General features: G+C 73.8%; 43 protein-coding genes and 1 pseudogene. 21 read left to right on the top strand and 23 right to left on the bottom strand.

What is annotated here, in order from left to right; translation table 11 throughout:
- Positions 1–205 precede the first annotated feature (205 nt).
- Positions 206–1,399: an acyl-CoA dehydrogenase family protein gene (locus ACFV0Q_RS05510; RefSeq protein WP_385000796.1), complete on the top strand. Its 1,194-nt coding sequence runs from the start codon at positions 206–208 to the stop codon at positions 1,397–1,399.
- Between the two features lie 63 nt (positions 1,400–1,462).
- On the opposite strand, the gene ACFV0Q_RS05505 is transcribed toward ACFV0Q_RS05510, so the two are convergent.
- Positions 1,463–1,921, bottom strand: a complete 459-nt coding sequence (locus ACFV0Q_RS05505; protein WP_385000793.1) for a cell division protein SepF — start codon at positions 1,919–1,921, stop codon at positions 1,463–1,465.
- Between the two features lie 286 nt (positions 1,922–2,207).
- Between ACFV0Q_RS05505 and ACFV0Q_RS05500 the strand changes: the two genes are divergently transcribed.
- From ACFV0Q_RS05500 to ACFV0Q_RS05485, 4 genes are all read left to right on the top strand, one after another.
- Positions 2,208–3,509 carry a DUF5685 family protein gene (locus ACFV0Q_RS05500; RefSeq protein ID WP_385000790.1) on the top strand — a complete coding sequence of 434 codons (1,302 nt, stop codon included), beginning with the start codon at positions 2,208–2,210 and terminating at the stop codon, positions 3,507–3,509.
- Between the two features lie 77 nt (positions 3,510–3,586).
- Positions 3,587–4,399 carry a DUF1684 domain-containing protein gene (locus ACFV0Q_RS05495; RefSeq protein WP_385000787.1) on the top strand — a complete coding sequence of 271 codons (813 nt, stop codon included), beginning with the start codon at positions 3,587–3,589 and terminating at the stop codon, positions 4,397–4,399.
- A gap of 161 nt (positions 4,400–4,560) precedes the next feature.
- Entirely contained in the window at positions 4,561–5,445 is an 885-nt protein-coding gene (locus ACFV0Q_RS05490) for a S1 family peptidase (protein ID WP_385000784.1), read from the top strand.
- Between the two features lie 141 nt (positions 5,446–5,586).
- Entirely contained in the window at positions 5,587–6,066 is a 480-nt protein-coding gene (locus ACFV0Q_RS05485) for a hypothetical protein (RefSeq protein ID WP_385000781.1), read from the top strand.
- Between the two features lie 33 nt (positions 6,067–6,099).
- On the opposite strand, the gene ACFV0Q_RS05480 is transcribed toward ACFV0Q_RS05485, so the two are convergent.
- The 6 genes from ACFV0Q_RS05480 to fxsA form a co-directional block, all read right to left on the bottom strand.
- Positions 6,100–6,996, bottom strand: coding sequence for a DUF4231 domain-containing protein (locus tag ACFV0Q_RS05480; RefSeq protein ID WP_385000778.1), 897 nt, complete (start codon positions 6,994–6,996; stop codon positions 6,100–6,102).
- A gap of 85 nt (positions 6,997–7,081) precedes the next feature.
- Complete coding sequence (gene fxsT, locus ACFV0Q_RS05475) at positions 7,082–11,056, bottom strand: FxSxx-COOH system tetratricopeptide repeat protein (protein WP_385000775.1); 3,975 nt, start codon at positions 11,054–11,056, stop codon at positions 7,082–7,084.
- The gene (locus ACFV0Q_RS05470; protein ID WP_385000813.1) at positions 11,040–12,488 is read right to left on the bottom strand and encodes a TIR-like protein FxsC; all 1,449 of its coding nucleotides are present in this window, start codon (positions 12,486–12,488) and stop codon (positions 11,040–11,042) included. Before ACFV0Q_RS05470 ends, fxsT begins: the two co-directional genes overlap by 17 nt.
- 43 nt (positions 12,489–12,531) lie before the next feature.
- A complete protein-coding gene (locus ACFV0Q_RS05465) occupies positions 12,532–13,506 on the bottom strand; it encodes an AAC(3) family N-acetyltransferase (protein ID WP_385000772.1) in 975 nt (324 codons plus the stop codon).
- The gene (fxsBH, locus tag ACFV0Q_RS05460) at positions 13,503–15,767 is read right to left on the bottom strand and encodes a radical SAM/SPASM protein FxsBH, inactivated beta-hydroxylase extension form (RefSeq protein ID WP_385000769.1); all 2,265 of its coding nucleotides are present in this window, start codon (positions 15,765–15,767) and stop codon (positions 13,503–13,505) included. Before fxsBH ends, ACFV0Q_RS05465 begins: the two co-directional genes overlap by 4 nt.
- Before the next feature lie 29 nt (positions 15,768–15,796).
- Complete coding sequence (gene fxsA / locus ACFV0Q_RS05455) at positions 15,797–15,961, bottom strand: FxSxx-COOH cyclophane-containing RiPP peptide (RefSeq protein WP_385000766.1); 165 nt, start codon at positions 15,959–15,961, stop codon at positions 15,797–15,799.
- A 286-nt stretch (positions 15,962–16,247) separates the two neighbouring features.
- Between fxsA and ACFV0Q_RS05450 the strand changes: the two genes are divergently transcribed.
- Complete coding sequence (locus tag ACFV0Q_RS05450; protein ID WP_385000763.1) at positions 16,248–17,150, top strand: aminoglycoside phosphotransferase family protein; 903 nt, start codon at positions 16,248–16,250, stop codon at positions 17,148–17,150.
- Here ACFV0Q_RS05450 and ACFV0Q_RS05445 read toward each other — a convergent pair.
- On the bottom strand, positions 17,147–18,010 hold the full coding sequence (locus ACFV0Q_RS05445) for an alpha/beta fold hydrolase (protein ID WP_385000810.1): 864 nt from the start codon (positions 18,008–18,010) through the stop codon (positions 17,147–17,149). The genes ACFV0Q_RS05450 and ACFV0Q_RS05445 overlap by 4 nt on opposite strands.
- A gap of 324 nt (positions 18,011–18,334) precedes the next feature.
- Here ACFV0Q_RS05445 and adhE point away from each other — a divergent pair, with 324 nt between their 5' ends.
- Positions 18,335–20,968, top strand: a complete 2,634-nt coding sequence (gene adhE / locus ACFV0Q_RS05440; RefSeq protein WP_385000760.1) for a bifunctional acetaldehyde-CoA/alcohol dehydrogenase — start codon at positions 18,335–18,337, stop codon at positions 20,966–20,968.
- A gap of 66 nt (positions 20,969–21,034) precedes the next feature.
- On the opposite strand, the gene ACFV0Q_RS05435 is transcribed toward adhE, so the two are convergent.
- Positions 21,035–21,655, bottom strand: coding sequence for a TetR/AcrR family transcriptional regulator (locus ACFV0Q_RS05435; RefSeq protein ID WP_385000808.1), 621 nt, complete (start codon positions 21,653–21,655; stop codon positions 21,035–21,037).
- Positions 21,656–21,782: 127 nt separating this feature from the next.
- On the opposite strand from ACFV0Q_RS05435, the gene ACFV0Q_RS05430 reads away from it, so the two are divergent.
- On the top strand, positions 21,783–23,174 hold the full coding sequence (locus tag ACFV0Q_RS05430; protein WP_385000758.1) for a purine-cytosine permease family protein: 1,392 nt from the start codon (positions 21,783–21,785) through the stop codon (positions 23,172–23,174).
- A gap of 94 nt (positions 23,175–23,268) precedes the next feature.
- Complete coding sequence (locus tag ACFV0Q_RS05425) at positions 23,269–24,918, top strand: amidohydrolase (RefSeq protein ID WP_385000755.1); 1,650 nt, start codon at positions 23,269–23,271, stop codon at positions 24,916–24,918.
- A 7-nt stretch (positions 24,919–24,925) separates the two neighbouring features.
- Here ACFV0Q_RS05425 and ACFV0Q_RS05420 read toward each other — a convergent pair whose 3' ends face one another.
- Positions 24,926–26,050, bottom strand: a complete 1,125-nt coding sequence (locus tag ACFV0Q_RS05420) for a DUF3533 domain-containing protein (protein WP_385000752.1) — start codon at positions 26,048–26,050, stop codon at positions 24,926–24,928.
- A gap of 143 nt (positions 26,051–26,193) precedes the next feature.
- Between ACFV0Q_RS05420 and ACFV0Q_RS05415 the strand changes: the two genes are divergently transcribed.
- Positions 26,194–29,745 carry a DNA polymerase III subunit alpha gene (locus ACFV0Q_RS05415; protein ID WP_385000749.1) on the top strand — a complete coding sequence of 1,184 codons (3,552 nt, stop codon included), beginning with the start codon at positions 26,194–26,196 and terminating at the stop codon, positions 29,743–29,745.
- Complete coding sequence (locus ACFV0Q_RS05410) at positions 29,742–30,791, top strand: hypothetical protein (RefSeq protein WP_385000747.1); 1,050 nt, start codon at positions 29,742–29,744, stop codon at positions 30,789–30,791. The genes ACFV0Q_RS05415 and ACFV0Q_RS05410 overlap by 4 nt, the downstream gene beginning before the upstream one ends.
- Before the next feature lie 37 nt (positions 30,792–30,828).
- On the opposite strand, the gene ACFV0Q_RS05405 is transcribed toward ACFV0Q_RS05410, so the two are convergent.
- A complete protein-coding gene (locus tag ACFV0Q_RS05405; protein ID WP_385000744.1) occupies positions 30,829–31,929 on the bottom strand; it encodes an acyl-CoA dehydrogenase in 1,101 nt (366 codons plus the stop codon).
- 206 nt (positions 31,930–32,135) lie between these two features.
- On the opposite strand from ACFV0Q_RS05405, the gene ACFV0Q_RS05400 reads away from it, so the two are divergent.
- On the top strand, positions 32,136–32,996 hold the full coding sequence (locus ACFV0Q_RS05400; protein ID WP_385000741.1) for an esterase/lipase family protein: 861 nt from the start codon (positions 32,136–32,138) through the stop codon (positions 32,994–32,996).
- A 26-nt stretch (positions 32,997–33,022) separates the two neighbouring features.
- Here the strand turns inward: ACFV0Q_RS05400 and ACFV0Q_RS05395 are convergent, their stop codons facing one another.
- The 3 genes from ACFV0Q_RS05395 to ACFV0Q_RS05385 all read right to left on the bottom strand — a co-directional run bounded on the left by ACFV0Q_RS05395 (position 33,023) and on the right by ACFV0Q_RS05385 (position 35,732).
- Positions 33,023–34,078 (bottom strand): lytic polysaccharide monooxygenase, encoded by a 1,056-nt coding sequence (locus tag ACFV0Q_RS05395; protein ID WP_385000738.1) that lies wholly within the window; start codon positions 34,076–34,078, stop codon positions 33,023–33,025.
- Positions 34,079–34,308: 230 nt separating this feature from the next.
- Positions 34,309–34,791 (bottom strand): DUF402 domain-containing protein, encoded by a 483-nt coding sequence (locus ACFV0Q_RS05390; protein ID WP_385000735.1) that lies wholly within the window; start codon positions 34,789–34,791, stop codon positions 34,309–34,311.
- Entirely contained in the window at positions 34,788–35,732 is a 945-nt protein-coding gene (locus ACFV0Q_RS05385) for a GNAT family N-acetyltransferase (RefSeq protein ID WP_385000732.1), read from the bottom strand. Before ACFV0Q_RS05385 ends, ACFV0Q_RS05390 begins: the two co-directional genes overlap by 4 nt.
- Before the next feature lie 72 nt (positions 35,733–35,804).
- Here ACFV0Q_RS05385 and ACFV0Q_RS05380 point away from each other — a divergent pair, with 72 nt between their 5' ends.
- Entirely contained in the window at positions 35,805–36,191 is a 387-nt protein-coding gene (locus ACFV0Q_RS05380) for a GntR family transcriptional regulator (RefSeq protein ID WP_385000729.1), read from the top strand.
- Positions 36,192–36,224: 33 nt separating this feature from the next.
- Here ACFV0Q_RS05380 and ACFV0Q_RS05375 read toward each other — a convergent pair whose 3' ends face one another.
- A complete protein-coding gene (locus ACFV0Q_RS05375) occupies positions 36,225–37,154 on the bottom strand; it encodes a zinc-binding dehydrogenase (RefSeq protein ID WP_385000726.1) in 930 nt (309 codons plus the stop codon).
- A 97-nt stretch (positions 37,155–37,251) separates the two neighbouring features.
- Here ACFV0Q_RS05375 and ACFV0Q_RS05370 point away from each other — a divergent pair, with 97 nt between their 5' ends.
- Complete coding sequence (locus ACFV0Q_RS05370) at positions 37,252–37,926, top strand: TetR family transcriptional regulator (RefSeq protein ID WP_385000723.1); 675 nt, start codon at positions 37,252–37,254, stop codon at positions 37,924–37,926.
- Here the strand turns inward: ACFV0Q_RS05370 and ACFV0Q_RS05365 are convergent.
- Complete coding sequence (locus ACFV0Q_RS05365; protein WP_385000720.1) at positions 37,923–39,020, bottom strand: DUF5925 domain-containing protein; 1,098 nt, start codon at positions 39,018–39,020, stop codon at positions 37,923–37,925. The genes ACFV0Q_RS05370 and ACFV0Q_RS05365 overlap by 4 nt on opposite strands.
- Before the next feature lie 209 nt (positions 39,021–39,229).
- Here ACFV0Q_RS05365 and ACFV0Q_RS05360 point away from each other — a divergent pair, with 209 nt between their 5' ends.
- Positions 39,230–40,039, top strand: coding sequence for an SGNH/GDSL hydrolase family protein (locus tag ACFV0Q_RS05360; protein ID WP_385000717.1), 810 nt, complete (start codon positions 39,230–39,232; stop codon positions 40,037–40,039).
- Between the two features lie 11 nt (positions 40,040–40,050).
- Here the strand turns inward: ACFV0Q_RS05360 and ACFV0Q_RS05355 are convergent, their stop codons facing one another.
- Entirely contained in the window at positions 40,051–41,613 is a 1,563-nt protein-coding gene (locus ACFV0Q_RS05355) for a serine/threonine-protein kinase (RefSeq protein ID WP_385000805.1), read from the bottom strand.
- Positions 41,614–41,964: 351 nt separating this feature from the next.
- Here ACFV0Q_RS05355 and ACFV0Q_RS05350 point away from each other — a divergent pair, with 351 nt between their 5' ends.
- Positions 41,965–42,234: a hypothetical protein gene (locus ACFV0Q_RS05350; RefSeq protein WP_385000714.1), complete on the top strand. Its 270-nt coding sequence runs from the start codon at positions 41,965–41,967 to the stop codon at positions 42,232–42,234.
- Between the two features lie 96 nt (positions 42,235–42,330).
- On the opposite strand, the gene ACFV0Q_RS05345 is transcribed toward ACFV0Q_RS05350, so the two are convergent.
- The 3 genes from ACFV0Q_RS05345 to ACFV0Q_RS05335 form a co-directional block, all read right to left on the bottom strand.
- On the bottom strand, positions 42,331–43,590 hold the full coding sequence (locus ACFV0Q_RS05345) for a CaiB/BaiF CoA transferase family protein (protein WP_385000711.1): 1,260 nt from the start codon (positions 43,588–43,590) through the stop codon (positions 42,331–42,333).
- A gap of 72 nt (positions 43,591–43,662) precedes the next feature.
- Entirely contained in the window at positions 43,663–44,451 is a 789-nt protein-coding gene (locus ACFV0Q_RS05340) for an ABC transporter permease (RefSeq protein WP_385000708.1), read from the bottom strand.
- Entirely contained in the window at positions 44,448–45,443 is a 996-nt protein-coding gene (locus tag ACFV0Q_RS05335) for an ATP-binding cassette domain-containing protein (protein WP_385000705.1), read from the bottom strand. The genes ACFV0Q_RS05340 and ACFV0Q_RS05335 overlap by 4 nt, the downstream gene beginning before the upstream one ends.
- Positions 45,444–45,516: 73 nt before the next feature.
- On the opposite strand from ACFV0Q_RS05335, the gene ACFV0Q_RS05330 reads away from it, so the two are divergent.
- Positions 45,517–46,245 carry a TetR/AcrR family transcriptional regulator gene (locus ACFV0Q_RS05330; protein ID WP_385000702.1) on the top strand — a complete coding sequence of 243 codons (729 nt, stop codon included), beginning with the start codon at positions 45,517–45,519 and terminating at the stop codon, positions 46,243–46,245.
- Positions 46,246–46,395: 150 nt separating this feature from the next.
- On the opposite strand, the gene ACFV0Q_RS05325 is transcribed toward ACFV0Q_RS05330, so the two are convergent.
- The gene (locus ACFV0Q_RS05325; protein ID WP_385000802.1) at positions 46,396–47,517 is read right to left on the bottom strand and encodes a type ISP restriction/modification enzyme; all 1,122 of its coding nucleotides are present in this window, start codon (positions 47,515–47,517) and stop codon (positions 46,396–46,398) included.
- A gap of 131 nt (positions 47,518–47,648) precedes the next feature.
- Here ACFV0Q_RS05325 and ACFV0Q_RS05320 point away from each other — a divergent pair, with 131 nt between their 5' ends.
- Entirely contained in the window at positions 47,649–47,816 is a 168-nt protein-coding gene (locus ACFV0Q_RS05320) for a hypothetical protein (protein ID WP_385000699.1), read from the top strand.
- A 42-nt stretch (positions 47,817–47,858) separates the two neighbouring features.
- On the opposite strand, the gene ACFV0Q_RS05315 is transcribed toward ACFV0Q_RS05320, so the two are convergent.
- Positions 47,859–48,608 carry a GntR family transcriptional regulator gene (locus ACFV0Q_RS05315; protein ID WP_266578055.1) on the bottom strand — a complete coding sequence of 250 codons (750 nt, stop codon included), beginning with the start codon at positions 48,606–48,608 and terminating at the stop codon, positions 47,859–47,861.
- 82 nt (positions 48,609–48,690) lie between these two features.
- Complete coding sequence (gene hmgA / locus ACFV0Q_RS05310; protein WP_385000696.1) at positions 48,691–50,004, bottom strand: homogentisate 1,2-dioxygenase; 1,314 nt, start codon at positions 50,002–50,004, stop codon at positions 48,691–48,693.
- Between the two features lie 206 nt (positions 50,005–50,210).
- Here hmgA and ACFV0Q_RS05305 point away from each other — a divergent pair, with 206 nt between their 5' ends.
- The 3 genes and pseudogenes from ACFV0Q_RS05305 to ACFV0Q_RS05295 all read left to right on the top strand — a co-directional run.
- Positions 50,211–52,295: a right-handed parallel beta-helix repeat-containing protein gene (locus ACFV0Q_RS05305; RefSeq protein ID WP_385000693.1), complete on the top strand. Its 2,085-nt coding sequence runs from the start codon at positions 50,211–50,213 to the stop codon at positions 52,293–52,295.
- 279 nt (positions 52,296–52,574) lie between these two features.
- Positions 52,575–53,396: a hypothetical protein gene (locus tag ACFV0Q_RS05300; protein WP_385000799.1), complete on the top strand. Its 822-nt coding sequence runs from the start codon at positions 52,575–52,577 to the stop codon at positions 53,394–53,396.
- A 134-nt stretch (positions 53,397–53,530) separates the two neighbouring features.
- Positions 53,531–54,059 (top strand): annotated as a pseudogene (locus tag ACFV0Q_RS05295) (hypothetical protein); the annotation flags it as partial.

The following is a 54,059-nucleotide window of genomic DNA, read 5'->3' as shown; positions in this document are numbered from 1 at the left end:
GGCGAGCCGGCCGCCGGCGCGCGGATCCCCGCGCCGGGTGCTCCGGAGTGCGACCAGGCCGTCGGCGGGCGGCCCGGCCGCACGGCCTGACGGGTCACCGCCCCCGGCGGAGCCCCGTAGGGAGACCCGGGGTGGACCCCGGGCGGGCGCGGGGACAAACTTGCACCGCTAGGTTTCGTCCCACGTGCCTGCCGGGAGGCCCCTCTTGTCCGCGTCGAAGACGTCGAAGACCCCCTTCGTGCCCACCGATCCGCTCGGGCTCGACGAGCTGCTGAGCCCCGAGGACCTCGCCGTCCGCGACACCGTCCGCTCCTGGGCCGCCGACCGGGTCCTGCCGCACATCGCGCAGTGGTACGAGGACGGCGAACTCCCCGGCATCCGCGACCTGGCCCGCGAACTCGGCTCCATCGGCGCGCTCGGCATGTCCCTGACCGGCTACGGCTGCGCGGGCGCGAGCGCCGTCCAGTACGGCCTGGCCTGCCTGGAGCTGGAGGCCGCCGACTCCGGGATCCGCTCGCTGGTCTCCGTACAGGGCTCGCTGGCCATGTACGCGATCTGGAAGTACGGCTCCGAGGAGCAGAAGGAGCGCTGGCTGCCCGGCATGGCGGCCGGCGAGCTGATCGGCTGCTTCGGCCTGACCGAGCCCGACGTGGGCTCCGACCCGGCCGCGATGCGCACGTACGCGAAGCGCGACGGCACCGACTGGGTGCTGAACGGCCGCAAGATGTGGATCACCAACGGCTCGGTGGCCGCCGTCGCGGTCGTCTGGGCGCAGACGGACGAGGGGATCCGCGGCTTCGCCGTCCCCACCGACACGCCGGGCTTCTCGGCGCCGGAGATCAAGCACAAGTGGTCGCTGCGCGCCTCGGTGACGAGCGAGCTGCTCATGGACGACGTACGGCTGCCCGCGGACGCGGTGCTTCCGGAGGTCACCGGGCTCAAGGGGCCGCTGGGCTGCCTCAGCCACGCGCGGTACGGGATCATCTGGGGGTCCATGGGCGCGGCGCGCGCCAGCTTCGAGTCGGCGCTCGACTACGCGAAGACGCGGGAGCAGTTCGGCAAGCCGATCGGCGGTTTCCAGCTCACCCAGGCCAAGCTCGCCGACATGGCGCTGGAGCTGCACAAGGGCATCCTGCTCGCCCACCATCTGGGGCGGCGGATGGACGCGGGCACCCTGCGGCCGGAGCAGATCAGCTTCGGCAAGCTCAACAACGTCCGCGAGGCCATCGACATCTGCCGCACCGCGCGGACGGTACTCGGAGCCAACGGGATCTCCCTGGAGTACCCCGTCATGCGACACGCCACCAACCTCGAATCGGTCCTCACCTACGAGGGCACCGTCGAGATGCACCAGCTGGTGCTGGGCAAGGCGCTCACCGGGCTCGACGCCTTCCGGTGAGAGTCCCCCGGCCACCTCCCCCAGACTCCGTCCGGGAGGGACCCCCCAGAGGTGCCCCCGGGCTCAGCTCTGGTTGAAGAAGTCGCGGGAGCGGCCGCCCGCCTCACCGCTGACGATCTGGGTGTCGGCCGGGGTCAGGAGGAAGACCCTGGTCGCCACCCGCTCGATCGAACCGCGCAGGCCGAAGGTCAGGCCGGCCGCGAAGTCGACCACGCGCTTGGCGTCGCCCGGGTCCATCGAGGAGAGGTTCACGATGACCGGGACGCCCTCGCGGAACAGCTCGCCGATGCCGCGCGCGTCACGGAAGCCGTCGGGGGTCACGGTGGCGATCCGCCGGCCCTGCTCGACCGCGGACTCCGAGGCCACCTTCACGCGCGGGTCGGTGACCCACTGGTCGCCGGGACCCGAGACGGACCCCTGCTGGCGCTCCACCGCCTCCGCGTAGTCGTCGTCGTAGTACCGCTCGTCGTCGCTGTCCTCTACGAGACCCAACCAGGCACTCGCCTTGCGTACCGAACCCATGGACGCCTCCTTTCACCGTGGCCAGTCTGTCTTCTTCTCCGCTGCCCCTATGGTCGTCCATGATGCTGACAACGCGCCAAGTGGATAGCCGCCGCGCAGGGGTTTCGTGACGGGACTGGTGCAGAACATCCGTTGCACCGTCAAGCTTCCCGGCGGTTACCACTGCTGACTGAGTGAAAATACGACCACTGCCGCCGAGCGGGTGAGTCGCTGGGACGTACGGGTGAACGACCGGGCTCGGTACGATGCCCCCGAAACAGGCGTAGGACACACGGGGGAACCGAATTTGTTCGGCATTGTCAGACCTTGCACGCACCGGCTCGGCGAACGGTTCAAGACGGAGTGGATGGCTCATCTGTGCGGTCTGTGCCTGGCACTTCGCGGTGACCACGGCCAGTTCGCGAGGGTCGTCACCAACTACGACGGGCTCCTGGTCTCCGTTCTGACGGAGGCTCAGTCCGGTCCGCTGCCCGGCGCCCGGCGCACCGCCGGACCCTGCCCGCTGCGCGGCATGCGCACCGCCCCGGTGGCCAACGGCGAGGGCGCGCGGCTCGCCGCCGCCGTGTCGCTGGTGCTCGCCTCGGCGAAGGTACGGGACCACGTGGCCGACCGGGACGGGCTGTTGGCCCGCGCCCCGATCGCCGCCGCCGCGCGCACGGTGGCCCGCGGCTGGGACCGGGCCGGCGCCCGCACCGGCGCCTCGCTCGGCTTCGACACGGCCGTGCTCGTCGACGCCGTGGACCGGCAGGGCGGCATCGAGTCCCTGGCGGGCCCCGGCACGCCGGTGCTGGTGGTCACCGAGCCGACGGAGACGGCCACCGCGGCCGCCTTCGCCCATACCGCGGTCCTCGCGGGACGGCCAGGCAACGCCGCGCCCCTCGCCGAGGCGGGCCGCTACTTCGGGCGGCTCGCGCACCTGCTGGACGCCGTCGAGGACCAGGCCGCCGACGCCGCCTCGGGCGCCTGGAACCCGCTCACCGCCACCGGCACCTCCCTCACCGAGGCCCGCCGGCTGTGCGAGGACGCGCTGCAGGGGATACGGCTGGCGCTGCGCGAGGCGGAGTTCGCCGACGCCGGACTCGCCCACCGGCTGCTGGTGCACGAGCTGCGCACCTCGGTGGACCGCGCCTTCGGCACCTCCGCCTGCGGCCACACCGCCACGAACGCCGCCGGACAGGGCTACGGCGCGCCGCCCCAGGGCTACGGCGGCCCGGACGCGGGCCACGCGCACGGGGCCCCGTACGGCCACGCCGGCGCCGATCCGTACGCGAACGGGAACCCCTACGCCCCCCACGCCCCGAGCGGGCCGGGGATGCCGCCCCCGATGGGTCCGGGCGGCCCCGGCGGCGGTGGCGGTGGCGGCGGGTTCGGCGGGCTGCCCCCGCAGAAGCCGCGCCGCGGGCTGCTGGCGGGGTGCGCGGTGGCCCTCGGGCTGTTCTGCACCTGCCAGCTGTGCTGCTCCGACCACGAAGGTCCGTGGTCCCGCAAGAAGCGGGACGCCTGGTGCGACGACTGCGACTGCTGCGATTGCGGCGACTGCTGTGACGGATGCGATTGCTGCGACTGCGGATGCGACTGCGGCTGCTGAGTCGGCGTCAGATTCCACAGGTCCGGACGGGGTACCCCGCGGTTCCCGTCCGGTCCCGTGTGGAAGGGTTCAGCGGCATGAGTGACGAACGGGACCCCACCACCGCCTGGCGGGAGTGGCACGAGCATCGCGTGGCCACCGTCTCCGCCCCCTACGGACCTCTCGCGCTGACCGGTACCCACTGGCTCGCGGACTACCCGGAAGGTCGAATTCCGGCCGTTCCGGGGCAGTGGCGCGCCACGGCGTCCGGGGTCGCGCTGAGCGCCGCACCCGGCGACGGCCTCGAACTCGACGGCGGCCCCCTCGCCGGGGAAGCCGTCCTCGCCGCCGACGAGGGCCCGCCCGCGGCCTCCCGGACGGCCTCCGGGCGGCGGCGGTTCGTGGTCATCCGGCGCGAGGGCGAGTGGGCGGTCCGCGTCTTCGACCCCGACTCCCCGGCCCGCGCCGCGTTCCGGGGCGTCGAGGCCACCCCGTACGACCCGTCGTACGTACTGCCGGGCCGCTTCCGCCCGTACGGTGAACAGCGCACCGTCCAGGTGGAGAACGCCGACGGGCGGGCCCGCGGGCTCGGCCTCGGCGGCGAGCTGTCCTTCTCCCGGGCGGGGGAGGAGCACACCCTCCAGGTGGCCGTGGACGCGGACGACGGCAGCCTCTGGGCCGTCTTCGCCGATGCCACGGCGGGCCGTTCGAGCTACCGCTTCCGTTTCCTGCGGCCGGGGGCCCCGGCCCCGGACGGCGGCATCACGGTGGACCTCAACCGGGCGCTGCTGCCGCCCTGCGCGTTCGCCGACCACTTCGTGTGCCCCTTCCCGCCACCGGGGAACACGCTGCCCTTCGACGTCGCCGCGGGGGAGCGACGGCTGAAAGGCGCCCTTGCCGCCGGTGACTGACCGACAGGACACTCCCGTCAGCGTCATCCGGCGGACTTGTCAGGGGCACGGCGAAAACCTGCGGGGAGATCCTCCCCGCGTGCCCGCCCCCACCGCCGCTCACGGGCTCCGGCGCCCCCCACCTCTGCCGGGCCCCCGACCCCCTTACGGGAGGACGTGAAGTGAGGATCAAGAAGATGAGCCGTGTCCGGCTGCTCGCCGTGGCCGCCGGCCTGGCCGCCGTCGCCGGACTCGCCGCGCCCACCGCCGCCAGTGCGGACGCGGGCGACGAAGGCTTCAGCCCCGCCCGACTCGCCGCCGCCGGGGCCTCCGTCCTGCGCGCCGACGTCGCGGGCACGGCCTGGCACACCGACCCCGCCACCGGGACCCTCGTGGTCACCGCCGACTCCACGGTCACGGGCGCCGACCTGGCCCGGATCCGCCACGAGGCCGGAGCCGACGCCGGCGCCCTGCGCATCGAACGCACCCCGGGCAAACTCCGCAAGCTGCTCTCCGGCGGCGACGCCATCTACGCCAACAGCTGGCGCTGTTCGCTCGGCTTCAACGTGCGCAGCGGCAGCACCTACTACATCCTCACCGCCGGGCACTGCACCGACGGCGCGGGCACCTGGTGGACCAACTCCGCCCACACCAGCACCATCGGAACCACCGCCGGCTCCAGCTTCCCCACCAATGACTACGGCCTGATCAAGTACGCCAGCAGTTCGCCCGTCCCGCCCGGCACCGTCGGCAGCCAGGACATCACCAGCGCCGTCAACGCCACCAACGGCATGTCCGTCACCCGCCGCGGCTCCACCACCGGCATCCACGGCGGCTCCGTGACCGGCCTCAACGCCACCGTCAACTACGGCGGCGGCGACATCGTCTACGGCATGATCAAGACCAACGTCTGCGCCGAGCCCGGCGACAGCGGCGGCCCGCTCTACTCCGGCAGCCGCGCCGTCGGCCTCACCTCCGGCGGCAGCGGCAACTGCTCCTCGGGCGGCACCACCTACTTCCAGCCCGTCGTCGAAGCGCTGAACGCCTACGGCGTCAGCGTCTACTGACCCGCGCGGGTCCCCCGACCCCACGCGGTCCGGGCCGGTCCACGCGCCCCCGCCGGCCCCCTGGACGTCCTCCCGCCTTCTGGGAGGATGTCCAGGCAACCGTGTCCACGGGGGAGGCAGGTTCCGCATGCAGGTGTCCACATGAAGCGCATCGGCGTGACCGGGCACCGGTCGATCCCGGCCGGGGTGCTGGGCCACGTCAGGGACGGTCTGCGGGCCGTCCTGGGCGGCCACCAGGGCCCGTTGGAGGCCCTCTCCAGCCTCGCGGACGGAGCCGACCAGCTCTTCGCCGACATCGCCCTGGAATGCGGCGCCGACCTCACCGTCGTGATCCCCAGCGGGGACTACGAGGACACCTTCGAGGACCCGGACGCCCTCGCCGGCTTCCGGCGGCTGCGGCACCGCGCCACCCAGGAGGTCACGATGGCCTTCGCCCGCTCCACCGACGAGGCCTACTACGCGGCCGGCACCTACATCGCCGACTCCTGCGACCGGCTCGTCGCCGTCTGGGACGGCCTCCCCGCACGCGGGCACGGCGGCACCGCCGAGATCGTCGCCTACGCCCGGGCCCTCGGCAAACCCGTCACCGTCATCTGGCGCGCGGGCGTGACCCGGGACTGAGCCACGCCCGCCGCCCCAACTGCCGTGCCGGTCTCAACTGCTGTGCCGTGCCAGCCAGTCCGTGTGCTGCGGGGACACGTACCGTTCCGTCTCGTAGACCGCCGACGGCCACTGCGACTCGGTGATGGTCGTCTGCATCACGACCATCATCGCCGACAGGTCCTGCTCGATCAGCGTGTGCGCCTCGATCAGCGGATGGTGGCGCCGCACCTCGTTCCAGGCGATCGCCGCCGCCGCGGCCGCGCTCAGCAGCCCCGCCGGCACCGGCCCCGTACCCGAGCCGAACGCCCCGACCAGCGCGAACAGCAGGGCCAGACAGGTCAGCAGCACGATCGTCCACGCCCACAGCGCCGTCGCCCGCCGCGAGCCCTCCGTCTTGCGCTGGTACCAGTTGCGCTGCTCGATCAGCCGGTCCCGGACGTACGTCTCCCGCCGCACCTCGTACGGCATCCCGCGCAGCCGGTGCATCGCCCCGGTGATCTCCCCGCCCTCCGGCACCAGACCCTCCGTGCGCGGGTCCAGCCAGCCCATCTTGCGCAGCTCGTCCAGCCCCTTCTCCAGCCGCGCCCGGTACACCTCCCGCGCCCCGTCGACCTCACTGCCGAACGGCGCCCCGTGCACGGCGTACCGCCACGCCAGGGACTTGATGAACTCCGCCGCGCTGCGGTTGAGCTGCCACTGCGGCCGGGCCCGGCGCCGGGACGCCCGTACGCCGACGGCCAGCACCCCCGCGTACGCCAGCGCGCTGATCGCCCCGAACACGTGCAGCGAGCCCACGGCGGGCCCGGACGGCAGGGCGGCGGCCCCCGCGGCGGCGACCAGCAACAGCAGCTGGGCGCGCGTCGCCTGGGTGGACTCCCGCTGCCGGGAGATCGCCGCCTGGTCGGTGTGGTGGAAGAGGGCCGGCAGGTCCTCGTTGCGAAAGGTCATGCTGTCGCTCACAGCGCCCCCCAGATGTCGGGTGGCGGGCGGCGGGAACCCCGCGGCCGCGAGGCCCCCGCCGCCCTCCGTCGGATCACACCGCGAGCGGCTCCAGGTCCCGGTGGACCCGCCGCTCGTCCCGGGCGTACCGGGTCAGACCGTGGTCCTCCCCGAGGAGGCGCGTCAGCTCCGACACCGCCTCCGCCCGTACCCGGGCCGCCTCCTCCTTGCGGCCCAGCATGTCCAGGCTGATGGCCATGTTCGCCGCGCTCGCCAGGGTCTCCGGGTGGTGCGTCCCCAGGGCCTCGCGCAGCCGCATCACCGCGATCCGCTCCAGCTCCAGCGCGCCCTCCGGATCACCCAGGTCCGCCAGGGCGTTGGCCAGGTTCAGGTGCGCGAACACGGTGTGCGGGTGGTTGTCGCCCAGCACCTCGCGCATGCTGCGGATCGTCTGGCGCAGCATCGGCTCCGCCGTCTCCGCCGCCCCCGTGCCCCAGTGGAAGACCGCCAGGTTGTTGACCGCGGCCAGCGTGTACGGGTGCTTCTCGCCCGGCACCTTCATGTACTCGTCCACCACCTCCTGCGCCAGGTCCCGGGCCGCGCCCGGATCGCCCGTCGCGAACAGGTCCGAGGCCAGGTTCAGCTCGCAGGCCAGCAGGTCCGGATTGACCGAGGTGTACTTGGCCCGGTACCGGTTGCGGGTCGCCGTCGTCAGCCGCAGCGCGTCCTCCAGCTCGCCCGCCCGCCGCAGCGACACCGCCAGGTTCTTCGCCGCCGACAGCGTGCCCGGGAAGGCCCGGCCCAGCTGCTGCTTGTAGATGTCGTACGTCCGGCCCAGCAGCTGCACCGAATCGTCGTAGCGGCCCACCTCGCGCAGGTCCCGGGCCAGGTTCTGCGCCGAGGACAGGGTGTACGGGTGGTCCGGGCCCAGCACCTCCGTGCGCCGGTCGAAGACCTCCTGGTCGATCTCCCGGGCCCGCGCGTACTGCCCGACCATCCGCAGGTTCAGCGCCAGGTTGTTCGCGGCGGCCAGGGTCCGCGGGTGCGCCTCGTGGAAGATCTGCCCGAAGCCCTCGTGCGCCGCCGTCGCCAGCTCCATCGCCTCCCCGTACCGGCCCAGGGCGCCCAGGTCCATCGCCAGGCCGCTCGTGGTCATGTACGTGTGCGGGTGCGAGGCGCCCAGCGCCGTGCGCTGCCGCTCCAGCGTGACCTCGTCGAGCTCCTTCGCCTCCACGAACCGGCCCTGCGAACGCAGGATGTTGGACAGGTGGAAGCGCAGGTACAGGTACTGGAGGTCGTCGTTGCCGAGGGTCTCCTTCCATGTCTCGCGCAGCTCCTCGCCCAGCGCGTACGCCGCCTTGAAGTCACCGCGCTTCCACAGGTAGCGCACCCGGTCGATGAGCAGCCGGCGCGTCTCCGGCTCCTTGCAGAACCGCGCCTCCGACGGGCTCAGGTGCGGCCAGATCGTGTTGAACCGGGGCCAGGTCGCCGGGTTGTCTATCGGCTCGTCGTCATCGGGCCGGGCACCCGCCAGGATCCGGTGCACCGCGTGCCGCGCCTCGCGCTGCTCCTCCTCCGTCAGCTGCGCCCGGATCACGGCCTGCACCAGCCGGTGCACCTGGATGCTGTTGCTGACCTGGTCGACCTTGGCCATCGCGAACCGGCCGATCTCCCGGATCACCCGGCCCAGCACCAGCTTCTCCTGGAGCGAGGAGTCGTACGGCTTGAGCGCGTCGATCATCTCCTTGCTGTACAGGAGGTTCGCCGAGATCGGCTCCGGCGCGAAGAAGGCGCACAGCTGGAGCAGCCGCACGGCGGCCGGGGAGCGGGACTGCAGCCGCTCGATCGACACGTTCCAGGTGGCCGCCACCGGCTCCGGGTACCCGGGCGGCTGGTTCAGGCCCAGCACCCGCGCGGCCTGCTGGGCCAGCTGCTCCAGGTACGCGGACACGGGCGTGGCCGTCTCCGCGATCCACGCGCCCGCCTGCTCGACGGCGAGGGGCAGGTCGCCCACCGCGACGGCCACCTGCTCGGCGTCGTCCTTGGTGAGCCCGGGGGCCCGGCGCTGGAGGTGCTCGATGGACTCCTCGCGCAGGAACACGTCCACCGGCAGCGCGTCCCCGTACTGCGACCAGGACTGGTTGCGCGAGGTGACCAGCACGTGCCCCGGCCCGCCCGGCGGGAAGAACCGCTTCAGCGTCTCGGGATCGTCGGCGTTGTCGAAGACGAGCAGCCACCGCGAGGAGGGAACCCCGCGCCGCAGCAGGTCGATCGCCTCCTGGGAGGCCGCCGACATGTCCTCGCCGGTCTGCGCGCCGAGGCGTACGGCCAGCTCCGCGAGGGCCGCCACCACGTCGTCGGTCTGCTCCGAGGAGATCCACCACACCAGGTCGTAGTCGGCCATGAACCGGTGCACGTACTCCAGCGCCACCTGCGTCTTGCCGACGCCGCCCAGCCCGTACAGGGTCTGCGGCTGCGGCAGCACCACCGCCATGCCGCCGCCGAGCTGGTCGCGCATCCGCTCCAGGACGATGCTGCGCCCGGTGAAGCCGGGGTTGCGGGGCGGCGCGTTCCAGATCTTCGGGACCGTCCCCGGGAAGCGGGGGCCGGGCTGGGAGGCGCTGGCGACGCTGTCCGGCAGGGCCATCGGGCGTTCCACCGCGCGCAGCAGGGCGGTGGTGGCGTGCACCTCGTCGAGGCGGAACAGGTCCACCGGATTGCGGTCGATGTAGGGCGTGGCCAGGCGTACGTCGCCCACCCGCAGCGGCACCAGCTGGCGGCGGCCCCCGGTCGGGTCCTCGGCGGCGGCCCGGTTCCAGACGTCCACGGCCCGGGCCGACTTGAGGTAGGCGCTGGAGAGCAGCACCACGGTCCGGGCGGCGGTGTCGATGCTGACGCCCGCGCCCAGGGTGTCGCCGGGGGCTGTGTTCGGCGCGCGCTCGGCGGAGACGTCGCGCGGGACGACCCGGAAGCCGGCCCGGGTGAGGACCGATTCGATCCAGTCGGCCCACATCCGGTTCTCGGCGACGTAGGAGAGGAACAGGTCGGCGGGCAGGGCCGGCCGGCGCCGGGTGAAGGCGTCCCTGATCCGCAGCCGGACCTCCTCGCCGATGGCCGGCATCGAGGTGACCTCGCCCCCGGTGACCACCGTGGTGAGCCGTTCGAAGGCGGAGAGCAGGGAGTTGGTGAGCCCGGCCTCGTCGCCGAAGGTGGCCAGCGTCTCCTCGTAGGCGTAGTAGGGGCGATAGGGGATCTCCACCGCGCCCCAGTAGGAGGTGAGTTCGTCCCCGACGAGGCCGCCCGGGAAGCGGTCGAACTTGATCCGCGCCAGGGCGCGGCCCGCGTCGGCCTTCTCCTTCTCGCCCTCGTCGATGCGCATCGGGACCGGGTAGATCTTGATGCCGCGGTCGTTGAACCGCTCGTCGATCTGCCGGGCGACGGAGGCGGCGCCGTCGATGGACTGGTCGGAGAGGGTGAAGCAGTCGACCAGGACGTCCGGGAGGTGGACGGTGCAGATGTCGGCGATGTCCGAGAGGCCGGTGCGGCTGTCGATCAGGACGTAGTCGTAGTTCTTCTTCATGTCGGCCCGCAGGGCGTCGAAGAAGAGGCCGCCGCCGAGCCGGTCGTAGAAGTTGTCCCAGTCGAAGGTGGACACCGTCGCCGAGTACTCGCGGTTCTGCCGGCCCGCCGAGACGAAGTCGAGGGTGCCGCCGTCCGGGAACTCCCAGCCGAGGTTCTCGGGGGTCAGGGAGACGGCGTGCGGCTGGATCCGGGCGTAGTCCTTGTGCCAGTCGTCGGCGCGCTGCACCGGGCTGGTGGCCGCCCACGCGTACTCGCTGATCAGGTCGATGACCCCGGTGGTGGCCCCGAGCGTGGAGGGGTCCAGGAAGGGGTGGAAGAAGCGGTGCAGGCCCGGGGCCTCCAGGTCCCAGTCCACGGCGAGGACCCGCTTGCCGTTGGCGGCGAGGATCCAGGCGGTGTTGGCGAGCGCCATCGTGCGGCCGGTCCCGCCCTTGTACGAATAGAAGGTGACGATGCGTCCGTCTCGGCTGTCACGACTCGCTGTCATCCGCGTCCCCCCGGTCGGTGTCGGTGCTGTCGTCGCTGTCGGTGGCTCCGCCGAACCCGTCGAAGCCGTCGTTTCCGTCGTGGCCGCGCTGCACGGTGGGCGGGAAGGGGGCGGGAGGCGGTACGGGTGGTCCGCTCATTCCCATCGGCCCCAGCAGCCGCGGGCGTTCGGTGTGGGTGTTCCCGGCCGGCAGGTACACCTGCGCGTGTCTGAGGAACTGCTGGGCGGCGGCCTCGACCACCTGCGGCAGGATCTGCCCGAGGGTCTCCATGTTGGCCACGCCGTTGGCGGCGGCCCGGCAGGCGGCCCGGCCCTGGCTCATCTTGACCGGCAGGGTCTCCTCCAGCCGCCGCGCCAGTTCGGCCTCCTTCGCCCGGCTCTGGTGGTCGTAGCGGTTCCAGGGCACGACCACGTTGATCCACGGGCGGTGTTCCTGGTCGAAGGCGGCCAGGCGCTGGCGGCGCTGTTCGTCCTCCACCGCCCAGCGGTCGACGATCAGGATCTCCGGCCGGGTGGGCGGCTGTTTGCTGTCGAAGTGCCCGGCCTCGTCGTCGAAGGAGGACATCGTGGTCTGGTAGTTGAGGTTCTTGACGAGGTCCTCGGCCACGTAGGCGATCGGCATCCGGGAGACCGGGTGGTACGGGTTCCACTCCAGGGCGCTCTCCCCGTAGTACTCGGGGCTGCGGCCCTCCGGCAGGTCGTGCCGGGAGGCGGCGGCGACGGTCACGTGCAGCGTGCGGGCGGGGCCGCCGCCGGGGGCGCCCGCGTGCCGGCCGCCCGCGGGGCCGAAGGCGCTGGGCACCAGCCGGTAGTCGAGCGGGCGGACGGGGTCGAGGCGCACGGTCTCGGCGACCCGGACGATCCGCCGGGCCAGTTCGTAGACGGCCTGCTCGTACTGCTCGGCGTACCCGCGGAGTTTGATCAGCCCGTACAGCCCGTCGGTGACGTAGCGCTCGCCGAAGGTGTTGTGGTTGAACTGCAACCGCTCGGCGGGGCCGGGCAGTTGTGACGGCGGCACGGGGACCCACAGGGCGGGGACGATGGCCTCGGCGCGCTGGTTGCTGGCCGCGCCGTGCTGGATGGCGCGCTGCGCGAAGGCGAACCACTCCTTCCCGCACATCTCGCTGGCGAAGTAGCGCGGCGAGAACAGGGGGACGAAGACCCGGCAGGTGGCGAGCGCGGCGCCGAGCCGCTCCGACCAGCCCTCGCCGCTGCGTATCTCCCGGTCCATGAAGCCGGCCTCGGAGCCCGCGGGCAGATCGGTCAGCGCCATGATGTGGTTGCAGAGGTCACGGAACAGGCGCTCCACCCACATGTCGGGGTCGGGTCCTCCGGGTCCGAACCTCGGTGTATGCGCATAACTGAGAAAAAAGTACGGCTGCACTGATGCGGGCACACGACCCCCGTCCCGAAGATGCGAGCGAAGAAACATCATTCCGGAGCTGCTTCGCCACATCCCCTCATCGTTCAGTCAATCAGCGTCTGTTTTCGGTCATCCAGCCAAGGGCGTGATCGACGGCGTCCGGAATCGAGAAGAGCACCGCGGGTGCCCCTCCCACCCGCCCGCGGCGCAGCCGGGATTCGGGGAACGTCCTGCCGATCTCGGCGAAATCCCCGTCGTTGAGCCTGACGTCCTCGTACGAGGTCCACGCCCCCTCCGGTCCTCCCCCTCGTGGACCCGCCGGACCTCCCGGAAGGTTCACCTTCACCACACAGTCGTACATGCGCAAGGGGGGCTTCGGAATTCGATACTCCGCGAGATGGAAAGCGGTACAGGCCGAAAATCCCACATTGATCATGAGTACCTGTCCCCCCTCCCAGCACAGCTTTCCCAGCGGGGAGTCCTCGCCGAGATGGCATTCCATCCGGTGCTCCGCGCACAGCCGGTGCGCGTCCGCCCCGAGCGCCGCGAAGGAGGTCTGCGGGTGGGCGCTGCGGGCGGCGCCCGGGGTGGTGCGGACCGTCTCGGCGAGTACGCCCATGTCCTGGGCCGGGGTGCGCTCCGGGTCGAAGGCGGGCATGCGGGAGCGGAACTCCTTGACCTCCTGTTCGGTCAGGCCCGCGGTCCGGGCCAGGTGGGAGGTGGAGGTGAGGGAGTTCGCCGTGGTGAAGGCGGGGACCACCAGGGTGCCTTCGGGGCCGAGGACCCCCCTGAGGGCGTCGCGCAGGGTCTCGGCGCGCAGGCCGGTCCCGCCGAGGGCGCAGTGCACCAGCAGCCGCTGACGGGGGCGCACGCCGAGGAGGCGGAGCTGGACGGCCAGAGCGAGGGCGCCGACGGGCCGGGCCGCGGGCGCCGGGAGCGGCGACCGGCCGGGGTCCGGCGACCGGCCGGGGTCCGGCGACGTGGCCGACCGGCCGGGGTCCGGCGACGTGGCCGGGCGGGCGGCTAACGACCGCGTGGGCGGGGCCGGTGGCGGGTCCGGCGGGGTGGCCGGGGCGGGGGTGGTCATGCGTCCGCCGCCTTCAGTTCCCAGCGCAGCTCCTCCACCAGCCGCTTGCCCGTCACCGTCAGCTCGGCCGCCCCCGACAGCCGGTCCAGGGCACGGTGGATGCGGTCCGCCCCGTCCGGCTCGTGCGTGGTCGTGGCCCGCCGGTACGCCTCCACCGCGACCCGCTCGTGCACGTCGGCCAGCAGCCGCGACACCGGGACCGGGCGCGTCCGCCAGGGCGAGGGGTGCTGCCAGGCCCCGTCCAGGGCGTACAGGTCGGCCACCTCCGTCAGGGCCCGCAGCCGGGCCCGACGCCGCCCGGTCAGCAGGGCCAGCGCGGTCTCCCGTACCCCGGCGGCGTACGGCACGCCGAGCGCGCCCGGCCCGTGCCGCCCGGCCTCGCCCCAGCCCTGCGCCCGCGGGCCCCCGGCCAGCGGGGTCAGGGTGCTCAGCCCGGCGGCCGCCGCCCGGGCGAACGCGGGGACGGTGCGGTGCAGCAGCGCCCACGCCGCGTCCAGGCGGCTCCGCCACGCGTCCGCCTCCCCGGCACCGAGCCGCAGCCGGGGCGGGCGGGCGAAGCAGTTGCGGTACGGGTCCAGGTCCTCCAGGGCCACCGGGCCCGCGCCCGGCCCGGGCGACCAGCTCCGTACGGGCAGCCAGCGCGCGTCCCCCGCCGCCGGACCGAAGCGGTGCTCGGTGCGCCCGTCCCGTACGGCGTACCCCTCGCCGGTGTGGTGCAGCGCGGCCCGCCCGTCGGTGCCGGGCTCCCCGAGCCGCAGCAGCCCCAGCGTCGGCAGGTACACCTCGCCGTCGCGGTAGGCCACCTCGGCCGGCAGGTCCAGTCCGCCCCGCAGCACCGCGGCGGCCGACAGGGCGGCCAGCCTGCGCGCCGCGCCGGGCCCGTCCGCCCTCCCCTCCCGCACGGCCTCCAGGGCCTCCAGCACCCAGGTCCGGGTGAACGGGTGGTCCAGTACGGCGTCCAGCGCGTCCGCGCCCGCCTCCCCGGCCCCCTCCACCGCGGCCAGCAGCTCCCAGGCCCGCGCCCAGTCGGCGTCCCGCCCGAGGTCGGCGTGCAGCCGGGCCAGCAGGACCCGGGTCAGCTCCTCCTGCGACCGGGCCAGTGCGCCCGCGTCGGCCAGCTCCGGGGCGGTCTCCCGGGCGGCCGTGCGCCCCTCCACCCCGTCCACCAGTTCCCGCAGGTCGGAGCAGTAGACCGAAGGGTGGTCGAAGCTCCCGCCGGTGTCCGCGTCCTCGGCGTACCGGTGGGTGTACAGCCCGCCCCCGCACGAACGTACGACCGGGCACCGCCGGCACGTACCGCTGACGCCCGCCAGACCCAGTTGCCGGGCCCGTACCCCGGGGTGGGCGGCGACCAGGTCGAAGGCGTGGTCGAAGACGTTGAACCCGGTGGCCGCGGCTCCCTCGAAGGCGCTCTTGAGGGAGTCGACCTGCTCCAGCGTCCCGTCGGTCTCGACGACCACGAGGTCGGTCGGCGCGAGCCCCAGGGACTCCGTCAGGCTGGGCCCGCCGCGCAGGGTGGACAGCAGGGACTCGAAGAGCCGTACGGGAACGGGCCGCTCCAGCTGCTCCCAGCGGTCGAAGACGCGCAGCAGCCAGCGCGCGTACGCGTCGGGCGCGCCGTCGGGCCGGACCGGAGGGGTCTGCCAGGTGGCGTGGGGGAGCAGGAAGTCGACCCGGGGCGGCTCCAGTTCGACCAGGGCGTCCAGGACGGCGACGGGGTCGTTGGCCACGTCCACGGTGCACAGGAGGCCCTGGTAGAGGTGGCGGTAGGGCTCCGAGCGGAGCAGGGCCACGGCGGCCAGCACCAGCGGGTGGCTCGTCCGGCCGTCCGCGAAGCGGCGGTGGCGGTCGTTGGCCGCGCGGTCCCCGTCGAGGGAGATGCCCACCCGGACGCCGTACTCGGCGAAGAGGTCCAGGTAACGGGGGCTGAGCTGGAGGCCGTTGGTGTGGATCCGCAGGTCCAGGGCCGCGGTTCCGGCGAGCGCGCGGGTGAACTCCTCGCACACGAGCCGTAGTCGGGCGGGGCCCGCCAACAGGGGTTCCCCTCCGTGGAGAATCACCGTGACGGAGGGGATTGCATGGTCACGGGCATGTTCGGCGAGCCGCGACGCGGTCTGGGAAACGACCCCGGGGGAGATCACTTTCGGCCGGGCTCGCCAGCTCTGATCTGCGTGTTCGTAGACGTAGCAATGATCACAAGCAAGATCGCATCTGCTGTGAACCTTCAGGACGATCTCGCGGAAAGCGATCAGGCCGGTCATTCCACCAGTCTAGAGCGCGTACTTCTGTGTCAGAGCGCAGAGTTGAAGATCGGTGCCTGAACGTGACGGCCGGATTCCGAGGGAAGGACCCGGCCGAGTGCCGCGGCGGCCGAAGCGCCGCGTACGTCGATCTTCGCGAGCGGGACCCGGCGGTCCTTGACCGTGCTGGTCGGGGGGGTTGCGGAAGTGTTCACGACACCGTCCTCGGGGAGGCCATCTGAAATGGGCGGGAATGACATCAGCGCGTTGCTGCTGTCAAGCGTGGACTTTACTCGTCCACACCCCATTGGCAACCGAGACATGACGCTTGGTCAAGCGTTCTATAGAAAGCGTGGCGCAATTCTCAAGGTGCCGTATTCGGCCGTTCGCCGGACGGCAAGATCCAATTTCTGAGGGGGGTGCCCGGCCGCGCGTCACCGCAGGTCGGGGCGGCGGGAAAAGGGTTTGACGCCGGGCGGCGGCGCCGGTCGGATGACGGTCATGGACACAGCGCGGACGCGGCCCGGCCCGGAGGCCGTCGACGAGGACCTCGTACGGCGGCTGGTCGCCGGGCAGTTCCCCCGGTGGGCGGGGCTGGAGGTGGCGCGGTTCCCCTCCGGAGGCACGGTCAACCACGTGTACCGGCTGGGCGGGGACATGGCCGTACGGCTCCCGCGGGGGCGCGGCGGGGCCGAGGACGTGCCGAGGGAGCGGGACTGGCTGCCCCGGCTCGCCCCCCGGCTGCCCGCGGCCGTCCCCGAGGTGCTCGGGGCGGGGGAGCCCGCCGAGGGGTACCCGTGGCCCTGGTCGGTGTACCGGTGGATGCCGGGGGAGAACCCGGAGGCGGGGGCGCTGAGCGCGCCCGGGGCGCTGGCCGGGGACCTGGCCGCCTTCGTGACGGCGATGCGGGGCGTCACCCTGCCCGGGGCGCCGCCGGCCCACCGGGGCGGGCCGGTCGCCGCGCAGGACGCCGGTACGCGGGCGGCGATCGAGGCCCTGCGCGGGATCCCGGAGGAGGGCGTCGACTGCGACGCCGCGACGGCCGTCTGGGAGGAGACCCTGCGGGCCCCGGCCTGGGACGGGCCGCCGGTGTGGCTGCACGCCGACCTGATGCCGGGCAACCTGCTGGTCGACGGGGGCCGGCTCGGCGCGGTGATCGACTTCGGGTGCGCGGGCGTCGGCGACCCGGCCTGCGACCTCTTCCCGGCGTGGAACCTGCTGCCCGCCGGAGCCCGGGAGGTCTTCCGCGCGGCGGTCGGCGTGGACGACGCGACCTGGACCCGCGGCCGGGGCCGGACCCTCTCGCAGGCGCTGATCGCGCTGCCGTACTACCGCGGGACCAACGAGGCGATGGCCCGCAACGCCCGGCACGTGATCCGGGCGGTGCTGACGGACGGGACCTAGGCCGGCTGCTGTTCGCCCAGCGGCGGGGCCGGGAGTTCGCGCAGCAGCCAGGTGAGTACGTCGGGCAGCGCGCGCAGCGCCGCGAAGTGCGCGGCGGCCGGGTCGATGGTGGTGGTCGCGCCGGGGATGCGGCGGCCGAGCCAGCGGGCGTGGCCCACCGGGGAGAACACGTCGAGTTCCCCGTGCCAGATCAGTACGGGGCAGCGGATGTCGGCGGGGTCGAAGCCCCAGGGGCTGCTGAAGGCGAGGGCGTCGTCGATCCAGCCCCAGGCGGAAGTGCGCACCCCCTCGCGGTAGTTGCGCAGCAGCATCGACCGCAGGCCCGCGTCGGAGACGATCATGCGGTCGTTGTCGGTGAGCTCCCGGCGCAGCTCGTCGAGCAGCCGGCCCGGGTCCTGGCGGATCCCGGCGGCGCGCGGGATGAGCCGGGCCGCCAGCTCCTCGGGGTCGTCGTGGGCGGTGGTGTACTCCTGCACGTTCGAGGCGGCCATGCCGGCGAACCAGTCCAGGTCCTCCGCGTCCCGGGGCGCGAGGGGGACCAGGGCGGCCGTCCGGGTGACCCGGTGCGGCAGCAGCGCCGCGCAGGCCAGGGCGCCGGGGCCGCCGCCGGAGCGGCCGGCCACCGCGAAGGTGTCCAGGCCGAGGGCGTCGGCGACGGCGGCCACGTCCTGGGCCACGTCGGCGACGCTGCGGCCGGGGTGGCGGTCGGAGCCGCCGTAGCCGGGCCGGTCGTAGGCGATGAGCTGCATGCGGCGCTGGTAGAGGACCATGCCTCTGGGGGCCGGGCCGAGGCGGCTGCCGGGGGTGCCGTGGAGCAGGAAGACGGGCTTGCCGTCGGGGTCGCCCCAGCGCTCCGCCATCAGGGTGCGGCCGTCCGCGGTGCGCACTTCTTTGCGCACGCGCTCCCTCCCTCACGCTCGACGCGAGCAGTCAGGGTGATTGTGCTCCCCGGCCGGTGAATGCGGTAGGCCGCATCCCCGGGAAATTCTTGTGAAAGTTTTCACAAGTGCACAGGGGTCTGAGGTCCTCTGTCATATGCCCAGGTCAGATCGATGATCGAAAGGGTGTGAACGGCGGTGAACGGTCCTTCGGCCTGCCGGAAAAGGGCTTTTTCGGCAGGGCGGCTTCCGCTTTTGGGTGTCGAATTGAGTCATCCGGAAGTTCGAAATGAAGGAGTTCCTGCCATGGAGGCCAAGGAGATGGTGGACGGGCTGGTCGAGGGCGCGCTGGAGGCGCTCGGCCGGTTCGAGTCGTTCGACCAGGAGCAGGTCGACCACATCGTCAAGAAGGCCTCCCTGGCCGCGCTGGCCCGGCACGGCGAACTGGCGCGGCTGGCCGTCGAGGAGACCGGCCGCGGCCTCTTCGAGGACAAGGCGGTGAAGAACCTCTTCGCCTGCGAGCACGTCGTGAACTCGATGCGCGGGCTGAAGACGGCGGGCGTCATCCGCCGCGACGAGCTGAACGGCATCACCGAGATCGCCGAGCCCGTCGGTGTCGTCTGCGCCATGACCCCGGTCACCAACCCGACCTCGACCACCCTCTTCAAGGCGCTGATCGCCCTGAAGACGCGCAACCCGATCGTCTTCGCCTTCCACCCCTCCGCGCAGCACTGCTCCGCCGAGGCCGCCCGCACCGTGCGCGACGCCGCCGTGGCCGCCGGCGCCCCCGAGAACTGCGTCCAGTGGGTCGAGCACCCCTCGATGGAGGCCACCGGCGCCCTCATGAACCACCCGGGCGTCTCCACCATCCTCGCCACCGGCGGCAACGCCATGGTCAAGGCCGCCTACTCCTGCGGGAAGCCGGCCCTCGGCGTCGGCGCGGGCAACGTCCCCGCGTACGTCCACAAGAGCGCCAAGCTGGCCCGCGCGATCCACGACATCGTGCTCTCCAAGGCCTTCGACAACGGCATGATCTGCGCCTCCGAACAGGCCGTCATCCTGGACCGGGAGGTCTACGAGAAGGGCCTCGCCGAGTTCCGCCGCCTGGGCGCCCACGTGGTCACCGCCGCCGAGAAGACCAAGCTGGAGCAGTTCGTCTTCGGTACGACGGCCTACGCCGCCGACTGCGCCGGAGCCAGGCTGAACCCGGCGGTCGTCGGCAAGTCCCCGCGGTGGATCGCCGAACGGGCCGGATTCACCGTCCCCGAGGGAACCTCCATCCTGCTCGCCGAATGCCACGAGGTCGGCGAGAGCGAGCCCCTGACCCGCGAGAAGCTCTCCCCGGTGCTGGCCGCCCTGAAGGCCTCCGGCACCGGGCACGGCCTCGAACTGGCCGCCGCGATGGTCGAGTTCCACGGGCTGGGCCACAGCGCCGCCATCCACGCCGAGGACGACGAACTCGTCGAGGAGTTCGGCAGGAAGGTCAAGGCGGTCCGCGTCATCGCCAACTCGCCCTCCACCTTCGGCGGCATCGGCGACGTCTACAACGCCTTCCTGCCCTCCCTGACCCTCGGCTGCGGCTCCTACGGCCACAACTCGGTGTCCAGCAACGTCACCGCGGTGAACCTGATCAACGTCAAGCGGATCGGACGGCGCACCACCAACATGCAGTGGTTCAAGGTCCCGCCGAAGATCTACTTCGAGCGCAACTCCATCCGCTACCTCGGTGAGATGGAGGGCATCGGCCGGGTCTCGATCGTCACCGACAAGACGATGGTCGCCCTCGGGTTCGTGCGGAAGGTCACCGACATCCTGAACTCCCGTCCCGGCGCGGTCGCCATCCAGGTCATCGACACCGTCGAGCCCAACCCGGAGCTGTCCACCGTCCGGGCCGGCGCCGCGATGATGCGGGACTTCCGGCCCGACACGATCATCGGCCTCGGCGGCGGCTCCCCGATGGACGCCGCGAAGATCATGTGGCTGATGTACGAGCGGCCGGAGGTGGAGTTCGGGGACACGAAGGAGAAGTTCTTCGACATCCGCAAGCGCGCCTACAAGTTCCCCCCGCTCGGCGAGAAGGCCACGATGGTCGCCATCCCGACCACCTCCGGCACCGGCTCCGAGGTCACCCCCTTCGCCGTCATCTCCGACCCGGCCGCGGCCCGGAAGTACCCGCTCGCCGACTACGCGCTGACCCCGGACGTCGCCATCGTCGACCCGGTCCTGCCGATGGGCCTGCCGGCCACCGTCACCGCGGACTCCGGCTTCGACGCCCTGACCCACGCCACCGAGGCGTACGTGTCCGCGTACTCCAACGACTACACGGACGGCCTCTGCCTCCAGGCGATCAAGCTGATCTTCGAGAACCTGCGGCGCTGCGTCGTCGACGGCCCCCATGACCCCGAGGCGCGGGAGAGGATGCACAACGCCTCGACCGTCGCGGGCATGGCGTTCGCCAACGCCTTCCTCGGCCTGGTGCACGCCATGGCCCACACCCTGGGCAACACCTTCAAGGTCGCCCACGGCCGCACCAACGCGATCCTGCTGCCGCACGTGATCCGCCACAACGGCACGGTCTCCCACAAGGCCACCCCGTGGCCGAAGGCCGAGGTCTACCGGGCCCCGGAGCGCTTCCAGGAGATCGCGAAGACGCTCGGCCTGCCGGCCGCCACCCCGGCCGAGGGCGTCGAGTCCTACGCCAGGGCCGTCGAGGAGCTCCGCACCCAGTGCGGGATCCCCGCCTCCTTCGCCGAGGAGGGCGTCGAGGAGACGGCCTTCATCGAGGCCCTGCCCGTCCAGGCCATGAACGCCTACGCCGACCAGTGCGCCCCCGCCAACCCGCGGATGCCGATGATCGAGGACATGGAGCAGCTGATGCGCCAGGCGTACTACGGCAACCCGCAGGGCGCCCCGGCGACGAAGGCCGCCAAGAGGAAGTGACCCCCCGTTGAACGCGGAAGAGCCCGCCCCGGCCGCCCAGGCCCGGGCGGGCTCTGCATGTGCGGGCTACGCCGACGGCACCCGCAGCGGGGCCGGGACCAGCAGCGCCGCCGCCGAGCGGGCCCGCTCCAGCGCCCGGGCGCGGTCCGCGCCGCGCTGGCCGAGGACGACCCGGGTGCTCAGCCCGTCCAGCAGCGCGAGCAGTTCCGAGGCCCGGGCGGGCACGTCCACGGGGGCGAACCGGCCCTGCTCCACGCCCTTGGCCAGGAGCGCCTCCAGGTCCCGCTGCCACCCCTCGTCGATCTCCTCCTGGGCGGCCTTCAGCGGTTCGTTGGAGGCCGTACGGGCCCACAGCTCGATCCACAGCGTCCAGCGCGGGTCGCGCGGCCCCTCGGGGAGGTACAGCTCCAGGAAGAGCGCGAGCTTGCGGGAGGCGGTCACCCGGCGGCCGAGCAGGGCCCGGCGCTCGACGGCCAGCTGCTCCTCGCTCCAGCGCAGGGCCTCCAGCAGGAGGCGGTCCTTGCTGCCGAAGTAGTACAGGATGTGGCCGCCGCTGGTGCCGAGCCGCTCCGCCAGCGCCGACATCGTGAGCGTCGCGAGCCCGTTCTCGGCGATGGCCGCCATGGCCTCTTCGAGCATCCGCTCCTGGGCGATCCGCCCGTCGCGCCGTCGCGCCGCTCCCGCCACCGTTCCGCCCTTCCGGATCACCTGGCCCGACCTTATCCCGGACAGGGTCTTGACGGGGCCCGGCCCGGCACCGCATCTTGAATGCCGTTCAAGAACCTAGAACGCCATTCAAGGTCAGGGGTCCGTCATGGGACAGCAGGAGATCACCGACGTCGACGAGGTGTTCCGGGTCGAGACCCACGGGATCGACCCCATTCCCGACGCCGAACGCCACGGCAGCGCCAAGGACCTCTTCTGGCTCTGGTTCGGCTCCAACCTCACCTTCACCTACGTGATCAACGGCGCCCTCGCCGTCGCCTTCGGGCTCTCCTTCTGGCAGGCCACCGCCGTGATCGTGGCCGGTGGACTGTCCTTCCTCGCCATCAGTGCCGCGGGCCTCGGCGGCATCCGCACCGGCACCGCCACCCTCGTCATCTCCCGCGCCGCCTTCGGGGTCCGCGGCAACTTCCCCGCCGGGGTCCTGAACTGGGTGGTGAGCATCGGCTACACCGTCGTCAACACCGTCGTGGGCACCCTGGCGCTGGAGCTGTTCTTCGCCGAAGTGGGCCTGGGCGACGGCCGGGCGGTCCGCGCCCTCGCCCTCGGGATCACCCTCGCGCTCACCTTCGCCGTCGCCATGTGGGGCCACGCCACCGTGCAGTTCGCCGAGCGCTGGGCGGCGTACGTGCTCGCCCTCGGCTTCGGCGCGCTGCTCGTCTTCGTCCTGCCCGGCGCCGACACCTCCGCCGCGGCCGCCGCGCCCGGACTGTCCGGCTGGAGCCTGGCCTTCGTGGTGACGCTGGCCGGGCCGTTCTCGTACCTGCCGATGCCCGCGGACTACACCCGCTACCTGCCCCGCGACACCTCGCTGAAGTCGATCACCTGGGCGGGCGCCCTCGGCGGGTTCCTCTCCTCCGTCGCCCTCGGCGTCGCGGGCGTCGCCGCCGCCACCCGCACCGACATGACCGACGCCGTCGCGGGCGCCGAGAGCCTGCTGCCCGGCTGGTTCCAGCCGCTGTTCCTGGCCCTCGTCCTCGGCGGCTCCGTCACCAACTCGATCATCACGCTCTACTCGTCCAGCCTGAACCTCCAGGTCCTCGGCATCCCGTGGAGCCGGGCCCGCGCGCTCGGCATCAGCGCCGCCGTCACCGCCGCCGGCTCGCTCGCCGCGCTGTTCCTGACCGACTTCACCACCTCCCTGCTCTCCTTCCTCTCCCTCCTGATCATCGTGTTCGCCCCCTGGGGCGGCGTCTTCCTCGCCGACATGCTGCTGCGCCGCTGCCGCTACGACGCCGAAGCCCTGCACGCCGGGGAGGAGGGCGCCTACTGGTACCGCTCCGGCTACCACCCCGCCGGGATGACAGCCCTCCTCGCCGGCCTGGTCTTCGCCGCCCTGACCTGCGACTCCGAGCTGTGGACCGGACCGCTCGTGGCCCCGCTCGGCGGAGCCGACCTGACCCTGCTCGGCTCGGTGGTCTCCGGGCTCGCCTACTGGGCCCTCGCCCGCCGCCGCCTCCCCGCGTACGCCCCCGCCGCCTGACCGGCCGGCCGTACGCCCCCGCCGGCCGCCCTCCACCCGTACGCCCCGCCGTCTGCCCCTCCGCCCGTACGCCCGCACCACCCTGGAGCCCGCCATGCCCCGCCCCCTCCCCGCCGACCTGCTGCTCACCGGTGCCCGCATCCACACCGTGGACCCCGCGCTGCCCGGGGCCGAAGCCCTCGCCGTCCGCGACGGGGTGATCGTCTGGGTCGGCCCGGACGCCGGGGCCGAGGCCTGGGCCGGGCCGGGCACCGAGCGGATCGACGCGGGCGGCCGTCTCGTCCTGCCCGGGTTCGTCGACGCCCACAACCACGTACGGCTCGGCTCCGACGCGGACTGCGTCCAGCTGGCCGGGGTGCGCACCCTGGAGGGCATCCAGGAGCGGATACGGGCCTGGCAGGCGCAGCACCCCGACGCCGAATGGATCGAGGCCGAGGCCTTCGACTACTCCGCCATCCCGGGCGGGCGGATGCCCACCGCCGCCGACCTGGACCCGGTCACCGGCGACGTCCCCGCCTTCGTCCTCTCGTACGACGTCCACACGGCCTGGCTGAACACGGCCGCCCTGCGCCGGCTCGGGATCTCGCGGGACAACACGGACCTCCCCTTCGGCACCGCCGAAGTCGACCCGGAGACCGCAGAGCCCACCGGCTTCGTCAAGGACTTCGCCGTCAAGGGCCTCTCCCGGGACGGCCACCGGGCGCTGCGCGGGCTGGGCGTGCCGTGGGCCTCGCCGGACCGGCAGTACGGGCGGCTCGCCAAGAGCCTCGACGACGCGATCGGCTTCGGCATCACCACGGTCGTGGAGCCGCAGAACTCCCTCGACGACCTGGAACTCTTCGAACGGGCCCGGGCCGAGGGCCGGTTGCGCTCGCGGATCGTGGCGGCGCTGTTCCACCCGCGCGGTACGGACGACGCCGACCTGGACGAATTCGCCGAAGCGGCACGGCGGTTCGCCGGGGACCGGCTGCGGGTGGGCCCGCTCAAGCTGTACATCGACGACGTGGTGGAGCCCCGTACGGCCGCGCTGCTGGAGCCCTACGCCGGCTGCGGCCACCACCGGGGCGAGACCTTCTACCCGGCCGCGGAGTTCGCGGACCTGCTGGCGAAGCTGGACGCACGCGGCTTCCAGTGCTTCGTGCACGCCACCGGCGACCGGGGCATCCGCACCGTCCTGGACGCGGTGGAGCACGCCCGTACGGTCAACGGCCCGCGCGACGCCCGCCACCAGGTGGTGCACGTGGAGTGCCTGGACCCGGCGGACGTACCGCGCTTCGCGGAGCTCGGGGTGGTCGCCTGCATGCAGCCGCGGCACTGCGCGCCCGAGATCGCGGGCCCCGGCCAGGACTGGGCCGAGAACGTCGGCGAGGACCGCTGGCACAAGGCCTGGCCCATGCGGAGCCTGCATGAGGCGGGCGCGCCGCTGGCCTTCTCCAGCGACTGGAACGTCGCCGAGATGGACCCCATGGTCGGCATCTACACGGCCGTGACGCGCCGCCCGCTCGGCGGGGGCGAACCGTGGCAGCCGCAGGAGACGGTGGACGTGGAGACGGCGGTGTACGGCTACACGATGGGCTCCGCCCGCGCCAACTTCCTGGAGGCGGAGCGCGGTTCCCTCACCGTCGGCAAGGCCGCGGACTTCGTGATCCTGTCCCGGGACATCCTCGCCGTCCCGCCGTCCGAGATCCCGGGCACGGTCGCCGAAACGGTGGTGGTGGCGGGCGAGGTCGTCCACCGCGCCTGAACCCCGCTCACGCCTCCGGGTGCTCCTCCGCGTCGCCCGCGAAGCGGGGTACGGACGGGTCGTCGTCGGGCAGTCCGCTGCCCACGGCGGCCCCCGGCCTGCCCCGGCGCACGACCGCGCAGCCCAGGGTGACAGCGGCGCCGGCCACCGCCCAGGCGGCGAGCACGAGCATCGGCCCGAGGGCGCCGTTGCCGTGGAAGTACGCGATGGAGCGGGCGGTGTACGTACCGGCGCCCGGCGGCAGGGCCGGGCCGATCGCGCTCCAGAACGGCGGCAGCAGCGGGTACGGGTAGGCGCCGCCCGCGCTCGGGTTGCCGAACACCACGACCAGCAGGATGGCCAGGCCGATGCCGACCACGCCCGCCAGCCCCTGGAAGGCCAGGGTGATCGCGCCGACCGCGAAGACGACCAGGGTGCCCAGGCCCCACAGGGCCACGAGGGAGCCGGGCAGCGCGTCCAGCACCGGGCCGGCGATGACCGCGCCGAGCAGTCCGGCGGCGAGGGAGTACAGCAGCAGCGCGCCGAGCCGGATGACGGCGCGGTGGATGTTGGCGGGCCGCGCCCCGGCGCTGATCGCGAGGATCGCGGCGCACAGGTAGCCGCCGACGCACCAGCCGACGACCAGGTAGAAGGAGCTGAGCCCGCGGGCGTCGCCCTGGGCGGCGGGGGCCACGTCGACGACGCGGACGGTGCGCCCCTGGGCCTTCTCCACCGCGCCGACGACCTCTTCCAGGGCCTGGGAGAGGGAGGCTCCGGCGCCGCCGGCGACGAGCAGGCGGTCGGTCGTGCCCTCCGGGTCGATGACCAGCGCGCCGTCGACCTCCCGGTTCTGGACCAGGGTGACGGCCGCGACCTCGTTCTCGACCGCGCGCGGATCGAGGGGTCTGCCGGGGAGGCCGTCGAGCCGCTGCGCCGACTGCCGGGCGACCTGCTCCACGGGGGAGGCCACCGCGAGGGGGATCTCGTGCGGCTCCGGGTGGTGGAAGGCCCCGATGTAGGAGGTGATGAAGGCCAGCTGGAGGGCCAGGACGCCCAGGACCAGCAGGGCCGCCCGGGCGGTCACGGCGTCCTTGACCTCGGCGAGGAACCCGCCGGACGGACCTGCGGGGGTGCTGTCGGTGCGCTGGATCATGCCCTCACGCTCGGCGCGGCGGGGGCCGGGCGCAGCAGGGGAGGACTAAATGGATGATCGAACAATTGTTTCGCACGGATATTCGAATTGCTCTATGGTGGAGGCGGGGGAGGTGTTGATTCGAGCGAAGCAGGAGGCCGCGGGTGCCTGGTTTTACGCATCTGCACACCGTTTCGGGGTTCTCCGTGCGGTACGGAGCTTCGCACCCGGAGCGGCTGGCGGAACGCGCCGTCGAGCGGGGCATGGACGCCCTCGCCCTGACCGACCGCGACACCCTCGCGGGCACGGTGCGGTTCGCCAAGGCGGCGGCGAAGGCCGGGATCCGGCCCCTCTTCGGGGTGGACCTGGCGGTGTCCCCCGCCGGGTCCCCTGCGGGGTCGCTCGCCGGGGGCCGGGCCGGAGCTCCCGCGGGCGGCGCCGGTGAGGCCTCGTACCGGCGGCGGGTCCCGGTCAAGGGCGGTGCCTTCGTCGACGAGTCCGCCCCGCGAGCCGTCTTCCTGGCCCGCGACGGCGCCACCGGCTGGGCGGAACTCTGCCGGATGGTCACCGCCGCCCATGCCCCGGCCGGGCCGGGCGTCGGGGGCGGATCCGGGGTGGGCGCCTTCGCGCGGGCCGACGGGGCGCCGGTGGTGGCCTGGGAGGCGCTGCGTGGGGAGGGCGTGTTCGTGCTGCTCGGGCCCGGGTCCGAGGTGGGGCGGGCGCTCGCCGCGGGGCGGCCCGACCGGGCGGCCCGGCTGCTCGCGCCCTGGCGGGAGGTCTACGGCGACGCCCTGCGCCTGGAGGCCGTCGACCACGGCCGCACCGGCACCGGCCCCGGCTCCCTGCGGCTGGCCGCCCGCACCGTCGGCTTCGCCGCCGAACAGGGCGTGACGGCCGTGCTCACCAACGCCGCCCGCTACGCCGACCCCGGCCAGGGCCCGGTCGCCGACGTCCTCGACGCCGCCCGCCGCCTGGTCCCCGTCGACCCCCGGGGCCCCCTCGACGGCGGCGAGCGCTGGCTCAAGGACCCGGGCCGCATGGCCGAGGCCGCCGACCGGATCGCCCGGGCCGCCGGCCTGCGCCCCGCCGACGCCCGCCGGCTGCTCGCGCGGACCCGGGACACCGCCGAGGCCTGCTCCGTCGACCCCGAGGACGACCTCGGCATCGGCTCCGTGCACTTCCCCGAGGCCCGCCTCGTCGGCGCCGCCCACCGCACCGCCCAGCGGGTCCTCGCCTCCCGCGCCGCGGCGGGCATGGTGCTGCGCGGCCACGCCGACGACCCCGCGTACTGGGAGCGGATGCACGAGGAGCTCGACGTCATCGCCCACCACGGCTACGCCTCCTACTTCCTGACGGTCGCCCAAGTCGTGGACGACGTACGCGAGATGGGCATCAGGGTGGCCGCCCGCGGCTCCGGCGCCGGCTCCCTCGTCAACCACCTCCTCGGCATCGCGCACGCCGACCCCGTCGCCAACGGCCTGCTGATGGAACGCTTCCTGTCCAAGCGCCGCCGCGTCCTGCCCGACATCGACATCGACGTGGAATCCGCCCGCAGACTGGAGGTCTACCGCCGGATCATCGCCCGCTTCGGCACCGAACGCGTCGCCACCGTCGCCATGCCCGAGACCTACCGGGTCCGCCACGCCATCCGCGACGTCGGCGCCGCCCTGTCCATGGAGCCCGCCACCGTCGACCGCCTCGCCAAGGCCTTCCCGCACATCCGCGCCCGCGACGCCCGCGCAGCGCTGGAGGAACTCCCGGAACTGCGCGGCGTACGGGACGACGTGCGGGGCGCGGCGTACGAGCGGATGTGGGACCTCGTCGAGGCCCTGGACGCGCTGCCGCGCGGCACCGCCATGCACCCGTGCGGGGTCCTGCTCTCCGACGCCACCCTCCTCGCCCGCACCCCGGTGGTCCCCACCAGCGGCGAGGGCTTCCCCATGTCCCAGTTCGACAAGGAGGACGTGGAGGACCTCGGACTGCTCAAACTCGACGTCCTGGGCGTGCGGATGCAGTCCGCGATGGCCCACGCGGTCGCGGAAGTGCGGCGCACGACGGGGCGGGAACTCGACCTGGACGACCCGGCGCAGGTGCCGCCGGGCGACGAGCCGACGTACGAACTGATCCGCTCCGCCGAGACGCTGGGCTGCTTCCAGATCGAGTCCCCGGGCCAGCGCGACCTCGTGGGACGGCTCCAGCCGACCGCCTTCCACGACCTCGTCGTCGACATCTCCCTCTTCCGGCCGGGCCCGGTGGCCGCCGACATGGTGCGCCCCTTCATCGAGGCCCGGCACGGGCGGGCCCCCGTCCGCTTCCCGCACCCCGACCTCGCCGACGCGCTGCGCGAGACCTACGGGGTCGTCGTCTTCCACGAGCAGATCATCGAGATCGTGCACGTCATGACCGGCTGCGGACGGGCCGAGGCCGACCGGGTCCGGCGCGGCCTGTCCGACCCGGACTCCCAGGGCCGGATCAAGGTCTGGTTCGCGGCGGCGGCGGCCTCGCGCGGCTACCCGCCGGAGGTGATCGCCCGCACCTGGGAGATCGTCGAGGCCTTCGGCAGCTACGGCTTCTGCAAGGCGCACGCCGTGGCCTTCGCCGTGCCCACGTACCAGTCGGCCTGGCTCAAGACCCACCACCCGGCCGCCTTCTACGCCGGACTGCTCACCCACGACCCCGGGATGTACCCCAAGCGGCTGCTGCTGGCCGACGCCCGGCGCCGGGGCGTGCCGGTGCTGCCGCTGGACGTGAACCGCTCGGCGGTCGCCCATCACATCGAACTGGTGTCCGAGGATCCGGAGCAGTGGGGCCTGCGGCTCGCCCTCGCCGACGTCCACGGCATCAGCGAGGCCGAAGCCCTGCGCATCGAGGCCGGGCAGCCCTACGCCTCGCTCCGCGACTTCTGGAACCGCGCCCACCCGGGCCGCCCGGTCGCCGAACGCCTCGCCCAGGTCGGCGCGTTGGACGCCTTCGGCGCCAACCGCCGCGACCTGCTCCTCCACGTGAGCGAACTCCACGGCGCCCAGCGCGCCGCCGGAGCCCGGGGCGGAACCGGGGGCGGAACCCAGCTGCCGCTGGGCGGCGGCCGCTCCACCGCCCCCGTCGGCCTGCCCGACCTCACCGAAGCCGAACGCCTCAGCGCCGAACTCGGCGTCCTCGGCATGGACGCCTCCCGCCACCTCATGGGGGACCACCACGCCTTCCTCGCCGAACTCGGCGTCGTCCCGGCCCGCCGCCTGCGCGACACCGCACACGGCCGGACCGTCCTCGTCGCCGGTGCCAAGGCCGCCACCCAGACCCCGCCGATCCGCTCCGGGAAGCGGGTCGTCTTCACCACCCTCGACGACGGCACCGGCCTCGTCGACCTCGCCTTCTTCGACGACAGCCAGGAAGCCTGCGCCCACACCGTCTTCCACTCCTTCCTGCTCCTGGTACGAGGCGTCGTACAGCGGCGCGGCCCGCAGAGCCTGAGCGTCGTCGGAGCGGCCGCCTGGAACCTCGCCGAGCTCGCCGAACTGCGCGACCGCAGCGGCCTCGAAGCCGTCACCGCCCGCCTCGCGCAGCCCCCGCCCGCCGCGGGAAGCGCCGACAACGGCCGCCGCATCCACCTCCCGACCGGCTACGAGATGAACCCGTGGGCCGACCTCCAGCCGCCCGGGGACCGCGCCGCCACCGGCCGCAAGCTGTGGCACTCCAGCCCCGGGAGCGCCGGATGAGCCGCTCCGGAACGGGAGTCCTGCACGTCCGCTGCGCCCCCGGCCTGACCCCCGAGGGCTACCGCGACGTCCTCGACCTGCTGCGCGAGTTCTCCCCGCTCGTCCAGGCCCTGCCGCCGCGGGCGGCCCTCGTCCAGGTCCGGGGCGCCCAGCGGTACTTCGGCGCCGACCCCGCGCGCATCGCCGAAGTGGTCCGGCTGCGCACCGTGGCCCGGCTCGCCGCCGACGTCCGCATCGGCGTCGCGGGCACCTGGGCCGTCGCGGCCATGGCCTCCGCGCGGATCCCGGAACCCGGCGGCACCCTGGCCGTCCCCGACGACGCGGCGGCGGTGGCCGGCTTCCTCTCCCCGCTGCCCGTGGAAGCGCTGTACGGGCTCGGGTCCCGCCAGGCCGACGCCCTGCGCGGCTACGGGCTGCACACCGTCGGGGCCCTCACCCGGGTCCCGCCCGGCGTCCTCGAACGGATCCTCGGCAAACGGGCCGGACGGCTCGTCGCCGAACGCGCCCGCGGCATCGACCCGCGCCCGGTCACCCCGCGCGACCTGCCCCCGTCGGCCTCCGTCCGGACCAGCTTCACCCGCCAGGAACTCGACGGCCCGCACGCCCGCGCCGCCCTCCTCGCGCTCGTCGTCCGGCTCGGCGCGGGCCTGCGCGGCCGCCGCCAGGCCGCCCGCTCCCTGTCCCTGACCCTGCAGTTCGCGGGCGGTACCCGCTGGGAGAAGTCCCGGCGGCTGCCCGAACCCTCCGCCCACGACGAGGACCTGCGCACCCTCGCGTACCGGCTGATGGACGCGGCCGGCCTGCAACGGGCCCGGCTCACCGGCATGGTGCTGCGCGCCGAGGACCTCACCGGCGCGCAGCACGCGGCCCGCCAGCTCTCCCTGGACCCCGCCCGCGAATCCCGCCTCACGGCCGAAGCCGCCATCGACCGGGCCAACGCCCGCTTCGGCCCGGGCACGGTCCGCCCTGCGGCAACTTTCAGGGCACGGGCCCCCCAATCCAGCCTCGCCCGGGGGCACCTCCCAGCGGTAGCCGGGGGAGTTTGAGGCGCGGGGTCTGGGGCGGAGCCCCAGAAAGCCAGGCTCAGTCGTCCAGGTCGGCCAGCAGCCGGTGCGCCGTCTCCGTGCGGAGCGGAGTCGTCTGGGCCTGGATCAAATGGAACTGCGCCTCCCGCGAGAGCCGCCCCGCGGTGTGCCCGAACTGGATCGCCCGCCCCCCGGCCACGGCCACGCACGCCGCGGCCCCCCGTACGGCCAGGTCCAGCGAAGCCGCCCGCAGGGCGAGCCGCTCCCCGGTCGCCTCCCCCGACGCCGGCCCGTCCCGAAGGGCATAGGCCTCGGCGCGCAGCCGGGCGGTCTTCCGTGCGAGCCGCAGGCCGAGTTCCTCGTACGGGGGTGACTGGAGCAGGAAGTCGGCGGTGGCCCGGAGCTGCCCGAAGACGGCCGGCTGGGCGTCGGCGTTCTCCAGGTCGTACGCCCGGATCCAGTCGGCCCGCGGCGTCCGCCCGACCACCCGGGCATCGGGTACGCGGACCCCGCGCAGCTCGACCGTGGCCGTGTGCGTACCGCCCATCGCCCACAGCGGGGCCCCGCCGACGGCGTCGAGCCCGCCGCCCGGGGCGCAGTCGAGCAGGGCGAACAGCGCCTCGTCGGCCGGGGTGACCGCGCCCACGTACACGGCGTCGGCCAGGCCCCAGCCCGTCACCCACGGCACCCGCCCCTCCAGCCGCCACCCGCCGGGCACTCGCTCGGCGGTGACCGGCGGTCGCGGACGGCGCAGGAAGGCGAAACCCGCCGTGGCGCGCCGCTCACCGCTCCGCAGCGCGGGCAGCCACTCCGCGGGCAGGGGGCCGTCCGCCGCCAGCAGCCCCTTGACGGCCGGGACGTGCTGCGTCCACACGAACCAGGTCGACGGGTCCACGGCCGCCAGCACCTCGTGCACCTCCCGGCCCACCTGACGGGCCGTGAGCCCGCCCGCCGGGTCCGGTTCGTATCCGGTCAGCCCGTACGCGCCGCACGCGGCGAGCGCGTCCAGGTGCGTACGCGGCACCCCGGCCTCGGCGGTGCGCTCCGCCTCCGGCCGCAGGACCCGTACCGCGGTCTCCGTGACGGCCGCGACCAGTGGATCGGCCGCCAGGGCCGTCGGGGCGGCCAGGGCGGTACCGGCACCGGGGGCCGTCTGCATGACCGTGATCACCTCACGTCGGGGTTCAGGGGCGTTCATTGTTCCGGAGCGGGGCTGGAGCGGGACTCGACACGAGAGTTTTTACCGCCGCGTAACTTCCCAGTCTTGCTACCCGCCCGTAATTTAGCGGTCAGCAGCTCCCCTTGTGATCCGGATCACGGGACGAACCCCCACGCATTCCCCTTGACCCGCAAGGAGATCACACGATGCTGCCCTGGAGACGCCTGCTCCGTCCGCTGGCCGTCCTCACCCTCGCCGCCGCCGCCCTCGTCGCCCCCACCGGCGCCGCGCAGGCCGCGTCCGGCCCCAGCAGCGGCTGGAACGACTGGTCCTGCAAACCGTCCGCCGCGCACCCGCGCCCCGTCGTCCTCGTCCACGGCACGTTCGGCAACTCCGTCGACAACTGGCTCGGGTTCGCGCCGTATCTCGTCCACCGCGGGTACTGCGTCTACTCCCTCGACTACGGACAGCTGCCCGGCGTACCCCTCTTCAACGGCCTCGGTCCCATCGACAAGTCCGCAGGCCAGCTCGGGGTGTTCGTCGACAAGGTGCTGGCCTCCACCGGCGCCGCCAAGGCCGATCTCGTCGGCCACTCCCAGGGCGGCATGATGCCGCGCTACTACCTGAAGTTCCTGGGCGGCGCCACCAAGGTCAACGCGCTCGTCGGGCTCGCCCCCGACAACCACGGCACCACCCTGTCCGGACTCACCCAGCTGCTCCCGTACTTCCCCGGAGCCCGGGACCTGATCAGCACCGCCACCCCCGGGCTCGCCGACCAGATCGTCGGATCCCCCTTCCAGAACAAGCTGAACGAGGGCGGCGACACCGTCCCCGGCGTCAAGTACACGGTGATCGCCACCCGCTACGACGAGGTGGTCACCCCCTACCGCAGCCAGTTCCTCGACGGGCCGAACGTACACAACGTCCTGCTCCAGGACCTGTGCGCGGTGGACCTCTCCGAGCACGTGACCATCGGCCTCACCGACCGGATCGCCTGGCACGAGGCGCTCAACGCCCTCGACCCGGCGCACGCCGAACGGACCACCTGCGTGTCGGTCTTCGACTGACGCGCAGGCGGTCCGCCTCACCACCGTCAGCGGCCGGGACGCCCGGTCGCCGACCGGCGGCGGGCCAGGCCGAACAGCACGGCCGCACCCACGGCCAGGACCCCCGCCCCGGCGACAGCGATCGCCGGGGTGGCGCCGTTGCCGCCCGTCTGCGCGAGGTTGTCCCCCTGGAGGGCGGACGGGGACGGGGAGGAGGGGGCCGAGGGGATCGGGGAGGTGCCCGTCGCGCCGTTCGTCTTCGGGTCGTTGTCGCCGTGGCCGCCGTGCTCCACCGTGGACTTGCCCGCGCCGTCGGAGATCTGCTCGTCCGTCGGCGCCTTGGCCGGCGGGACGTCCTCGCCGGCGGCGGGCGCTGCGGAGGGCTTGGCGCCGGGCCGGGCGGAGGGCTGCGTACTCGGCTTGCCGCCCGGGGTGGTCCCCGTACCGGCGCCCGCTCCGCCGTCCTTGCCGAAGACGACGTCCGAGCAGGTGTAGAAGGCCTCGGGGCTGTCCGAGCGCTGCCAGACGCTGTAGATCAGGTGACGGCCCGTCTTCTTCGGGACCGTCCCGCCGAAGACGTAGTCGCCGTTCTGCATGCCCGGGTCCGTGGCCTTCGCGAAGGGCGCGGGCTCCAGGTCGGACCACTTCAGCGGCTTCGTCGGGTCGTAGCCGTCCTTCGTCACGTACAGCTCGAAGGAGCCCTTGTGCGGGGCGGTGCCCTTGTAGCGGAAGGTGTGCGGCCCGGCCGTCATCGGGCTGGCCGGCCAGTCCGCGCGGGCCAGGTCCAGGCCCTTGTACTTGCTGTTGCCCGCCGAGCACAGCTGCCCGTCCGGGATCAGCTTCTTGCTCTGGCCGGCGGCGTTGGCGATGTTCACCGCGTTCCAGTCGTAGAACGCCTGTGCCCCGCTCGCCGCCACGGCGGCCTTGCACGCCGCCGACTTCGGGGACTCGGGCCCCTCCGCGTAGCAGGCGGCCACCCGGCTGACCGGGTCCGTCATCGAACCGTGGGCCACCGCGGGCCCGGCGGCGTACGCGGCCACCGCGAGCGGGGCGAGACCGGCGGAGGCGATACGGACGGCGGTGCGGCGACGGGATGCGGGCATGGGTGGATCTCCTTCGGGCGCAAGGCGGGGGTGTGCCGGCGGAACGGGCCGGGCGGTGCGGCGCCGCCCCCCGAATCGGGTTCCCGACGCCGCGACCGGCCCTCCCCGGCCCCGCCAAACTAGCCCGCCGAACCCGCCCCGACCCCGGGATCCGGGCCCCGCCGACGATCCTTAGGGTCCCTTTAAGGAAGGGCTAAGCGGGCCCACAGAAAGGGCCCCGAAATGCCCCGTCAGACGAGCAGCGCGGACAGGCCCGTGGCCGAGCGGGCCTGTTCGTCGAGGGTGTCGAGGGCGCGGACGGCCTGGGCGGCGGCTTCCGGGTCGGTGGTGGTGAGGCCGCTCGCCGCGAACTCGTCCTCGTCCAGCCGCAGGGCGGGGCCGCCGTCCGCCGGTACCCACAGGTCCAGGTCCAGGTCGTCGACGACGATCTCGCCCCCGCGGACCACCGCCGGGCGGGTCACGTCGCAGTACCAGCCCTTCAGGACGCCTCCGCCGCTCCACACCTCCTTGACCGCGAACCAGCGCGTGCGCCAGAAGTGCTCGACGAACACGTCGCCCGGCTCGAAGCGCACGAACCCGAAGTCCCGCACGTCCTTCGCCGCCCAGGGCGCGCGCACGGAGATGCGGTCCCCGTCGTCGGACACCTCCACCGCCGGGTAACTGATCTTGGTGCGGCCGGCCTTGGTCAGGGTGACGGTCCATGCGGTGGTCACGGTGTGGCTCCCAGCTTCTTCGCGTAGCGCGTCTCGGTCGCGCAGATCTCGTATCCGAACCAGTCGTTGACCGCGAGCATCGGCCCGTTGCCGGTGTCGTTGCCGGTGAACGCCTCCGTGTACCCGGCCGCGCGGGCCCGGTGGAGGGAGTCGTTCTTGGCGAGCTTGGCCAGCCCGCGGCCCCGGTGGGCGCGCAGGGTGCCGGTCATCGCCGAGGAGTAGCGGGTGCGGCCGTCGGTCCGGGCGGCCGAGAAGGCGGCCACCGCCCCGTCGACCAGGGCGACCGTGGTCAGTTCGTGGTCGAGGGACGGGTCGTGCCAGATGCCGTCCAGCCAGTCCTGGTAGTCGTTCAGCGCCGTCGGTACGTCGCCCGGCTCGTCGGACGCCACCTCGGCGTCGGCCTCGAACAGCGGGCGCGGATCGGCGGCGAAGGCGGAGCCGGGCAGCAGCTCCACCCCGGCGGGCAGGGTGCGGGGGAGCGGCGGCAGGGCGGCGGCCGCCAGGTCCAGGCGCAGGAAGTGCGCGGAGCGCCCGGTGCGGTAGCCGCGCCGTTCGGCGAAGGCCCGGTGGGCGGGCTCGTCGATGACCCAGGCGTACGCGTCCACGGCGCCCCGCGCCGCGAGGTGCTCCTCGGCCGCGCGCAGCAGCGCGCTCCCCGCGCCGAGGCCCCGGTGCGCGGGGTCGACGTAGACGTTCAGGAACGACTGGCCGGGCTCGGGGCTGTCGTACGCGAGGCCGACCTGCGTGGTGCCGACGACGCGGCCGTCGGGGGTCTCGGCGAGGAGCAGGCGGTAGCACTTCGCGGCGGGCGCGCCCGCCAGTTCGTGCGCCACACCGGCGGCGGTGGTCACCATGAAGGGCTGGGCGGCGCGGCGCACCCGTACGACGGCCTCGGCGTCGGCGAGGTCGCCGGGGCGCAGATCGCGGATCACAACAGTCATGCGGCGGACGTTACGGGCGGTGCGGTGGCCCGCGCCCGCGAATTAACCGGGGGATGGGGGACAATCGGCCGCGTGACCTCGACCAACCTCAGGATCAGGATCGACGGCTCGGCCGGTTCGGCCGCCCCGTACGAACAGCTGCGCGCGCAGATCGCGGACCAGGCCCGGACGGGGAAGGTCCCCGCGGGCTACAAGCTGCCGACGGTGCGGGGACTGGCGGAGGAACTGGGCCTGGCCGCGAACACGGTGGCGAAGGCGTACCGGGCGCTGGAGGCCGACGGGGTGATCGAGACGCGGGGCCGCAACGGCACGTTCGTCGCCGCCGCCGAGGGCTCCTCCCGGGAGGCGGCGCAGGCCGCGCAGGCGTACGCGGAACGCGCGCACCGCCTCGGCCTGACGGAGGCGGAGGCCGCCGGAGCCGCCACCGCCGCCCTCCGCGCCCGCTACGCCGCCGGCTAGCCGGCCGCCCCGGCCCCCACGGCGCACGGCGGGTCAGATCAGGTCGAGGACGGCCTTGCCGTGGAGGCGGCGGTCGAGCAGGGATTCGACCGCCTCCGCGGCCTTGTGCCAGCCCCCGCGCCAGGCGATCCGCGGGTCGAGTTCGCCGGAGGCCACCAGGGCCGCCAGGCGGGTCAGGTCCGGGGCGAGGTCCGTGCAGGCGAGCAGGAAGAACGTGGTGAGGGTGCGGTCGTGGCGGCCCTGGTCGCCGAAGAAGGCGCCGTACGGGAACGCCTCGCCCTGGTCCGTCGCGTGTCCGACGGCCACGAGCGTGCCGTGCTCGGCCAACCGGGCGTAGGCGTCGACCAGTTGTCCGCCGCCGACCAGGTCGACGACGCCGTCGACCGGCGCGTCGACCGCGAGCGGGCCCGCGACCACCTCGTGCGCGCCGAGGGTCCGCAGACCCGGGCCGTGCGCGTCCGGATCCCCGGTGGACGCGATGACGTGGGCGCCGCCGAGCCGGGCCAGCTGGACGGCGTACCGGCCGACACCGCCCGTCGCGCCGGTGACCAGCACCCGCCGGCCGAGGATCGGGCCGAGCCGGCGCAGCGCGCGCAGTGCGCTGGCGCCCGCCACGGGGACGGTACTGATCGCACCCGGGTCCGCTCCGTCCGGGACCAGGCCGATCAAGTCGGTGTCCACGGCCCGGAGTTCGGCCCAGGCCCCCTCCGTGCCGAGCGTCACCACCGAGGTGCCGGCGGCCGGGCCCGAGCCGTCGGCGGCGGCCCGCACGACCACCCCGGCGGCGTCCCAGCCGAGCACCGCGCCCTCGGGTGCGCTCTCCAGCCCGTGGCGGACCTCGCCGAAGTTGAGCGAGGTCGCGGTCACCCGGACGAGTGCCTGGTGAGGGGTGGGCAGGGGGTCGGGGGCCTCGCCGAGGCGCAGGCCTGCGGGTGCGGAACGGTCGACAAGCAGCGCGCGCATGGGTGTTGAGCCTCTCATCAAGGACGGGCGGCATCGTTGTGCCACTGAGTGGCATAAACCTATAGGAGGCATTCGCGTCTTGGGTACACTGGCTCCGATGAGCACCGAACCCCCGTCACGTGAGCCCGCCGAGCGTCCGCCGCTGCGTGAACGCAAGAAGATCCGCACCCGCCAGGCGCTGGTCGACACCGCCCTGGACCTGTTCACCCGACGGGGCTTCGACGGGGTGACGCTCGACGAACTGTGCGACGCGGTCGAGGTGTCCAAGCGGACGTTCTTCCGGAACTTCACCAGCAAGGAAGACGTCGCCATGGCGCCGACCCAGGACCTGTGGGCGGCCTTCCTCGACGACCTGGAGACCCGCGAACCCGAGGGCCGCCCGGTCCTGGAGATGCTTCAGGAGTCCCTGCTGGCCGCACTCGGCACGATGACCGCCGACGACTGGCCGCACCGGGTCCGGCTGGGCGGGCGGCTCGCCGCCGAGACCCCGTCCATGGGCGCGCACGGCCTGGCCTTCTGTGACCGCACCACCCGCACGGCGCTCGCGATCCTGCACCGGCGCCTCGCCTTCGACGACCCCGGCGACCTGCGCCCGCGGCTGGCCCTGGACGTCCTGGTCGCGGCGTTCCACTGCGCCCTGGAGGCGTGGACCACCTCCCCGGGCGCCCCGTCGCGCACCGCGCTGGCCGCCCGCCTCCGCGAAGCCTTCGCCGCGGTCCCGGGCAGCCTGACCCTGACCGCCGCCCTGCGCCCGGCCCAGGCGCGGCGCTAGAGGTAGAGGCCCGCCTCCGAGGTGTGGGGCTGGGCGGGGACGACCGCCGCCGGGCCCGTGCCGCGTCGCAGGGCGAACAGCTCCGCCAGGGTCGCGCCCTCGCGGGGCACGCCCTCGTCCGTGCCGAGCCAGTCCACCGACTCCCGCCGGGTCAGCGGGCCGACCTCGATGCGGGCCAGGCACCGCCCCGGGCGGACCACGGCGGGGTGGAGCCGCTCCAGGTCCTCGTTGGTCGTGACGCCGACCAGCACGTTGCGGCCCTGCCCCAGCAGACCGTCCGTCAGGTTCAGCAGCCGGGACAACGCCTGGCCCGCCGTGTGCCGGGCCTCCCCGCGGATCAGCTCGTCGCAGTCCTCCAGCAGCAGCAGCCGCCAACGGCCCTTCGCGGAGCCCTCGTCCTCGCCGATCGCGATGTCCATCAGGTAGCCCACGTCGTTGAACAGCCGCTCCGGGTCCAGGACGCAGTCCACCTGGCACCACTCCCGCCACGACCGGGCCAGCGTGCGCAGCGCCGACGTCTTCCCGGTGCCCGGCGGGCCGTGCAGGAGCAGCAGCCGGCCCGCGATGTCGTCCGGGGTGACCTTCATCAGCCGGTCCATCGCCGCCGCCACCGGCGCGGTGTAGTTCGGTCGCACCTCGTCCCAGGTCCCGGCGGAGATCTGCCGGGTCGTGCGGTAGGGGCCGCGGCGCGGGGAGACGTACCAGAAGCCCATCGTGACGTTGTCGGGCTGCGGTTCGGGCTCGTCCTGCGCCCCCTCCGTGGCCTCCTCCAGGACACCGGCGGCGAGTTCGTCGCTGATGGCCGTCACCGTCACGTCGGCGCCCCGGCTCCAGCGGGAGACGAGCACGGTCCAGCCCTCGCCCTCGGCGAGCGTGGCGCTGCGGTCGGTGTCGCGCGCCGAGCGCAGTACGGTCGCCCGCGGCGGCAGCAGCGTCGCCTCCGGCTTCACCCGGTCGATCGTCACGCTCTGCGCGTAGGGCTGCTCGCCGGACGCGAACCGGCCGAGGAACAGGGCGTCGACGACATCCGACGGTGAGTCACTGTCGTCCACGTTCAGGCGAATCGGCAGTGCGTCCTGCGGGTCTGCTGGCATGGCGCCCATGATCCGGCACGATGTGGCCTCATGCACCCGTGTTTCGCCGGATCGAGTGCCGTGCCGGTGTCGGATTCCCTCTTCAAACGCGTCGCGGGTGAAGGTTCCGGGTCAACCCTGCCCCGAACATTCTTGGCATGAACACTTCCACAAGGTCGCGGCTGCTTGTACCACGGACTCAGGAGTAACCCCCACAAGGAGCCGCATCCATGAGCAACAGACTGTCGCGCTTCGCAGCCCTCACCTCCTCCCTGCTCCTCGCCGCCGGCGCCACCCTGCTCGGAGCCGGCCAGGCGGCCGCCGCCCAGGCCGACTTCGGCTACGTCGCCCTCGGCGACTCGTACTCCTCCGGCGTCGGCGCCGGCAACTACGACGGCGCCAGCGGCGACTGCAAGCGCACCAGCCGTGCCTACCCGGCCCTCTGGGCCGCCGCCCACTCCCCCCAGACCTTCTCCTTCGCCGCCTGCTCGGGCGCCCGTACGGGTGACGTCCTCAACGGCCAGCTCGGCCCGCTCAACTCCGGCACCGACCTCGTCAGCATCACCATCGGCGGCAACGACGCCGGATTCGCCGACGTCATGACGACGTGTGTGCTCCAGTCCGAATCCACCTGCGTCAGCCGCGTCAACCAGGCCAAGGCGTACGTGGACTCCACCCTCCCCGGCCAGCTCGACCAGGTCTACAACGCCATCCACGGCCGGGCGTCCGGCGCCAAGGTGGTCGTCCTCGGCTATCCCCGCTTCTACAAGCTGAACGGAACCTGCGTCACCGGCCTCACCGAGGGCGAACGCAGCGCCATAAACGGCGCGTCCGACTACCTCAACGCCGCCATCGCCAAACGCGCGGCCGACCACGGCTTCACCTTCGCCTCGGTCGCCGGATCCTTCACGGGCCACGAGATCTGCTCCGGCGACGCGTGGCTGCACAGCCTCAACTGGCTCGACATCGGGGAGTCGTACCACCCCACCGCCGCCGGACAGTCCGGCGGGTACCTGCCCGTCTTCACCGGCAAGGCCTGACAGCGGTCCGCTCAGGGGCTCGCCTCCGGCGTCGGCTTGGGCCCCGGGGGCGGGGTCCCGCTCGGTGAACCGGAAGCAGGAGGGGAGGAGACCCCGCCCGTCGGGGTCTCCTTCTCGCACGTCACGGAGAACTCCAGCCACGGCGAAGCCGTCTGCTGCGGCCGGCGCACCTCCAGCCGGACCGCGTCCTTCAGGGTCGCGCCGGCGCCCGTCCCGCCGCCGGACTCGGTGTGGTTCAGCTGGCGTGTCCGGGGCCCGTCCGCCTCGTACGCGATGCTCTGCCAGTCCGGCCCGGGCGCCGGCCCGCTGCGTGTCACCCAGCGGTACTCCACCACGGCGGGCGTGCGCGCCACCTCCAGCGTCCCGGTGAAGGAGGGCGCGGCCACCTCGGGCGGCGGGCAGCTCCCGCCGTAGGCGGCGCGCAGGGTGTGCACGTAGACGGTGACGCCCTGCGGGGGCGCCGAACTCGCCGGCGCGGAGGGCGAGGGCGAGGCCGACGCCGAACCGGACGGCGCGGCGGGAGCGGACGCGGAGGGCGGGGCCGTGCCCGAAGGCCCGGCGCTGCCGTCGGCGCCGCCGGTGTCCCGCAGCAGGAGCCAGCCCAGCAGGGCCAGCGCCAGCAGCAGCACCACGATCCCGAAGGTCAGCACCAGCCCGGCCCGCCCCTGCCGCGGCGCCGGCCCGGGACCGGCCCCGCCCCCGGACGCGGGCGTCGGCAGCGGCATCGGCGGGGTCGCCCCGTACGGCCCGTCCCCCGGGTGCAGGGCGGCCGTCGGAGCGTCCGGGCCGCCCGCCACCGGCCCGCCGGAGGCCCGTACGGTCCCGCCCGCACCGATGATCCGCAGCATCCGGGAGGCCTCCGCCGCGGCCAGCCGCTCCCGCGGGTCCTTGCGCAACAGCCCCTCCAGCACGGGCTCCAGCGGACCGGCCCGGCGCGGCGGCGGCGGTTCCCGGTCCACCACCGCCTGCAACGTGGACAGCGGGGTGTCCTGCCGGAACGGCGAGATCCCCTCCACGGCCGCGTACAGCATCACCCCGAGCGACCACAGGTCCGACTCGGGACCGGGCTCACGGCCCAACGCGCGCTCCGGCGCCAGGAATTCGGGGGAGCCGACCACCTCGCCGGTCATCGTGATCGCCGAGGAGCCCTCCAGGCTCGCGATCCCGAAGTCGCTCAGCACCACCCGCCCGTCATTGGCGATCAGCACGTTGGCGGGCTTCACGTCGCGGTGCAGCACCCCCGCCTCGTGCGCCGAGCGCAGTGCGGCCAGCACCTGCTCGCCCAGGTGCGCGGCGCGCTGCGGGGTCATCGGGCCCTCGCCCTCCAGCACCTCCGCCAGCGAGAGCCCGCGCACCAGCTCCATCACGATCCACGGCCGGTCGTCCTCGGTCGCCACGTCGTAGACGGTCACGACCCCGCGGTGCGTGACCCGCGCGGCCGCCCAGGCCTCCCGCTCCAGGCGCCGGTACATCCGCGCCACTTCGGCCGGATCCAGCCCGGCGGGCGCCCGTACCTCCTTGACCGCGACCTCGCGGCCCAGCACCTCGTCCCGGGCCCGCCAGACGATTCCCATGCCGCCGCGGCCCAGCGGGCCGAGCAGCCGGTACCGTCCGGCGACGACACGCGCGGCGTCCCCGCCTTCGTTCCCACTCACGCCTACCCCCAAGCGCCACCGGGTGATCACTCCAAGTTAGCGCAGTGCGCGCCCGGTGACCCCTGTCGTGACGGCACTCCCCGACCTCGCTCACGGAGCGTTCCCCAAGTGGGCCGATTTGTGCGGAGAGTGACGGTCGACTGCGTTGAGTAATCGTCAACTACCCGTAACTACAGGGGTAATTCACACCACCGGGATACCCGAGTGTGACGCCGGGGCGATAGGGTTACCCTGCCCGGGCCGGGTGCCCTCGTACGGGTGGGGAGAGACATGGAACAGATAGCGATTCGCAGCAGGCCGCCTCGCGTGCCTGCCATCACCTGCGGGAGCAGCGCGGTCAGCTCGCGCCTCGACCGCCATCTCGCCGTGCTGGGCGGTCCCGCCGTCCCGCACCACGAGACGGCCGAGGCGACCCTGCTGATGCGCGAGCTCACTTCCCGCGACCACACGCACGTCCAGCGGAGCCGGAGCGCGCGCGTCGCGCTGTTCGCCCCGCTGCGCAGGCTGCGGCGCACGCTCTTCGGCAGCCGCCGCTCGTAACTGCCCCCGCGACGCGGCCGGCCCGCCCGGCCGCACCCCGGCCCCGCACCCACTCCGGCGTCACCGGGGAGGATCCCCCGGCGACCCCTCCCGGCCTCAGGCGATCACACCGTCCCGGCGCAGTGCCGTGAGCTGCGCGCCCGTCATCCCCAGGGCGCGCAGCAGGGCGTCGGTGTGTTCGCCGAGCGCGGGCACCGCCCCCATCCGCGGTTCCGCGCCGCCCGGCAGCCCGATCGGCGGCAGCAGCGCGCGCAGCGGGCCCGCCGGTGAATCCACCCGCCGCCAGCGGTCCCGTGCCGCCAGCTGCGGGTGCTCCGCCAGCCGCGCCACCGAGTTGAGCCGCGCGCAGGCGATCCCCGCCGCCTCCAGCCGCCCGATCGCCTCGTCCGCGCCGAGCCGGCCGAGCGCCTCCGCGACCACCGCGTCGGTCTTCTCCCGCCCGCGGGTGCGGGCCGCGTTCGTCGCGTACGCCGGGTCCTCCGCGAGGTCCGGCCGCTCCAGCACCTGCCGCGCGAGGCGCCGCCACTCCCGGTCGTTCTGCACCGACAGCAGCACGCGGTCCCCGTCGGCCGTCGGGTAGGCGTCGTAGGGCGCGATCACCGCGTGCGCCAGGCCCGTCCGTACGGGCTGCTCCCCGCCGTGCATCGTGTGGTGCAGCGGATGCCCCATCCACTCGGCGAGCGCGTCCAGCATCGACACCTCCACCGGTCCGCCGCGCCCGGTCGTCCCGCGGCGCAGGAGGGCGGCGAGCACCCCCGAGAAGGCGTACATGGCGGCGGCGATGTCGGCGGCCGGGATCCCCGCCTTCACGGGACGCCCGGGCGTGCCGGTCACCGAGACCAGACCGGCCTCGCACTGCACGAGCATGTCGTAGGCGCGCTTGTGGGCGTACGGGCCTTCGGGCCCGTAGCCGGAGATGTCCACCGCGACCAGCCGCGGGTAGCGGGCGCACAGGGCGGCCGCGTCGAGGCCGAGCCGGGCGGCGGCGCCGTGCGCGAGGTTCTGGACGAAGACGTCGGCGCCGTCGAGCAGGCCGTGCAGCAGCTCCAGCCCGCGCGGGTCCTTCAGGTCGAGCGCGACGGACTCCTTGCCGCGGTTGGCCCACACGAAGTGCGAGGCCAGGCCCTGGGCGGCGGTGTCGTAGGCACGCGCGAAGTCGCCGCCGTCGGGGCGCTCCACCTTGATGACCCGGGCGCCGAGGTCGGCGAGCTGGCGGGTGGCGAAGGGGGCGGAGACGGCCTGCTCGACGGCGACGACCGTGAGGCCGGCGAGGGGGAGGGGCAGCGGGGGCGGCGGCCCGGGCGGGGGCGGCTCGGCGGCGGGGGCCGGTTCGGTGTCCGTCTTTTCGGTGTCCATGACCCCGATGCCTATCCCGGACGGCCCCGGTCTGTCACCCCCTCCAGGGGCTCCCGTGGGCGTCGTACGGGTTCAGGCCGGGCCCCGCGCGAACCGGCGGGTGGCCGCGGGCACGCACAGCGCCAGCAGGAGCAGCGACCACAGCACCGCCCCGGCCACCGGATGCGCCGCCGGCCAGGCCGCGCCCGGCGCCGCCTGCCCGCCCGCGTTCCCGCACAGCTCCCGTACGGCGGTGGCGACGGCGCTGATCGGGTTCCACTCCGCGACCGTCCGCAGCCAGCCGGGCAGCCCGGACGTCGGCAGGTAGGCGCTGGACAGCATCGGCAGCAGGAAGGTGGCGCTGCCGAGCTGGCCCGCGGCCTCCTCGCTCCGGCTCACCAGCCCGAGGTACGTGCCCGCCCAGGCGGCGGCGAAGCGGAACAGCAGCAGCACGCCCAGCGCCCCGAGCGCGCCCGGCAGTCCGTTCTCGATCCGCCAGCCCATCGCGAGACCCACCAGCATCAGCGGCACCATCGACACCGCCGTGGTCAACAGGTCGGCGGTCGTCTGCCCCAGCGGGACGGCGGTCCGGCTCATCGGCAGGGTCCGGAAGCGGTCCATCACCCCGCGGTGCGCGTCCTGCGCGGCCGTGAACATGCCGGTCATCAGGCCGTTGGCGGCGGTCGCCGCGAGCAGCCCGGGCACCAGGAACTCGCGGTACTCGGAGCCGGGCATGGCGAGCGCGCTGCCGAAGACGTACCCAAAGAAGAGCAGCATCGTGATCGGCATGGTCTGGGTCAGGATCAGCAGCGCCGGGGCGTGCCGGGCCTTCTGGAGCTGGCGGGTGAGGACGGCGCCGCCGTCCGACAGCAGGGTGCTCACGCGGCGTTCTCCTTCTGCGGGGTGGGGGTGGAGTTGGCGGTGGTGGCTGTGGTGGCCGTGGTTCGGGTGAGGCGCAGGAAGACCTCGTCGAGGGTGGGCGGGCGCAGGCTCGCGTCCGTCACCGGGATGCCGGCGGAGTCGAGGGCGCGGATGACCCGGGGCAGGGTGAGCCCGGGGTCCAGGACGGTCACCCCGACCGTGAGGCGTTCGGCGTCCAGGGCGGGCAGGCCCCCGGTGAGCCGGTCGAGGACCGCGGCCGCGCCCGCGAGGTCCGGCTCCCGGGCGACGGTGACCTCGGCGTAGGAGCCGATCCGGGCCTTGAGGGCGGCGGGGGCGCCGGTGGCGACGGCCCGGCCGCGGTCGACGACCACGACGTCGTCGGCGAGCCGGTCGGCCTCCTCCAGGTACTGGGTGGTGAGCAGCACCGTGGTGCCCTCGTCCGCGAGTTCGCGTACCGCCGTCCAGATGTGCGCGCGGGCCGCCGGGTCCAGGCCGGTCGTGGGCTCGTCCAGGAACAGCACCCGGGGGCGGGTGATCAGACCGGCGGCGAGGTCGAGGCGCCGTTTCGTGCCGCCCGACCAGGTCGAGGCCACGCGGTCGGCGGCCTCGGCGAGCCCGAAGCGCTCCAGCAGGCCGTCGGCGCGCTCGCGCCCGGCCCGGCCGCGCAGTCCGGCGAGGCGGGCGAACAGCCGGAGGTTCTCCCGGCCGGTGAGGTCCCCGTCGACGGAGGCGTACTGGCCGGTGACCCCGATGGCGCGGCGGACGGCGGCCGGGTCCCCGGTGACGTCCTGGCCCGCGACCAGGGCGCGGCCGGCGGTGGGTGCGGTGAGGGTGGTGAGGATCCGGACGGCGGTGGTCTTGCCCGCGCCGTTGGGGCCCAGCAGCCCGCAGACGGAGCCCTCGGGCACGGCCAGGTCCAGGCCGCGCAGGGCGCGTACCTCCCCGTAGTGCTTCTCCAGACCTTCACTAAGTACAGCGTACGTAGTTGTCATGTGCGGAACCCTACCCCACTACGTACGGTGTACGTAACTAAGATGGTGGCGAGACGACGAGGTGATGTGACCGATGACAGCCGGCGGGAGCCCCGCTGAACCCGAAGTGATCTGGACCCGCCCCGTGCGGGCCGGGCGCGGACCGCGTCCCGCCCACAGCCGGGACTCCATCGCGGCCGAGGCGGTGCGGATCGCCGACGCGGAGGGGATCGAGGCCGTTTCCATGCGGCGCGTGGCGGCGGGGATCGGCGCGGGGACGATGTCCCTGTACAACTACGTCCCCCGCAAGGAGGACCTCCACGAGCTGATGGTCGACACCGTCAGCGGGGAGTACGAGTTCACCCCGCCGACCAGCGACTGGCGGGCCGACCTGCTCGCACTCGCCCGGCAGACCCGCGCCCTGATGCGGCGCCACCCGTGGCTGCCGCGGCTGCTGAGCCCGGTGTACGGCTTCGGCCCGAACGCCCTGCGGTACCTGGAGCACAGCCTGGACTGCCTGGCGCCGCTGGAGGTGTCCGCCGGGGAGAAGCTGGAGCTGGTCGCCGCCGTCAACGGCATGGCGTCCACCTTCGTGGCGGGTGAACTGGCCCTGGCCGAACGGGCCCGCTCGCTGCCGTGGAGCGAAACCGCCGAGCAGGACGTACGGGCCGCCTGGCTCGGCTCCCGGCTGGCGACGGGGGAGTACCCGCGCCTCGCGGCCGCCCTCGCCGCGAGCGGCCCCGTACCCGCGCCCGGGCTGGACATGGCGGCCGTCTTCGACCGCTCGGTCGGCCGCTTGCTGGGCGGATGGGGCGGGGTCTAGGGCGGCTGTTCGGAGCGGTCGGGGCGGTCGGGGCGCTTGAGGCGGCCGCCCAGGGCAGCCGCTCGGACGGCTCGGGGCGGCCGCTCGAAGCGGCGGCTCAGGATGGCCGCCCCGGGCGGCCGCTCGGGGCGGCCGTTCAGGCCGCCCGGTTCAGAGCAGGGCGAACTGGCCGCCCGGGCCCTCCTCGTGGTGGTCCAGGACCGAAGCCGGCCGCCGGGCCCAGCGCGGCGGCGGCAGTACCCCGGCGGCCGTCAGCTCGGAGCCCGTCAGCGGGGGCCCCGGCGTGAACGCCGCCCGCTCCGGGGCCAGACCGGCCAGCAGCGCCAGGGTCGTCACCAGGGCCGGCAGCTCCGAGGTCCAGGCCTGCGGCCACTGCGCGGGGCCGAGCGCCTCCAGGCCCCGCGCCTGCGGATCCCGGTGCGCGTTCCGGGCGGCGAACCAGGCCTCCAGCACCCGCGCGCCCTGCGCCTCGTACTCCCAGGCCGCCACCGGCACCGGGGAGATCGCCCCGTCGCCGAGGGTCAGCGTCTCGGCCTCCGGGTCGTAGCCGAGCCCCTGCGGCCACACCGTGACCGCCGCGCGCACGTACGGCCGCCGCCCGCCCGGCAGCCGGGGCGGCTCCCCGCCGCGCGCCCCGCGCAGCTGTACGGTGAGCAGCCGGTGGCCCAGCTCCAGCCCGGCCCGCCAGCGCTCCGGGTCCGCCGCGAGCGGGACCTCGTACCCGCGGGGGCCCGGGCGGCCCGCGGCGAGGATCCAGCACAGCACGTCCTCCGGGGTGACCCAGCCGCCGTGGCGCGCCCCCAGCAGCGGCAGCAGGCCCGGCGCCAGATTCGGCTCGGCGCCGCCCGGGCGCCGGTGCAGCGGGCGGATCCGGCCGAGCCGGCCCGCCGGGAGATGGGCGGTGACCAGCGGCTCCGGGGCCTCCACCGTGAACAGCTGCTGCGCGTCGAGGACCCGCCACAGCTCCGGCCGGGCCGAGTCGATCAGCCGCTGGTCGGGCAGCAGCCACTGCTCGTCGAAGGGCGAGCGGACCACCCGTACGGGATCGGGGAACGGGCCCGGCGCCTCGGAGAAGCGGGCCGTCGCCGAACGCTGCCCCGGCAGCGCGGCCGCCCCCGCCGAGGGCGTACGGGTCCGGCTCGGCCGGAACAGCCGCTCCCGCTCCGCTCCTTCGGCGCCGGTCAGGGCCGTCCAGCGGGCGCGCAGGGTGGCCGGATCCGGCGCGGCCACCCAGTCCCGGCCCAGGCGCAGGCCGCCCACGGACCAGGGCATCAGATCGTCCAGCAGCGGTACGTCTTCGCTCACCCGGCAGATGGTAGCGACGGGGCGCCGGGCCCGGGCCGTGTCCCGGCCGAAGCGTTACGCTCCTTATGTACCCATCCGTACCGATGCAGGAGTCGGTCATGAGCCAGTACGACGAGTACTCGACGCCGTCGCAGGCCGAGGGGGAACGCCTCGACGAGGACATGGACGAGAAGCAGCGCAAGGAACGGCACCCCCAGACGATGCGCACCACGCCCTCCCAGGCCGAGGGCGAACGCGGCACGGAGGAGATGGGCGAGGACCGGTAGCGGGAGTGGGAGTGGGAGTGGGAGCGGCCGGGCCGGCCGGGGTCAGGGCGCGTCGACGGTCACGGTGAAGGAGAACCGGTCGCCCCGGTACCGGATCCGCGCCACGTCGGCCACCCGTCCGTCCTCGTCGTACGTCACGCCCGTGTAGTGCAGGATCGGGCTCAGCAGCGGCACCTGGAGCAGTTCGGCCGTGACCGGGTCGGCCAGCCGCGCCTCGACGGTGTCGGTGATCCGGCTGATCCGGACCCCGACCACGTCGCGCAGCACCTTCGTCATCGGCCAGCGCACCAGATCGTCCAGGTCCACGGCGTCGGCGAACTCCGGGCGGACCGCGTTCTCGGCCCAGTTGGTCGGCTCCCCGCTCTCCCCGTCGAGCCGCAGCCTGCGGTACGTGACCACCTCCGCGGTGTCCGGGAAGTGCTCCAGCAGCTCCCCGGACACGGGCGTCCGCTCCCGGCCGAGGATCTTCGTCCGCTCGCCCGACTGCTGGGCCACGATCGCGTCCACCGACCCCAGCAGTCGCACCGGGGCGCTGCGCCGCGCGCCCGGCTCGATGAAGGTGCCGCGCCGGCGGTGGCGGCTGATCAGCCCCTCGCCCTCCAGCTCCTTGAGCGCCTGGCGCATCGTCAGGACGCTCACCCCGTAGTGCTCGGCGAGCTGCTCCTCGGTCGGCAGCCGCAGCGAGGCGTCCGGGGTGCGGCCGAGTATCGAGGCGCGCAGGGACTGCGACACCTGGTACCAGAGGGGCAGCTTCCGGTTCAGTACGAGGGAGTCGGGGGCGAAGGCGGTCACGGGTGGTTCTCCGTACGGCGGAAGGCTGGAATGCAGGCGGCGGGCGTGCGCGCACCGGGATGCGCGCGCACGCATGCGCATGTTAGGCGCGGAAGTGGCGCTGGAGACCCTCCCAGACGTCGTCGTATCCGCGCTGGAGGTGCTCCGCACCGGCCGCCTGGGGGGTGGCGGTGATCGGCCAGCGGGTCTCGAACATGAAGGCCAGTCCGTCGTCGATCTTCTGCGGCTTCAGTTCGGCGGCGCTGGCGCGGTCGAAGGTCTCCCGGTCCGGGCCGTGCGCGGACATCATGTTGTGCAGCGAGCCGCCGCCGGGCACGAAACCCTCGGCCTTGGCGTCGTAGGCCCCCTCGATCAGGCCCATGTACTCGCTCATCACGTTCCGGTGGAAGTACGGCGGACGGAAGGTGTCCTCGCCGACCAGCCAGCGCGGGGCGAACACCACGAAGTCCACGCCCGCCAGGCCCGCGGTGTCGGAGGGCGAGGTCAGCACCGTGAAGATCGACGGGTCGGGGTGGTCGTAGCTGATCGACCCGATGACGTTGAAGCGGCGCAGGTCGTAGACGTACGGGACGTGCGTGCCGTGCCAGGCCACCACGTCGAGCGGGGAGTGGTCGTAGGTCGCCGACCAGAGGTTGCCGCAGAACTTGTTGACCACCTCGGTCGGGCGCTCCGCGTCCTCGTACGCGGCGACCGGCGCCCGGAAGTCGCGCGCGGCGGCGAGGCCGTTGGCGCCGATCGGGCCGAGGTCGGGCAGCTCGAAGGGCTGCCCGTAGTTCTCGCAGACGTAGCCGCGGGCCAGGTCGTCCAGGGGCTCGACGCGGAAACGGACGCCGCGCGGGATCAGGGCCACCTCGCCGGGGCCCGCGCTCAGCAGGCCGAATTCGGTGCGCAGCAGCAGCCCGCCGCGTTCCGGGACGATCAGCAGCTCGCCGTCCGAGTCGCTGAACACCCGGTCCGTCATGGGGGCGTTGGCGGCGTAGAGATGGATGGCCATGCCGGTGCGCTGGGCGGCGTCGCCGTTGCCGCCCAGGGTCCACAGGCCGGCCAGGAAGTCGGTGCCGGGGGCCGGGTCGGGCAGCGGGTTCCAGCGCAGCCGGTTGGGGTCCGGGACGGCCTCGGTGAAGGGCGCGGTGCGCAGGGCGCCGTTGCCGGTCCGGGTGAAGGCGGGGTGTGCGGCCGAGGGGCGGATCCGGTACAGCCACGAGCGCCGGTTGTGGCGGCGCGGCTCGGTGAAGGCGCTGCCGCTGAGCTGCTCCGCGTAGAGGCCGAGGGGGGCGCGCTGGGGCGAGTTGCGGCCGTGGGGGAGTGCGCCGGGCACGGCCTCCGAGCTGTGCTCGTTGCCGAAGCCGGTGAGGTACTCCAGCGCCTCCGCCGTCTTCCTGGCCTGCTCGCTCATGTGCTGCTCCCGCTCCGTCGAAGGAATCCTATGCCAGACAGTAGGATTCCCCGCCCACCCCGTCAACGCCCCCACGCTCCACATGGCCGAATCCCCACTGCCCGGCGGGTCCGGCCGGGGCGCCCGGCGCGGCGATCCGGTCAGGGCTCCGCGGGATCGCGCACGGGGGGATCCCAAAAGGTGAACAATGCTCTACTCTCTCGCGCATGTCGTGGACCCGCAGGTTCCCTGCCGTGCCGGCGGCGCTCCTCGCCGCCCTGCTCGCCCTCCTGTCCCTCTTCGCCGCCGCGCCCGCCGCCCGCGCGCACGAAGAGCGCCCCGTCGCCCTCCCCGACGGCACCGGCTCCGTCCCGCAGTACCGCGCCGCCGAGCCCGACCTGATCGTCTGCAAGACCGACCGGCCCGCCTTCGAACGCCGGATCGCCGCGTTCCCCGACGATCTGCGCCGCCGCAACCTCGCCCTCTACGAACGCTGCGAGAAGACCGGCTACCGCCACCTCCAGGAGGCCGTGGACGCCGTCGACCGCCCCGGGATGAACATCGCGATCCTCCCCGGCCTCTACGAGGAGGAGCCCTCGCTCCCCATACCGACGGACGAGTGCGCCGCGCTGAAGGCCCCCTTTTCCGCGCTGGGCTACCAGATCCTGTCCTACGAGCAGCAGCTGGCCTGCCGCCACAACCAGAACCTCGTCGCGATCCTCGGAAAGACCGGCCTCCAGATCGAGGGCACCGGCGCCTCGCGCACCGACGTCGTCATCGACGCCAAGTACCAGAAGCTGAACGCCATCCGCGCCGACCAGTCGAACGGCATCTACTTCCGCAACTTCACCGCGCAGCGCACCACCTTCAACTCCCTGTACGTACTGGCCGGCGACGGCTTCGTCATCGACGACGTACTGACCCGCTGGAACGACGAATACGGCTTCCTCACCTTCGCCAGCGACCACGGGCTGTACAAGAACTGCGAGTCGTACGGCAACGGCGACTCCGGCATCTACCCCGGCAGCGCCTCCAACATCAACGACGGGCGCGGCTACGACGTGCCCCGGTACTCCATCGAGATCACCGGCTGCCGCAGCCACCACAACATGGTCGGGTACTCCGGCACCGCCGGTGACTCGGTCTGGGTGCACGACAACGAGTTCGACCAGAACATGGGCGGCGCCTCGATGGACAGCGCCTTCCCCGGACACCCCGGCCTCCCGCAGAACCACGCTCGCTTCGAGCGGAACCTGATCCACGACAACAACGCCGACTACTACCCCTACGTGGCCGACGGCACCTGCGCGAAGCCGCCCGTCGAGCGCGGCTACGAGCAGGGGGTGGTCTGCCCGCAGATCTCCATGCCGCCGGGCACCGGCATCATCACCGCCGGAGGCAACTGGAACCTCTACGAGGACAACTGGGTCTACGGGCACCGGCGCGCGGGCTTCTTCCTCAGCGCGGTGCCGGCCTTCATCCGCGGCGAGGAGAAGTGGTCGAAGCAGACCGACACCTCCCACCACAACCGGTACGCGGGCAACGTCCTCGGCAAGGACAAGTCCGGCGCCTCCCGCCCCAACGGCACCGACGTGTGGTGGGACGGGCAGGGCCGCGGCAACTGCTGGCAGGACGGCCCCGACGGCTCCACCCCGGGCACCCTCCCGCAGTGCGGGGACGCCCGCGGCGCGGTCAGCGGCGCCTCCGCCCGGCTGGTGGGCGAACCGGTGAAGCTCGCGCAGCTGCTGGTCTGCGCGGACTACAACGTCCAGGCCCGCAAACTCCCGGCCGGCTGCGACTGGTACGGGGCCCGTGGCCTGGAGCGGGTGGAGACGCAGGCCGCGCTGGCCGTGGCGGCGGTGCTGCTGCTGGTCGGCGGGGTGCTGTGGTGGCGCCGCCTGCGCCGCTCCCGGCCGGGCACGGTGGCCGCCCTGCTGGGGCTGGCCGGGCTGGCCCTGGACGTGGCCGGCTCCACCATGCCGCTGCAGGACACCTTCGTCCCGGCCCTGGCCCTGCTCCTGCTCGGCCTGTGGTGGACCGGCACCGGCCTGGCCCTGCGGCCCGGGCGCCCCTGGCTGGCGCGCCTGACCCTGCTGCTGGGAGCCCTGACCCTGCTGGACGCCTTCGACAAGGCCGTCCTGATGATCCCCTGGATCCCGCTGAGCCCCGCCTGGATACGGTCCCTGATCGCGGTGGTCTGGGTGCTGTGGGCGGCCGTCGCCGCAGCCCGCCCGACCCCGCCGACCCCGGCCCACCCCACCGCCCCCTCGGACGGCCAAGCCCCGCCCCGGCCCACTCTTCGGACCGCCTGACCCCACCCACCACCGGGTGACCCCCGCACCCACCCCGACCCGCATCCCGGCCACCGGCCCAACCCGGCCGAGGCGTCGGCCGTGACCCTCGTCCCGAGGCCTGACCCCCAGCCGTCGCCCGCACCCATGCCGGGCAGGTGGCGACTGGCGTCGGCTCCGACCCCTACCGGATACCGGAGGACCGAATTGAACGTCCCCGCGCAGGAAGACATCCGGTGCGACGTCTGCCGGCCGCCCGCCCCGGCGCCCCGCCCGCCCCGGCGCCCCACCCGCACGGCAGTGCTCGTCGCCGTGCTGCTGCTCCTCGCGGGCGGCGCGGCCACGGGCTGCGGAGGCAGGGCCACCACCCACCACAAACCCGGCACCACCCACGAACAGGCCTCCGGCAGCACCGGCACCCTGCTCGACACCGAGGACGGCGGCGGCCACCGCCTGCGCGAGGTCCCCGCCCAGGGCGCACCGGAGGTGAAGCTCACCGTCCGCCCCGACTCCGAAGATGGCTGGAACCTCCAACTCGCGGTGACCAACTTCCACTTCACCCCCGACAGCACGGGCGGCGCCGCCCTCCCGGGCGCCGGCCACGCCCACCTCGACCTCGACGGCCGCAAACTGGCCCGGGTGTACGGCCCCTGGTTCCACCTGCCCGCGGCGCAGGTGCCCGAGGGCGCGCACACCCTGACCGTCCGCCTCTACGCCGACGACCACACCGCCTGGGCCGTCGCCGGCAAACCGGTCGAGGCAACCGTCGCGCTGACCGCGGGCCCTCCGGGCCAGGAGTCCCACCGTCACCCCGACACCACCCCGACCGGCTCACCGGCACCCCCCGAGGCACCGCAGGCCGACCGGACCGTCACCCTCACCGTCCGGGACGGCAAGGTCGTACCCGCCACCAGCCGCACCGAGGTCAAGCGCGGCGAGCGCATCGCCCTGCGCGTCACCAGCGACCGCGCCGACACCCTGCACGTCCACGGCTACGACAAGGAACTCGCCCTGCCCGCCGGCCAGGAGGCCACCCTGGTCCTCACCGCGGACCGCACAGGCCTCTTCGAGGTGGAGACCCACGCGTCCGGGCTCGTCCTGACCCAGCTCCTCGTCCGATGACCCCCGGCCTCGGGGCGGCGGCCCTGGGCCGGGCGGCCTCGCCCGGGGTGTGGCCCGGAGCGCAGGCGGGACCGGTGGCAGGAGCGGCGGGACCCGTGGCCGTGCCCGAGCTCGGGGCGGGGCCCGGCCAGGGCGTGGTCCTTCACCCGGCCGACCCGTCGACCCTGCTCGCGCACGGGATCGGCTCCCAGCACGATCTGCCCATCTCTCCCTTCTACGCCTTCGCCGGAGCCTTCGCCGCGCTGTTCGTCTCCTTCCTCGCGCTCGGCCTCCTCTGGTCCGTCTCCCGTTTCCGCGGCGACCGCTCCGGCCTGACCCTGCCCGCCGGGCTCCAGCGGGCGGCCGACGCGCCGGCCACCCGCACCGCCCTGCGCGGGCTCGGTCTCGCCGCGGCCCTCGCCGTACTCCTCCACCTCCTCCTCGGTCCCGACGACCCCGCCCGCAACCCCGCTCCCGGTGCCGTCTACGTCCTCCTCTGGGTCGGACTCGTCCCCGCCTCCCTTCTCCTCGGTCCCGTCTGGCGCCTCCTCAACCCGCTGCGCACCCTGCACCGGCTGCTCTGCCGGGCCCGCCGCCGCGCGCCCGCCGCGGGCCGGCCCCTGCCCGGCCGGCTCGGCCAATGGCCCGCCGCCGCAGGCCTGTTCGGCTTCACCTGGCTCGAAC

This window comes from Streptomyces sp. NPDC059564 (assembly GCF_042735575.1).
Classification (GTDB): domain Bacteria; phylum Actinomycetota; class Actinomycetes; order Streptomycetales; family Streptomycetaceae; genus Streptomyces.
Note: the sequence above shows the minus strand (reverse complement) of the source record. Positions and strands in the feature narration are given on the sequence as shown.

Excerpts from the sequence above, each read along its gene's own strand:
- ACFV0Q_RS05505 (WP_385000793.1), bottom strand. The coding sequence starts at position 1,921 with ATGGGTTCGGTACGCAAGGCGAGTGCCTGGTTGGGTCTCGTAGAGGAC.
- ACFV0Q_RS05495 (WP_385000787.1), top strand. The coding sequence starts at position 3,587 with ATGAGTGACGAACGGGACCCCACCACCGCCTGGCGGGAGTGGCACGAG.
- ACFV0Q_RS05485 (WP_385000781.1), top strand. The coding sequence starts at position 5,587 with ATGAAGCGCATCGGCGTGACCGGGCACCGGTCGATCCCGGCCGGGGTG.
- ACFV0Q_RS05480 (WP_385000778.1), bottom strand. The coding sequence starts at position 6,996 with ATGACCTTTCGCAACGAGGACCTGCCGGCCCTCTTCCACCACACCGAC.
- fxsT (WP_385000775.1), bottom strand. The coding sequence starts at position 11,056 with ATGACAGCGAGTCGTGACAGCCGAGACGGACGCATCGTCACCTTCTAT.
- ACFV0Q_RS05470 (WP_385000813.1), bottom strand. The coding sequence starts at position 12,488 with ATGTTTCTTCGCTCGCATCTTCGGGACGGGGGTCGTGTGCCCGCATCA.
- ACFV0Q_RS05465 (WP_385000772.1), bottom strand. The coding sequence starts at position 13,506 with ATGACCACCCCCGCCCCGGCCACCCCGCCGGACCCGCCACCGGCCCCG.
- fxsBH (WP_385000769.1), bottom strand. The coding sequence starts at position 15,767 with ATGACCGGCCTGATCGCTTTCCGCGAGATCGTCCTGAAGGTTCACAGC.
- ACFV0Q_RS05450 (WP_385000763.1), top strand. The coding sequence starts at position 16,248 with ATGGACACAGCGCGGACGCGGCCCGGCCCGGAGGCCGTCGACGAGGAC.
- ACFV0Q_RS05445 (WP_385000810.1), bottom strand. The coding sequence starts at position 18,010 with ATGGCGGAGCGCTGGGGCGACCCCGACGGCAAGCCCGTCTTCCTGCTC.
- adhE (WP_385000760.1), top strand. The coding sequence starts at position 18,335 with ATGGAGGCCAAGGAGATGGTGGACGGGCTGGTCGAGGGCGCGCTGGAG.
- ACFV0Q_RS05430 (WP_385000758.1), top strand. The coding sequence starts at position 21,783 with ATGGGACAGCAGGAGATCACCGACGTCGACGAGGTGTTCCGGGTCGAG.
- ACFV0Q_RS05425 (WP_385000755.1), top strand. The coding sequence starts at position 23,269 with ATGCCCCGCCCCCTCCCCGCCGACCTGCTGCTCACCGGTGCCCGCATC.
- ACFV0Q_RS05420 (WP_385000752.1), bottom strand. The coding sequence starts at position 26,050 with ATGATCCAGCGCACCGACAGCACCCCCGCAGGTCCGTCCGGCGGGTTC.
- ACFV0Q_RS05410 (WP_385000747.1), top strand. The coding sequence starts at position 29,742 with ATGAGCCGCTCCGGAACGGGAGTCCTGCACGTCCGCTGCGCCCCCGGC.
- ACFV0Q_RS05405 (WP_385000744.1), bottom strand. The coding sequence starts at position 31,929 with ATGCAGACGGCCCCCGGTGCCGGTACCGCCCTGGCCGCCCCGACGGCC.
- ACFV0Q_RS05400 (WP_385000741.1), top strand. The coding sequence starts at position 32,136 with ATGCTGCCCTGGAGACGCCTGCTCCGTCCGCTGGCCGTCCTCACCCTC.
- ACFV0Q_RS05395 (WP_385000738.1), bottom strand. The coding sequence starts at position 34,078 with ATGCCCGCATCCCGTCGCCGCACCGCCGTCCGTATCGCCTCCGCCGGT.
- ACFV0Q_RS05385 (WP_385000732.1), bottom strand. The coding sequence starts at position 35,732 with ATGACTGTTGTGATCCGCGATCTGCGCCCCGGCGACCTCGCCGACGCC.
- ACFV0Q_RS05375 (WP_385000726.1), bottom strand. The coding sequence starts at position 37,154 with ATGCGCGCGCTGCTTGTCGACCGTTCCGCACCCGCAGGCCTGCGCCTC.
- ACFV0Q_RS05370 (WP_385000723.1), top strand. The coding sequence starts at position 37,252 with ATGAGCACCGAACCCCCGTCACGTGAGCCCGCCGAGCGTCCGCCGCTG.
- ACFV0Q_RS05365 (WP_385000720.1), bottom strand. The coding sequence starts at position 39,020 with ATGCCAGCAGACCCGCAGGACGCACTGCCGATTCGCCTGAACGTGGAC.
- ACFV0Q_RS05360 (WP_385000717.1), top strand. The coding sequence starts at position 39,230 with ATGAGCAACAGACTGTCGCGCTTCGCAGCCCTCACCTCCTCCCTGCTC.
- ACFV0Q_RS05355 (WP_385000805.1), bottom strand. The coding sequence starts at position 41,613 with ATGGGAATCGTCTGGCGGGCCCGGGACGAGGTGCTGGGCCGCGAGGTC.
- ACFV0Q_RS05350 (WP_385000714.1), top strand. The coding sequence starts at position 41,965 with ATGGAACAGATAGCGATTCGCAGCAGGCCGCCTCGCGTGCCTGCCATC.
- ACFV0Q_RS05345 (WP_385000711.1), bottom strand. The coding sequence starts at position 43,590 with ATGGACACCGAAAAGACGGACACCGAACCGGCCCCCGCCGCCGAGCCG.
- ACFV0Q_RS05335 (WP_385000705.1), bottom strand. The coding sequence starts at position 45,443 with ATGACAACTACGTACGCTGTACTTAGTGAAGGTCTGGAGAAGCACTAC.
- ACFV0Q_RS05330 (WP_385000702.1), top strand. The coding sequence starts at position 45,517 with ATGACAGCCGGCGGGAGCCCCGCTGAACCCGAAGTGATCTGGACCCGC.
- ACFV0Q_RS05325 (WP_385000802.1), bottom strand. The coding sequence starts at position 47,517 with ATGCCCTGGTCCGTGGGCGGCCTGCGCCTGGGCCGGGACTGGGTGGCC.
- ACFV0Q_RS05320 (WP_385000699.1), top strand. The coding sequence starts at position 47,649 with ATGAGCCAGTACGACGAGTACTCGACGCCGTCGCAGGCCGAGGGGGAA.
- hmgA (WP_385000696.1), bottom strand. The coding sequence starts at position 50,004 with ATGAGCGAGCAGGCCAGGAAGACGGCGGAGGCGCTGGAGTACCTCACC.
- ACFV0Q_RS05305 (WP_385000693.1), top strand. The coding sequence starts at position 50,211 with ATGTCGTGGACCCGCAGGTTCCCTGCCGTGCCGGCGGCGCTCCTCGCC.